The organism is Mycobacterium sp. NGS61, assembly GCF_059812325.1.
In genome coordinates, this window is the sequence record NZ_JCALCL010000006.1 from 280,413 (window position 1) to 326,857 (window position 46,445).

Here is a 46,445-nt window from a genome sequence, read left to right on the forward strand (position 1 = left end):
ACCTCCGCGGCGCCGATGGACCGGTTGCCCGACCGGCACAGGAAGACCACCGGGCGATCTGGCGCCCCGGCGGACGGGAGCTGGTCGCGCAGCTCGGTCAGGAAGTTCTCGTTGTGCTGGCCGTTGAATTTGTTCCACTCGATGAACAGCACCTCGCGGCCCAGACTGGACAGATCGGGGACGCCGACGAAACTCCACTCGGCGTCGGTGCGCACGTCCACCAGCACGGTCTCGGGGTTCTGCACGATCATGTCCCAGGCCTGGAGGGGCGTGATGTCTCCTGCGTAACTCACCCGCGAGAGTCTCGCATATTCAGCCGGGTCGCGACCTGCCGGGCGCGGTCGCGGGCGGCGGCCACCTCGGGCGCGGTGGCCAGCGCCAACACCCGATTCGGCGTGGCAATGCCGGGTGCGTCGGCGGCGGCCGGATCGAATATCCGCAGGTCGCTTTCCGGGACACTGAGCGCTGCGGCGAGCACGTCGGCACCGGGGGCCGCGGGCCCCCGGTCGAGCAGAACGGCAGCTCCCGGCGAGACCATCATGGTGTCGACCGCCACCCCCAGAATCGCGCGGGCCTGCAACTCGAACACCGAGAGTCGCTGACTGCGCAGGGTGACCCAGGCGCTGTCCGGCGGACCGGTCGTGACCTCGGCGAAGTACACCTCGTCCCCGTTGATCATCAGTTCGACGCTGAACACGCCGCGCCCGCCCAGCGCCTTGACGATCCGCGCGGCGATCGACTTGGCCGCGTCCAGGGCGGCGGTGGTCAGCTGCTGGGGTTGCCAGGATTCCAGTTCCCCGGCCTGCCTGCGGTGCCCGATCGGTGAGCAGAACTCGATGACCGGCCCGTTCGGGCCTTCGGTCCGGACCACGATCAGGGTGACCAGGAATTCGACGTCGACCACCGTCTCGGCCCAGACCCGGCCGACACCACCCTCGGTGGCGCGTGCCCACGCAGCTGCGATCTCGTCGCCGGCACGAACCAGGGACCGCCCGGTGCCGGCGGCGGACTTGACCAGGATCGGGAACCCGGCGTGGGCGCCGACCGCTTCGAGTTCGGCGAGCGTTTCGACGAACCAGAACGGCGCGGTGGGCAGGCCGAGTTCGTCCGCGGCCAGCCGGCGCAGACCCTCCCGGTCGGAGGTCAGCTGCACGGCCTGCGCCCCGGGCACCAGCTCGATGTCCGGATCTGCCAGACCGGTCACGGCTGCCCCGGTGAGCGTCACCACGAAATCCGGCGCCAAGGCCTGCGTGGTCGCGGTGAGCTCCTCGGCGTCGGTCCACGTCTCGGCATCGGCGGTGAACACTTCGGCACCCAGCCGCTGCAACGCGACGGTCAGCTCCTGAGCCGCTTCGTCGGCACCCAGCAGCAGAACTCGCGGCGGCCCAGCCTCCTCGGCCTGCTCTGTGGTCACGGGTCAAGGATAGGGGCGGCCGCCGCAACCACGCTTCTCGCCTCATATTTTGAATTTTCGTGAAACTCTTGTGAAACTCTGCTGAGTCGCTGTGAGTTCTGGCCGAGGGCCGAGGGAGGGTGCATGTCGTTCGTGACGACCCAGCCGGAGGCGCTGGGCGCAGCCGCGCACGACCTGGCGTGTATCGGGGCGGCCATGCGTGCTCTCAACGATGCATCGGCCGCCCTCACCACCGCGCTGCCGCCCGCGGCCGCAGACGCGGTGTCGGCAACGACGGCACTGCGGTTCGCCTACCACGCGAACATGTATCAGCTGGTCAGTGCGCAGGCCGCGGCCGTGCACGAGCAGTTCGTCGCCGCGCTGGCATCCGGCGGTGGCTCGTATGCGGCCACCGAGACCGGCAACGCCGCCGCGACCGGTTCGGCCGGGGTGTAACGCGATGCAGGGCCTGGACTTCGGCGAGCTGCCCCCCGAGATCAATTCGGCCCGTATCTACGCCGGACCCGGATCGGGGCCATTGATGCAGGCCGCGGCTGCCTGGGAGCGGCTGGCCGGCGAACTCAACGCGGCCGCGGAGTCGTACGCCGCGGTGATCTCCGGCCTTACCAGCCAGGAGTGGTTGGGGCCGTCGTCACTGTCGATGGCGGCCGCGGTCACGCCGTACCTGACGTGGATGCGCGGCACTGCCGTCCAAGCCGAACAGGCCCGCGCCCAGGCGCTGGCCGCTGCGAACGCCTACGAGGCGGCCTATGCGGCCACGGTGCCGCCCGCGGCGGTTGCGGCCAATCGCAGCACGGCGATGTCGCTGGTCCGGACCAATATTTTCGGGCAGAACACCCCCGCCATCGCGACCACCGAGGCCAACTACGGCGAGATGTGGGCGCAGGACATCGTCGCGATGGACGGTTACGCCGGCAACTCCGAGGCCGCCTCGCAGTTGGATCCGTTCACCTCGCCCCCGGCCACCACCGACGCCGCTGCCGCTGCGGCCGCGCCGGCAGCCACGGTGGGTGACGTGATCGGCGACCTGATCGCCGGCCTACCGAACCCGTTCGAGGACCTCGACCTGCTGGTGCTCGGCACGCTGGGCCTCTCGGCTGCCAGCCTGGTCGTCGCGCTGGGGCAGTTCAGCGAAGAGGTTCGCAGCGACGAGGTCGAGGAGCAGGAGCTGCAGGCCGGCAACGAGCTCGAACAGAACGAGCTCCAGGCCGGCCAGGCGGGGTTTGCCGAGGAGCCGTACCTCGGGCGGGCCGCATTGGCGCCGCGACCGATCGCAGCGGGGGCCGCCGCGATCTCCGGCAATTCGGCCAGCCTCAACGGGCTCTCGGTGCCGCAGAGCTGGTTCCTGCCCCCGGCGGTGCGTCAAGTCGCCGCGATGTTCCCCGGCACCACACCGCTGTTCACCGGCGGCGAAGGTGGCGGCTATGTGGGCTTGGCCGCGGCCGGTCTGGCCGGCACCGGTCTGGCCGGGCTGGCAGCGCGCGCCGGTGCGTCGTCGACGCCGACCCAGGCGGCCCCGGCCGCCGGTGCGGCCGCCACCCGGCCCGCGGCCAACACGCCCGCGATCCCGGCCGCCGCTGCGGGCGTGCAGTTTCCGGGGTTGCCGTCCGGGCTGCCGCCCGGCGTGGTGGCCAATCTGGCGGCGACGCTGGCCGCCATCCCCGGGGCGACCATCATCGTGGTGCCGCCGGATCCCCAGCAGCAGTAGCGATCAGGGCTGACCGGGCAGCAGCCGCACCATCAGCCCGTTGCCGTCCGCGAGCAGGTTCTCGTCGGCATCCACCAGCTCCGCGGACACGAACGCTTTGCGCCCCTCGGTGCGGGTGACCCGCCCGCGGATGGACAGCGGCTCATCGATCGGGGTGACCTTGCGGTAGTCGACGTGCAGGAAGGCGGTCCGGCTGATCGGCCGGCCGGCTGCGTGCGAGATCATGCCGAACGTGTGGTCGAACAGCAACGGCAGCACTCCCCCGTGCACCGCCATGTTGCCGCCGACGTGGAAACGGCTGAAATGACCGGTCATTTCCACGCTGTCGGGACCGTAACGGGTCAGGTCCCACGGCGGCAGCAGCAAACTGCCCATGCCGGGCAGATCCGGCGTCCGGCCGGCAGGTGAGATACCTTCGGCGGCCTGAAACGGTCCCAGCAACTCGACCAGCGCGGCGGCATGCTCGGCGGCCCTGTCCCACACGTCGTCGTCGGGCGCAGCGGACACCGCAAGATCCTGGACCCGGCGCATGGCGGTGACGAAGCGCCGGAAACCCGCACCGGGATCGGCCGGCCCGAATTCCGGGAAGCCGCCGTGGTGCTCGTATTCGGGGTCGAGGTCCTTGGGGTCCGGGTCGGTCACGGACGCGCCGCCAGGACGTCCCGGCGCACGATGGTCTGGTCGCGCCCGGGACCCACGCCGATGCACGAAACATGCGCTCCGGCAAGCTCTTCCAGCCGCAGCACATAGTCGCGGGCCTTAGCGGGCAGGTCGTCGAACTCGCGGGCGGTCGAGATGTCCTCCCACCAGCCGGGCAGCTCCTCGTACACCGGGGTGGCGTGACACAGGTCGCTCTGGGTCATCGGCATCTCGTCGGTGCGTTTGCCGCCGACCTCGTAGCCGACACACACCGGCACCGTCTCCAGGCTGGACAGCACGTCGAGCTTGGTCAGGAAGTAGTCGGTGATCCCGTTGACCCGGGTCGCGTATCGCGCGATGACGGCATCGAACCAGCCGCAACGGCGACGCCGGCCGGTGGTGACACCGAACTCGCCGCCCGTCTTGGACAGGTATTCGCCGTTCTCGTCGAACAGTTCGGTCGGGAACGGGCCCGAGCCCACCCGGGTGGTGTAGGCCTTCAGGATCCCCAGCACCGTGCCGATGCGGGTCGGGCCGATGCCCGAACCCACCGCCGCGCCACCGGCCGTCGGATTCGACGAGGTGACGTAGGGGTAGGTGCCGTGATCGACGTCGAGCAGGGTGCCCTGCGAGCCTTCCAGCAGCACCGTCTCGCCCGCGTCCAGTGCGTTGTTGAGCAGCAGCCGGGCGTCGGCGATGCGGTGCCGGAAACCTTCGGCCTGCTCCAGCAGTGCCTCGACCACCTGGCCGGGTTCGAGCGCTTTGCGGTTGTAGATCTTGACCAGCACCTGGTTCTTGAACTCCAGTGCCGCCTCCACCTTGTGGGTCAGCTGGTCGGGGTCCAGCACATCGGCGACCCGGATTCCGATCCGGGCGATCTTGTCCTGGTAGCAGGGTCCGATGCCGCGGCCGGTGGTGCCGATCTTCTTGCTGCCCATGTAGCGCTCAGTGACTTTGTCGATGGCCACGTGATAGGGCATCAGCAGGTGGGCGTCGGCGGAGATCAGCAGCCGGGAGGTGTCGACACCGCGGTCTTCCAGGCCTTTGAGCTCGTCGAGCAGGACGCCCGGGTCAATCACCACGCCGTTGCCGATGACGTTGGTGACCCCCGGGGTCAGCACGCCGGACGGGATCAGGTGCAGCGCGAAGTTCTCACCGGTCGGCAACACGACGGTGTGCCCGGCGTTGTTGCCGCCTTGGTAGCGCACCACCCACTGCACGCGTCCGCCGAGCAGATCTGTGGCCTTGCCTTTGCCTTCGTCGCCCCATTGGGCGCCGATCAGCACGATTGCCGGCATGACGTGCTCCCACCTCGTCTGGCGGGTTATGCCCGCTTATTGTGGTCCAGCCGGTGACCTACCCTATCCTGCGGTGCGCAAGGAGTGTCATGAACGCGCCTATTAACCGAGCGGAAACCGCGGTCAGCGTGGCGGTTCTGCCGTTCGACGAGGGACCGCTGCCGCCCGCGTTGCGAGGTCTGGATGTCGGCGGAACCGACATCAGTACCCTCCCGGGCCGCTATCGGCGGCTCGTTGTCGTCGGTGCCGACGCCGACCTGGCCGCCGTACTGACCCGGCTGTTGCGCGTCGACCGGCTGGACGTCGAAGTGGCGTACGTCCCGCGCGGGCGCACCCGCGCCAGCCGGGCCTACCGGTTGCCGACGGGATCCCGGGCGGCGCGACGGGCCGTCGGTGGCACCGCGCGCCGGGTCCCGCTGATCCGCGACGAGACCGGGACGGTGCTGGTGGGACGGGCCAGCTGGGTGCCGGCCGAGGGGTCGCCGGCGATCCGTGGCGAGGCGATCGTCGACGACACCGTGCTGTTCGACGGGGACGCCGCCGAGGTGTGGATCGAGCCCACGGCGGCGATCCCGGGTCTGCGGGCGGGGTTGGCGGGCCGCTGGCCGCGCTGGGTGAGCGGGCGTGCCGCCCAGCTGGGCACCCCCGGCGCCCGCGTGCTGCGTGACGGTGTGCCGGCCAAGCGTCCGGTGCGTCGATCGACGTTCTACCGCAACGTCGAGGGCTGGTTGCTGGTCCGGTAGCTTCGACCGGTGAGCGATCGGCGGGTGCACGAATCGGTGCGGCCTAGCCCGATCTTTCTCGGCCTGGTCGGGTTGACCGCAGTCGGCGCCGCGCTGGCCTGGGCGGCCGGATCCACGGTGCGGCCGCTTGCTTACGCTGGCGTGTTCGTCTTCGTCATCGCGGGGTGGCTGGTGTCGCTGTGCCTGCACGAGTTCGGGCATGCCTACACCGCCTGGCGATTCGGTGACCACGATGTCGCGGTGCGCGGTTACCTCACGCTGGATCCCCGCCGCTACAGCCATCTCGGCCTGTCACTGGTGTTGCCGATGGTGTTCATCGCCCTGGGCGGTATCGGGCTGCCGGGGGCCGCGGTCTATGTGCGGACCGGGTCCATGTCTCCGGCGCGGCGCACCATGGTGAGCCTGGCCGGGCCGGCGATGAATCTCCTGCTGGCCGTGTTGCTGTTGACGACGGTCCGGTGGTGCTACCAGCCGTCGCACCGGGTGCTGTGGGCCGGAGTTGCGTTTCTGGGGTTCCTGCAGATCACCGCGGTGCTGTTGAACCTGCTGCCCATCCCGGGCCTGGACGGCTACGACGCGCTGGAGCCGCACCTGAGCCCGCAGACCCAGCGCGCGGTGGCCCCCGCCAAGCAGTGGGGCGTCTTCTTTCTGCTGTTCGTGCTGTTGTCGCCGGTGACGAGTCAGTGGTTCTTCGGGCTCGTCTACGAACTCTTCAGCTTGTCGGGGGTGTCGCCGCGGCTGTCGGGGATGGGCGCCGGGCTGACCCGGTTCTGGGGTTCGTTGTTCTAGGTGTGCCGGCGTGCTGGCCACCGAGCCGGTAAGCACGCCCACCCCGTCCGGCGTGTCGGGTGCGTGGATTCAGTGTCGCGGCGCTGGCACTGTTGCGATATATGCGTGATTGCGCATATATTACTCGCCATGGGCGCCGGACACAGTCACACCCCCGCCGAGGCGGACGCCTCGCGGATGATCCCCAAGATGATCGGCGCCGCCGCGATCCTGGCGACGTTCTTCGTCATCGAGCTGACCACGTCGTTGCTGATCAACTCCATCGCGCTGCTGGCCGACGCCGGCCACATGCTCACCGATGTGGTGGCCGTCTTCATGGGATTGGCCGCCGTCGTCCTCGCTCGCAAAGGCAGCTCGTCGCCGAACCGCACCTACGGCTGGCATCGTGCCGAGGTGTTCACCGCGGTGGCCAACGCCGCGCTGCTGGTCGGGGTGGCGGCGTTCATCCTCTACGAGGCGATCGACCGGCTCGGCGGCGCACCGACCGTGCCAGGCCTGCCGATGATCGTGGTGGCGCTGGCCGGAGTGGCCGCCAATTTCGCCGTGGCCATGCTGCTGCGCTCGCACTCCGAGGACAGCCTGGCCGTCAAGGGCGCCTACATGGAGGTGGTGGCCGACACCGTCGGCAGCATCGGGGTGCTGATCGCCGGGATAGTCACCGTCACGACGCACTGGCCCTACGCCGACGTGGTGGTCGCGGTGCTGGTCGCGCTGTGGGTGCTGCCGCGGGCGATCGCGCTGGCCCGGGCGGCACTGCGCATCCTGTCCGAATCGTCTCCCGCGCACATCGACGTCGACGAGTTGCGGTCGGCGCTCGGTGCGGTGGACGGGGTCACCGAGGTGCACGACCTGCACGTGTGGACGCTCTCCCCCGGCAAGGACATGGTCACCGCACACCTGACCAGCGCAAGCGACTCGGGCCGGGTGCTGCACGAGGCACGCGCGGTGCTGTCGGCGCGCGGGTTGGAGCACGCCACCGTCCAGATCGACTGCCCGGACGGCCACTGCGAAGAGACGTTCTGACTACAGCCCCAGGGCGGGCCGCGCGCCGGGGTCGCAGTCGTCGAGCAGATCCAGGCAGCGCCGGAACTCGTCGGTCTCCCCGATGGCGTCGGCGGCGCGCGCCAACGCGGCCACGCAGCGCAGGAAACCCCGGTTCGGCGGGTGCTGGTAAGGCACCGGCCCGAACCCTTTCCAGCCGTTGCGGCGCAGCTGGTCCAGGCCCCGGTGATAGCCGGTGCGCGCGTACGCGTAGGCGGTGATCGCCCTGTCCTCGGCCAGCGCCTCTTCGGCGAGTGCAGCCCAGGCCACCGACGCCGACGGGTGCGTCGCGGCGACGATGCCCGGCTTCTCGCCAGCCAGCAACTCGGCTTCGGCTTCGCTGTCGCCGGGCAGCAGGATCGGATCAGGTCCCAGAAGGTCACCCATCGGTGTCATGCGGCCCATTCTGCCAATTCGGCTGCCGCGGTGAGCACACCAGCCGCGGTTGGGTCGCTAAGCTCCTTCTATGCCCAACGCACCCGAGCCAGGCCGCGACCGCACCGGTTTCCGCGGCAAACCGGGCAGCCAGCGCGACCCCGGCGAAACCCAGAACCCACCGCCGGCATCCGGTGAGGCCGAAACCGAGACGCTGAAACTCGCCAAGCAGCAACCGGTGGCGGCCAGCGAACCGGCCGAGGCCGAAGAACCGGAACGGCGCTTCACCGCACCCGGCTTCGACGAGAAGGAAACCCAGGTGATCGCCACGGCGCCGGAGGCGGCCACCGAGGCGTTCCAGACCCAGCCGCCCGCCGCCCAGCCGACGCCACCCGCCAAAGCGGCCGTGCCCCAGTCGATCCCCGGGCGGACCGGGGGCAAGGCGTCGTTCAAGAACCGCAACTGGGGCTGGGTGCTGGCCATCGTGGTGATCGTGCTGGCACTGGCGGCGATCGCCATCTTCGGCACCGTCCTGCTGACCCGCAAGGACCATCCGAAAGCGTCGCAGGAAGACCAGGTCAAGCAGACCATCCAGAATTTCGACATCGCGATCCAGCGGGGCGACCTGACCGCGCTGCGCAGCATCACCTGCGGGACCACCCGCGACGGTTACGTGGAGTACGACGAGAAAGCCTGGTCAGAAACCTACCGGCGGGTCTCGGCGGCCAAGCAGTTTCCGGTGATCGCCAACATCGACCAGGTGGTCGTCAACGGCCAGCACGCTGAGGCCAACATCACCACGTTCATGGCCTACGACCCGCAGACGCGCTCGACGCGCAGCCTGGACCTGCAGTTCCGCGACGACCAGTGGAAGATCTGCCAGTCCAGTTAGCCCGCGAGGGACTTGCCCGCGCAGTGCAGGTCGTTGCAGGCCTCCACCACCCGCTCGGCCATTGCGGCTTCGGCCTTCTTCAGATAGCTGCGCGGGTCGTAGACCTTCTTCGAGCCCACGTCGCCGTCGACCTTGAGCACGCCGTCGTAGTTGGTGAACATGTGGCCCGCCAGCGGGCGGGTGAACGCGTACTGGGTGTCGGTGTCGACGTTCATCTTCACCACGCCGTACCGCAGGGCCTCCTCGATCTCGGACTTCTCCGAGCCGGACCCGCCATGGAAGACGAAGTCGAAGGGTTGGGCGTCGTCGGACAACCCGAGCTTGGCGGCCGCCACCTTCTGCCCCTGCGCCAGGATGTCGGGGCGCAGCTTCACGTTGCCCGGCTTGTAGACGCCGTGCACGTTGCCGAACGTCGCCGCCAGCAGGTAATGACCATGTTCGCCGTGCCCCAGCGCGTCGATGGTCTTCTCGAAGTCCTCCGGCGTGGTGTACAGCTTGTCGTTGATCTCGTTGGCGACGCCGTCCTCCTCGCCGCCGACCACCCCGATCTCGATCTCGAGGATGATCTTGGCCTCGGCCGCGTGCTTGAGCAGCTCGCGGGCGATTTCCAGGTTTTCGTCGATCGGGACCGCCGAGCCGTCCCACATGTGCGACTGGAACAACGGATTGTTCCCCGCGCGCACCCGTTCCGCGGAGATCGCCAGCAGCGGCCGCACGTAGGTGTCGAGTTTGTCCTTGGGACAGTGGTCGGTGTGCAGGGCCACGTTGATCGGGTACTTCGCCGCGATGACGTGGGTGAACTCGGCGAGCGCCACCGCGCCGGTCACCATGTCCTTGACCCCGAGGCCGGACGCGAACTCCGCACCGCCCGTCGAGAACTGGATGATGCCGTCGCTGCCGGCGTCGGCGAACCCTTTGATGGCGGCGTTGACGGTCTCCGACGAGGTGCAGTTGATGGCCGGGAACGCGTAGGCGTTCTTCTTGGCGCGGCCCAGCATCTCGGCGTAAATCTCAGGGGTTGCGATGGGCATGGAACGGCTCCTCCTACAGAGACTCTTCTCAAGACCTAGAGACTGGGCCTACTCAGTATTACAACGCCGGTATGTTGAAGCATCATGAGCACTACCGTCGTAGCCTCCGGCAGCATCCTGGACCCGATGTTCTGGATCGGCCCGGAGGGTCTGTTCGCCTCCGCGGTACTGCCGACCATCCTGGTCATCGTCTTCGTCGAGACGGGTCTGCTGTTCCCGCTGCTGCCCGGCGAGTCGCTGCTGTTCACCGGCGGATTATTGGCCGCCAAAGGGACGCTGGACATCTGGGTGCTGGCACCGGCCGTCGCCGTGGTCGCGATCCTCGGTGACCAGACGGGATATTTCATCGGTCGGCGCATCGGCCCCGCGCTGTTCAAGCGGGAGGACTCCCGCTTCTTCAAGCAGCACTACGTGACCGAGTCGCACGCGTTCTTCGAGAAGTACGGACCGTGGGCCATCATCCTGGCCCGGTTCATGCCGTTCGTCCGGACGTTCACCCCGGTGGTGGCGGGCGTGTCCTACATGCGCTACCCGGTGTATCTGGCCTTCGACATCGTCGGCGGCGTGCTGTGGGGCGGCGGCGTCACCATCGCCGGTTATTTCCTGGGCAACGTGCCGTTCGTGCACCAGAATCTGGAAAAGATCATCCTGGGCATCCTGTTCGTGTCGATGATCCCGGCGTTCATCGCGGCGTGGAAAGGCTTTCGCGGCCGACGCCGGGCCGCTGCGGCGGCGCCCGAAGACGAGGCCGATCCGCTAGTGCTTCCCGACTGACGCGACGCTGTGGGCGGCTTCCATCAGCATCCAGCCCGACAGTTGCACCGACAGGTCCCGCTCCGGGATCTCCGAGCTGTTCACCGCGCCCGCCACGAACTGCGCCTCTTTGCCGGCGGCGACGGGTATCTCGGCGTCGCGGTCCCAGAACGCGCCGAACACCGGTAGCCCGTCCACCGTCTGGCGGTTCTCCCACGCCGACTTCGCCGAGGACAACACGATCTTGGCAGCGGTGTCCCGGGCCGCCACATCCTCGGCGGCGTCCCCCGGCAGGTCGGTGGCGACCAGCGCCAGATAGCGCGCGGTGATCCCGGCGAACAGACCGCCGTCGCCACCGCCGGCCCCCCGCAGCACACCGGCGGGCGCCATCTCGTTGTCAACCGCGGCAACCAGGCGGTGCACCCGCGGCCGGTGCCGGTCGTCGTGGGTGCGTTTGGCCAGTTCGGTCTCCAGCCCGAGCACCACACCCTGGCAATAGGTGTATTGCGCGCGGACCAGTGAACCTTCTTTGATGCCGTCGAACACCAGGTGGTTGTCAGGGTCGATCAGGGTCTCGTCGATCCAGTCGGCCAGCTGCTGCGCCCGCCGCAGGTGCCCTTCGTAGCGGGCCAGGAAGATGCCCGCCGGACCGTTGGCGGGTGCGTTGAAGAACCGGTCCTGTTTGCGCCACGGGATGCCGCCGCCATGCTCGGGCATCCAGGCGTTGACGAACTGCCTGGCCAGCTTGGGCAGCGCGCGGCTGCGCTCCACCCCGACCAGGCGGGCCGCCCGTTCCAGCGCCAGCGCCAGCCAGGCCATGTCGTCGTAGTAGCTGTTGGTCCAGCGCAAGTTGTTGCGCAACCGGTGCGAGCGGACCTGCCGGTTGATCCGGGTGTGCCGCTCCGGCTGCGGGTCCCGCAACTGCGCGTCGATCAGGCAGTCCAGCAGGTGGGCCTGCCACCAGTAGTGCCAGGTGCCGAACAGCCGGTCTTGCCGATTCGACGGCCAGGCCACCACCCCGAGCTGGGTGGCGGGCAGACCCCACAGCCGGGTCAGATTCCGTTGCGTGACGGCGGCTTCGGAGCTGGCGGCGCGGTTCGCCCATACCTGGTCCATACCTGTCGATCCTGCCCTACCAAGCCTGGGAGAGATCACCGTGCTGGCGGATCCAGGTGTGCATCGCGATGCCCGCAGCCACCCCGGCGTTGATGCTGCGGGTCGAGCCGAACTGGGCGATCGACACCGTGAGCGCCGCGCCGCCGCGGGTGTCGTCGGTGATGCCCGGCCCTTCCTGGCCGAAAACCAGCAGACAGCGGCGCGGCAGGGTGGTCCCTTCCAGCCGGGCGGCACCGGGGACGTTGTCCACCGCGACGACGGTCAGCCCGGCGCCCGCCGCGAACTCCATCAACTCGGCGGTGCTGTCGTGGTGGCGCAACCGCTGGTAGCGGTCGGTCACCATGGCGCCGCGCCGGTTCCAGCGCCGACGGCCGACGATGTGCACGGTGTCGACGGCGAACGCGTTCGCGGTGCGCACCACCGACCCGATGTTGGCGTCATGGCCGAAGTTCTCGATGGCGATGTGCAGGCTGTGCCGGCGCCGGTCGATGTCGGCGACGATCGCCGCCCGGGTCCAGTACCGGTAGGCATCGACGACATTGCGGGTATCGCCGTCGCGCAGCAGCTCCGGGTCGTATCTGGGATCGTCGGGCAGGTCCCCGGACCACGGTCCGACTCCGGCGGCCGGCACACCCCATTCGGTGGGCCCCGGCTCGGTCACTTGGTGGTCCACACCGCGGCGTGGGTGCCGACGATCGCGACCGTCGCGTACAGCAACGCCTGGTTGATCTCACCCTGCGTGCACAGGGATGCGTTGACCTGCACCGCATCCCGTGAGGCGTCCGGCAGCAGCAGCACCGAGGACCCGTAGGCCGTGCACCCCGGGTTCAACCCCTTGCCGGGTAGCGTCGGCGCGGCCGTCAGCATCAGCGGCCCGCCCCGCGTTGCGGAGTCGTCGCGATACCGCGACCCTTCGGCGTCGGCCTGCAGGCCCAACAACATGTAGCCGTTGCCGTTGAACGCCGCGGGGTTGCTCAATTGGGCCTGATTCACCGGTACGCCGTCGGCGCGCCAGGCCGACACGCTGGTGGTCTTCACCACCAGGCCGGTGTCGCTCTCCTTGGTCGGCAACAGGCCCACCGGGAACGCCGCCGGGTAGGCGGCCGCGGTGCCGGCGATGCGGTCGTGCGGCGAATACAGGTACACCCCGCGCACGGCGCTGCGGTCCTTCGTGGATCCCAGGCACGCGGTGCCGGTGAGCCGGTCCGGTGGCGCTCTCAACGGCGAGACGATGTCGGACACCTTGGTGACCGCTTCGTCGCAGCTGCCCAGCCCGGTCGACTCCATCGGATGCGACAGCGCGCCGTAGAGGCCGAAACGCAGTTCTTCGGCCTTGGCGTGCGGCTGGTGCGGATCGGTCGGCGACGCGTCGACGTCGAACAGCACATAGTCGTCGGACCAGCGCAGGTTGGTGACCGACACGTTCCAGCCCAGCACCGCCTGCGATTCTCCGACGTGGGCGCGGAACGCGCCGTAGATGCGACCGGAATGATCCGAGCCCGAACAGCCGAGCACCGTGGCCAGCACAGTGGTCAGCACGAAGGCCAACACCACCGGGACGCGCACGCAGCGACCCTAGCCCAGCCCCAGGTCAGCTAGGCCCAGCACACTGCGGTACGGCAACCCCTCGGCCCGGATGGCTTCCGCGGCACCGGTTGCCCGGTCCACCACGGTGGCCACGCCGACCACCTCACCGCCGGCATCCTGGACGGCGCGCACCGCCGTCAGCGCCGAACCGCCGGTGGTGCTGGTGTCCTCGACCACCAGCACGCGTTGACCGGACACCTCGGAACCTTCGATAAGCCGTTGCAGGCCATGGGCTTTCGCCGACTTGCGGACCACGAATGCGTCGATCGGGCGGCCCGGCGCGTGCATGACGGCGGTGGCCACCGGATCGGCCCCCAGCGTCAGGCCGCCGACCACCGCGTAGTCCCAGTCGTGGGTGAGCTCGCGCATCAGCCGGCCGATCAGCGCGGACGCGCGGTGGTGCAGGGTGGCGCGGCGCAAATCGACGTAGTAGTCGGCCTCCTTGCCCGACGACAGCGTGACCCGACCGTGCACCACCGACAGCCGGCGCACCAGGTCGGCGAGTTCGGCGCGCTCAGGTGCGGCCACGGCCGCCGCCGATCCGTCGGTTGACCGCGGCGATCACCCTGCGGGGTGAATACCGCCCGGTGCCGGCCCGCAGAACACCGCGCGGCACCACGCCGCTGGCACCGATCAGAGCCTTGTACCGCAGGCTGGGCACGCTGACCACTTTGCCGCGGGCGATGTCGGCGAGACTTTCGCGCACCACCTCGTCGACCTCGAGCCACAGGAACGACGGAACCCTCGTCACGTCCGCCCCGGCCCGGGCGTGGAACTCGGTGTGCACGTATCCCGGACACACCGCGTGCACCCCGACGCCGGTGCCGCGCAGGGCGTCGGCCAGGCCCTCGGTGAACGAAACCACCCAGGCTTTGGACGCGGCGTACATCGATCCCCGGCCGGGCAGCAGCCCGGCCACGCTGGCGATGTTGATCACGGTGCCGGCGCCGGCGTCGAGCATGGCCGGCAACGCGGCCCGGGTCAGGTGCATCACCGCGGTGACGTTGACGTCGAGCTGCTGTTGCAGGACTGCGGGGTCGGCGTCGCAGAATTCGTCAGACGTGGCGAAACCGGCGTTGTTCACCAGCACCCGCACCCCGGCGGCCAGCCGTTCGGCGACCTTGGCACGGTCGTCGGCATCGGCCAGGTCTGCTTGCAGGATCTCGACCGCGCCCGGCTGCGCGGCCAATTCGTCGGCGAGTTGCTCGAGGCGCACCGCGTCGCGGGCAACCAGGACCAGGTCGTAGCCGTCGTGGGCGTACCGGCGCGCGTAGCCCGCACCGATTCCGGACGTGGGCCCAGTGATCAACGCAACAGGTCGAGGCATGAACTCTCAGTGCTGGTAGTTGCTGGCCTGCTGGCCGTTGCGTCCCGCTCGCGGCGGACGCGGAGCGCCTTCGGGACGGCTCTCCTCGCGGCGGACGGGCTCCGCCGCCCGCCGTCCCAGATCAGACATGATCCCGGCGGCCGGGTCGGCTTGCGTACGCCGCGACGGCAACTCCGCGCGGGCGGCCGAAGCCAACGGACGGCCCGGAGCACGCAGATTCTCGGGTTCGCCGGGCTCCTCGGCTGCGTCGGCGGGCAGCGGCGGCAACACCCGCAGCAGGTCGTTGAACTGGCGGACGGTGCGCAGGCCCTCGTCCCACTGGGCACGGGTGCTGGCGATCGGCATCGCGACCAGCGTCCAGTGCTGCTCGTTCCACATGATCTCGGCGCAGTCGGGGGCAGTGTGGGCGAAAGTGACCATCCGCCGGTCGCAGGCCCGCCGGGCCGCATCGAGGTTGGTGGAGTAGACCATCCGCGGCCCGATCGCACCGAGCAGCCAGATGTCGCTTTCCCGTGGCTCCTTGAGTCCCTTGAGTCGCAGGTCCACCACCACGTTGGTGCCGACCTTGCGGTGCAGCGCGATCACGGTGGCGACCTCTTCGAGGTCGAAGATGTACACCGCTTCGCCGCGGATCTGGCCCAGCACGACGTTCTGGGCCGGGACATCACCGACCGTCGACATCACGCCGCGCTTCCACCGGTGCAGGATGTCGGTCGATTCGCGTTCGTAGTCGAACCCGTGCGATCTGGCCCACGACCTGCGGCGTCTGCTGCGTCCGCGACGTCGATCGATATCGACGTACAACAACACCGCCGCACCGACGAAGCACAGTGCGGACAGTGTGAACCAGAGCGGGACCATCGCAGCACAGCTTATCTGTTGTGCGGGTGGAACACAGAATCCGAGCAGGTCACAACCGCGTCACAGGTGCGGTGACCGGCGTGGCGGAACGGTGCGGCGGGCGGGCAGCAGGCGAATTGCACGGCCATTTTCATTGATTCGTATTTCATGAAATTCATTTGGCCAATAGCCGAAATACGTCAGGCCTACCGATTCGGCAAAAGCCCGACGAACCAGTGGCGGGCTGAGTAACGTCGTTGCAGCTCACCTGCCGTCAGCGAACAAATTCCCCGCTCTTGAATGGATTCACCATGGCACTATTGGTCACCCCGCAAGCTCTGCAACAAGCGGCCGACGAATTGGTCGGCATTCGCTCGACAGTCACGCAGGCCAGCACGGTCGCCGCGATACCGACCACCGGCGTGCTTGCCGCCGCCGGGGACGAGATCTCCGCGGCGATCGCCGCCCTGTTCGGCAACTATGGCCGCGACTACCAGCTCCTGGTGGCCCGGGCGGCGGCGTATCACGACCAGTTCGCCGCGGTGCTTGGCGGGGCGGGACGGGCATACGCCGCAGCTGAAGCCGCGAACACCGCTCCCCTTCAGCTGGTCGAACAGCTCATCAACGCACCTACGCAAACCCTGCTGGGACGCCCACTGATCGGCAACGGTGCCGGCGGCACGGCGGCCAGCCCCAACGGTGGCGCCGGGGGTCTGCTGTGGGGCAACGGCGGCAACGGTTACTCGCCCAGCACACCGGGCGTTGCCGGCGGCGCCGGTGGTGCCGCCGGTTTGATCGGCAACGGCGGCAACGGTGGCACCGGTGGGGCCGGCGCCGCGGGCGGTGCCGGCGGCAGCGGTGGCTGGCTGCTGGGCAACGGCGGGGCCGGCGGGGCGGGTGGTGCCGCCGCGATACCCGGTGGCGCCGGGGGCGACGGCGGAGCCGGCGGGGCGGCCCGACTGATCGGTACGGGCGGCGTCGGCGGCAACGGTGGGGCCGGCGCGACCGGGGCGAGCGGCGCGGACGGCATAGCCGGCGCTCCGGACGGCGCCACTGGCGGCCAGGGTGGCAGCGGGGGCAACGGCGGTGCCGGCGGAGGCGGCGGCCTGCTCGGCAGCGGCGGTATCGGCGGCGCAGGTGCGGCGGGCGGCGCGGGTGGTGCAGGCGGTTTGGGGCACGACGGCGCCGTCGGTCCCGTTCGCGGCGCCGACGGCACCGACGGCGGCAACGGCGGATCCGGCGGTCAGGGCGGCAACGGTGGCGCGGGTGGCGCGGGCGGCACCAACGTCCTGGGCCAGACCGCCGCCCAGGGAGTCGGTGGCGCAGGTGGCACCGGCGGGGCCGGCAACGCACCCGGTGACGGCGGGGCGGGCGCCACCGGCACCTGGACCGTCAATGCCGGCGTCGGCGGTGCCGGCGGCAAGGGCGGCGACCCGGGGCTCGGCGGTGGCGGCGGTGCCGGTGGCGCGGGTTCCACCCGGGGTGCAGACGGAGCTGCCGGGTCCTCCCCGACCACCGGAGGTGACGGCGGAGCCGGCGGCACCGGCGCCGACGGCACCATCCCGGGCGCCAACGGCGCGGACGGCGGCGACGGCGGCGACGGGGGCAAGTACGGCAACGGTGGGGTCGGGGGTATCGGCGGCGACGGGGCCGACGGGTCGGCCGGTTACACCGCCGTGACCGGAGACGGCACCGATGGCGGCAGAGGTGGCGATGGCGGCAGTGGGGGCGACGGTGGAAACGGTGGCACCGCAGGCGGCGTCGGGGGTATGGGCGGGACCGGCGGAAATGCCGGCCACGGCGGCACCGGCGGCAATGGCGTTGAAGGAGCCACCGCCGTCCTCGCCGGGCAAGACGGCGGCGACGGCGGCGACGCGGGTGCCGGCGGTGACGGCGGCCGCGGTGGCGACGGCGGGACGGGTGGGACCGGAGTGGGTGGGCAGGCGCTCAGCGGTGCCGGCGGTGACGGCGGTGACGGCGCAGATGCCGGCGTTGCCGGCAAGGGCGGAAACGGTGCCATTGGAACCTCGGCAACCTTCGCCACCCCGATCGGCGGCCCCGGTGGCGACGGCGGCGACGGGGGCAACTCCGGGACGGCGGGAACCGGAGGGCACGGCGGGCTGGGCTCTTCGGCAGGCGACCAGGGCAGTGACGGCGTTACCTTCGCCGCGGGCGACGGTGGCAGAGGCGGTAACGGTGGCACGCTGACGACCAGCAACGGCAGCGGGGGCGACGGCGGGAACGGCGGCGCCGGCGGCCAGGGCGGCACCCAGGCTGCGGGCGGAACCGGCGGTGACGGCGGAGACGGCGGTCGCGCCATATTCTTCTCAGCCAGCGGGTCGGGCGGCGCAGGAGGCGAAGGCGGTGCTGGCGGCGACGGCGTAACCGGCGGAAACGGCGGAAAGGGCGGCGCAGGTGGCGGCTCGAACGTGCTTGGGGGTGGAGCAGTCAACGGCGGCCTCGGCGGGGACGGCGGAGACGGTGGACGCGGCACGGCAGGCGCGGGTGGTCATGGCGGCGCGGGTGGCGACGGCGGTACGTCGACCGGAACCAGCGCCGGTAACGGTGGCAGCGGCGGCAAAGGTGGCGACGCCGCCAACGGCACCGCCGGTCAGGGCGGGAACGGCGGAACCGGCGGAGAGGGCCGGACCGCAAACGCGGCAGCCGGTGACGGTGGCACGGGCGGTGAGGGCGGCAACGCCACCAACGGCACCGGCGGTAAGGGCGGGGACGGCGGTATCGGCGGTAACGCCGCCGTGCTGTCCGGTGGTGACGGCGGAGACGGCGGCACGGGTGGTGCCGGTGATCCCGGCGGGGCCGGCGGCACTGGCGGGCAAGGCGGCTACGGCGGCACCGTAGGCCAGGGCAACGCGCCCGGGGGTGGCGGCGGCGACGGCGGCGACGGCGGCCAGGGAATCGGTGCCGGCAGCGGCGGAAACGGCGGCATGGGCGGCAATGGTGGCGACGGTGGCCGCGGGACGCCGCTCGAACCGGGTGGCGACGGTGGTAGCGGCGGTACCGGAGGTGACGGCGGCGACTCCGACTCCGGCAGCGGCGGGCCCGGTGGGGACGGCGGCAGCGGCGGCGCCGGCGGACCCGGAATGCTCGAGCTCGGACTCGGGGGTGGACCCGGCGGGCCGGGTCAGCCCCCGAACGGCACCATCGGCGGCAGCGGCGGTACCGCGGGTACCGGCGGAAGCGGCGGCGGACAAACATAGGCGAGGTGTCCATGCACTACCGGGACTATCGGCTGCTGCGTGTGGCCGCCGGGGATGGGATCTGCCGGGCGTCTATCGACAATCCGCCGATCAACCTGCTCGATGTCGCACTGCTCACCGAACTCGACCGGCTGCTCATCGAGGTGGCCGCCGATGACGGGGTGCGGGTGCTGGTACTGGACTCGGCGGACCCGCAGACCTTCATCGCGCACGCGGACGTGGCGCTGATCGCGCACCTGCCACCCGATGACGTCGGGCTGCATGAGGAGTTGTCGCTCTTCCACGCCCTCACCGAGCGGGTGCGGACCCTGCCGAAAGCGACCATCGCCGTCATCGAAGGGGTGTGCCGCGGCGGCGGCTGCGAACTGGTCATGGCTTTCGACATGCGTTACGGGGCAACCGGCACAACGGTTTTGGGCCATCCGGAGGTGTCGGTGGGCATCGTTCCCGGTGGTGGCGGCACCCAGCGGCTGCCGCGGCTGGTGGGCCGGTCGCGGGCTCTCGAAGTGATCCTGGGCGGTCTGGACGTCGATGCCGAGACCGCCCAGGCCTGGGGTTACCTCAATCGGGCGCTGCCGGCCGACGAGTTACGCCGGTTCGTCGACCGGCTGGCCCGCCGGATCGCGGCCGCCCCGGGGACCGCGATCGCGGCAGCCAAACTCGCGGTGGACGCCGCGTCCGCGGACCTGCCGACCGGCCTGCGCATCGAAGACCAACTGTTGCGCCAAACCGTCGCCACCCCGGTGGCCCGCCAGCTGCTGCAGGCGGCGACGGACACCGGGCGGATCAACCGAGGACCAGCGAGTCCCCGTCCGCGCTGACGTTGACCGGCACCACGTCGCCGTCGTGCACGTCGCCCGCCAGCAGCATCTTGGCCAGCTGATCGCCGATCGCCTGCTGCACCAGCCGGCGCAACGGTCGCGCCCCGTACACCGGGTCGAATCCGCGGTGCGCCAGCCACTGCTTGGCCGGTAGCGACACCTCCAGCTGCAACCGCCGCTGGGCGAGTCGTTTGGCCAGTTGGACCAGCTGGATGTCGACGATCTGCACCAGCTCCTCGGGGTTGAGGCCGTCGAAGATCAGCACATCGTCCAGGCGGTTGATGAATTCCGGCTTGAACGCCGAACGCACCGCCGCCATCACCATCTCCTCGGTGCCACCGGAGCCGAGGTTGGAGGTCAGGATCAGGATGGTGTTGCGGAAGTCCACCGTGCGGCCCTGGCCGTCGGTCAACCTGCCCTCGTCGAGCACCTGCAGTAGCACGTCGAACACATCCGGGTGGGCCTTCTCCACCTCGTCGAACAGCACCACGGTGTAGGGCCGGCGGCGCACCGACTCGGTCAGCTGACCACCCTGGTCGTAACCGATGTAGCCGGGCGGCGCACCGACCAGCCGAGCCACCGAGTGCTTCTCGCCGTACTCACTCATGTCGATGCGGACCATGGCGCGTTCGTCGTCGAACAGGAAGTCCGCCAACGCTTTTGCCAGCTCGGTTTTACCGACACCGGTCGGTCCGAGGAACAGGAACGAGCCGGTGGGCCGGTTCGGGTCGGCTACCCCGGCCCGGCTGCGGCGCACCGCGTCGGACACGGCCTGCACGGCCTTCTTCTGCCCGACGACGCGCTTGCCCAGCTCGTCTTCCATGCGCAACAGCTTGGCGGTCTCACCTTCCAGCAGCCGTCCCGCTGGGATGCCGGTCCACGCCGACACCACGTCGGCGATGTCGTCGGGGCCGACCTCCTCCTTGAGCATCACGTTCTCGCGGGCCTCGGCCTGCGGGATCGCCGCGTCGAGCTTCTTCTCGAGCTCGGGGATGCGGCCGTAGCGCAGTTCGGCGGTCTTTTCGTAGTTGCCGTCGCGCTCGGCGCGCTCGGCTTCGCCGCGCAGCGTTTCCAGCTGTTCCTTGAGTTCGCGGACGACGTCGATAGCGTTCTTCTCGTTCTGCCATCTGGTGGTCAGCTCGGCCAGCTTCTCTTTGTAGTCGGCCAGTTCGGCGCGCAGCTTCTCCAGTCGCTCGCGTGAGGCGGCATCCTCTTCCTTGGCCAGCGCCATCTCTTCGATCTCGAGCCGACGGACCAGCCGCTCTACCTCGTCGATCTCCACCGGACGGGAGTCGATCTCCATCCGCAGCCGCGACGCGGACTCGTCGACCAGGTCGATCGCCTTGTCCGGCAGGAAACGCGCAGTGATGTAGCGGTCGGACAGCGTGGCCGCGGCCACCAGCGCGGAGTCGGTGATCCGCACGCCGTGGTGCACCTCGTAGCGGTCCTTGAGGCCGCGCAGGATGCCCACGGTGTCCTCCACGGACGGCTCGCCGACGAACACCTGCTGGAAACGGCGCTCCAGCGCGGCGTCCTTCTCGATGTACTTGCGGTACTCGTCGAGCGTGGTCGCGCCGACCAGTCGCAGTTCGCCGCGGGCCAGCATCGGCTTGATCATGTTGCCGGCGTCCATCGCCGATTCGCCGGTGGCACCGGCGCCGACGATGGTGTGCAGCTCGTCGATGAACGTGATGATCTGCCCGGCGGAGTTCTTGATGTCGTCGAGGACGGCTTTGAGTCGTTCCTCGAACTCGCCGCGGTACTTGGCGCCGGCCACCATCGATCCGAGATCCAGGGAGACGACGGTCTTGTCGCGCAGGCTTTCCGGCACGTCGCCGGCGACGATGCGCTGGGCGAGACCCTCCACGATCGCGGTCTTGCCGACGCCGGGCTCACCGATGAGCACCGGGTTGTTCTTGGTACGGCGGCTCAGCACCTGCACCACCCGACGAATCTCGTTGTCGCGCCCGATGACCGGGTCGAGTTTGCCGTCGCGGGCGCGTTCGGTGAGGTCGGTGGAGTACTTCTCCAGCGCCTGATAGGTGGCTTCGGGGTCGGCGCTGGTCACCCGCGCGCTGCCGCGCACTTTGACGAACGCGTCACTCAACGCCTGCGGCGACGCGCCGTGGCCGGTAAGCACCTTGGCGACGTCGGAGTCACCGGTGGCCAGGCCGACCAGCAGGTGCTCGGTGGAGACGAACTCGTCGTCCATCTCGGTGGCCAGGTGCTGGGCGGTGGTGATCGCCGCCAGCGACTCGCGGGACAGCTGGGGTTGCGAGCTGGCTCCGCTGCTCTGCGGCAACCGGTCCAGCAGTCGCTGGGTCTCAGTGCGGATGGCGGCGGGCTCGACACCGACAGCCTCCAACAGGGGGACGGCGATCCCGTCGTTCTGGGTCAGCAGCGCCATCAACAGATGGGCCGGCCTGATTTCGGGGTTGCCCGCGGACGATGCCGCCTGCAGTGCCGACGTCAGAGCCGCCTGCGTCTTGGTGGTCGGGTTGAAAGAGTCCACGACACCTCCGTTTCTGATACGTAGTTCAAAATCTCGTCGCGTAGTCCAACGCCGTCAAGGTTGAGTCTGTTCCGCTCAACTCTAACTTAATGTCTGCCGGGCCGTCACGGGACCCGTCTTGGGGAGCCGATGCTCCACAAATGAGTTTGCGAAATGCCCTTCCCAAAAACGGTTCGCTGCGTAACGTGTCCGTCGATTCCTGCCTACCTGTCCGCGGAAGTACCTGGTGTTGGAGGGTTTTTCACGATGTCAATCATGGTCAATGCGGACGTTTTGTCCTGGGCGGCGACGGATCTCGCCGGCATCGAAAGTTCGCTGCGCGCGGCCACCGGGTTGGCGGCGGCGCCGACAACCGCGGTGGCGGCGGCCGGACTGGATGAGGTGTCGGCTGCGGTCGCCGCGCTGTTCGGCACCCTCGGGCGCGAATATCAGGAGTTGAGCGCGCAGGCGTCGTTGTTCCACAGCCAGTTCTGCCACACGCTGACCACCGCGGCCGGCGCTTATATGGGGGCCGAGGCCGCAAATGTGTCGCCGCTGCAGGCAGCCCTGAATGCGATCAACGCGCCTGCCCAGCAGTTACTGAACCGGCCGCTGATCGGCAACGGCGCCTGGGGTACTGCGACCAGCCCCGACGGCGGCCCGGGAGGGTTGTTGTGGGGCAACGGCGGCAACGGTTACTCGCAGACCACCGCGGGTCTGCCCGGGGGCGCCGGCGGTGCCGCGGGCCTGATCGGCAACGGCGGTAGCGGTGGCGCCGGCGGCGCGGGCGCATCCGGTGGGCAGGGCGGTAGCGGCGGCTGGCTGTACGGCGGCGGCGGGGCCGGTGGAGCCGGCGGCATCGGGGCGGGCGGGGTGGCCGCCGGCGCCGGCGGGGCGGGCGGTCGCGCCTGGTTCATCGGACCCGGCGGCGTCGGCGGGGCGGGCGGCGAGGGCCAGGCCGGTACCCCGGGTATCTCCGGGTCAACTGCCGGCTCGGGCACGGCGGGCGGGACGGGTGGCAACGGCGGCGCAGGCGGCGCCGGCGGCATGTTGGTCGGGGCTGGCGGGGCCGGCGGGGCAGGAGGCGCCGGCGGCGTCGGCGGCGCCGGTGGCGACGGTGCGGCCGGTGCCAACCAGCTCACCCCTGGCCTCGACGGTGGCACCGGCGGCGACAGCGGCAACGGTGCCTCCGGCGGGAAAGGTGGCGACGGCGGTGCCGGCGGTGCCGGCGGGCTGATCGGTGGCGACGGGATCCAGGGAGCTGGCGGCCGGGGCGGTAATGGCGGTGATGCCGGCACGGCCGGTCGCGGTGGCACGGGCGGCGAGGGCACATGGGCGTATAACAACGGCGTCGGGGGCGCCGGTGGACAGGGTGGCAATACCGGCACGGCCGGCACGGGCGGCGCGGGCGGCGCAGGGTCCCAGCCCGGCGCGCAAGGCCTCAACGGGCAGATTCCCACCGACAGCGGCAGCGGTGGCACCGGCGGCAAGGGTGCCGATGCCACCGCGATAGGCGGGACGGGAGCCGCAGGCGGGCGGGGCGGCAACGGGGGTAACTACGGCACCGGCGGCACCGGCGGCACCGGCGGCGCCGGTGCGCAGGGCGGTCCGGGCGCCGACGGGTCTGCTCCGGGTCAGTCCGGTACCACCGGCGCTACCGGCGGTCTCGGTGGCCGCGGTGGACAAGGCGGTGATGGCGGTGCCCTGGGCGGCAGCGGCGGCAAGGGTGGTGACGGCGGCACCGGCGGCACCGGTGGTACCGGGGGCGCGGGCATGACTGGCGCGAACGCCACCGGTGCAGGTGAGACCGGCAAGACCGGTGGCAATGGCGGAAGTGGCGGCTTTGGCGGTCAAGGTGGTGACGGCGGCGACGGCGGCAGCGACGCGCACGGCAACGTCGCCGTGGCGGGCAGAGGCGGCGGTGGCGGCGTCGGCGGACAGGGCGGTACCGCCGGCGACGGCGGCAAGGGCGGTGACGGCAGCTGGACGACCAACGCCGGCGTCGGCGGCACCGGTGGACAGGGCGGCGACACCGGGGACGGCGGTGCCGGCGGCTTGGGCGGCAACGGGTCCGCCACCGGTGCACAGGGCCTCAGCGGGCAGTCTCCCACCAGCACCGGCAATGGTGGAACCGGCGGCAAGGGTGCCGATGCCACCGTCGCCGGAGCGTCCGGCGCAGCCGGCGGCCGCGGCGGTGACGGCGGTAATCACGGCAACGGCGGCACCGGCGGCGTCGGTGGCGACGGCGCCCAGGGCGGCACCGGTCCGGCCGCGACGAAGGCTGACGGCAGCGACGCCACCGGCTACCAGGGCGGCCAGGGTGGCCAGGGCGGCCAGGGCGGAGCGGCCGGCGCCGGTGCTACCAACGGCAACGGCGGACGCGGTGGCAACGGTGGACAGGGCGGCCAGGGCGGCATCGGAATCACCGGCAACAACAGCGCCGGTGGCACCGGCGGCACCGGCGGCACCGGTGGGCAGGCCGGTGACGGTGGTCTGGCCGGCACCGGCGCCGGTTCGGCCGGCGTCCAAGGTGCGGCGGGCACCGGAGGCGCCGGGGGTGTGGGTGGCACCGGCGGCAAGGGCGACGTCGGGCACCACGCCACACTCGCCAACGGCAGCGACGCCACCGGCTACCAGGGTGGCCAGGGTGGCCAGGGCGGCGATGGCGGAGCGGCCGGCACCGGCGGCACTAACGGCAACGGCGGCCAGGGCGGCAAGGGCGGCGACGGCGGTCAGGGTGGCACCGGAATCACCGGCACCAGCAGCGCCGCCGCAGGCGACGGCGGCAGCGGCGGCACCGGCGGGGCGGCCGGCGGCGGCGGCCTCGCCGGGCAAGGGGTCGGCAGCGCAGGCGTTAGCGGTAACGCCGGCACCGGCGGCAACGGCGGGACAGGAGGCACCGGCGGCACCGGACACTCCGGCGCGAACGCAACCGACCCCGGGGGCGCCGGTGGCTCCGGGTCCACCGGCGGGTCGGGTGGTAATGGCGGCACCGGGGGCGCCGCGGGCATCGGTGGCACCAACGGCAACGGGGGCAACGGAGGCCGAGGCGGCTCCGGCGGCACCGGCGGTACCGGCGGCGACGGCGCCCAGGGGATCAGCCCGACCGGTGGTGGCTCCCTCGGCCAAGGTGGGCTGGGCGGCAGCGGTGGTCAGGGCGGCAACGGCGGACAGGGTGGCAGCGCCGGAGCGGGTGCCGGCGCATCAGGCAACACCGGTGTCGGTGGCACCGCCGGCACCGGCGGCACCGGCGGTCACGGCGGCCAAGGCGCCGCTGCTACCAGCATCGATGGCCCTGGCACCGGTGGCACCGGTGGTAGTGGAGGCAACGCCGGCACCGCCGGAGCTGGTTCGAGCACGGGCAACGCCGGCACCGGAGGAACCGGCGGTCAGGGCGGCCAAGGTGGCACCGGCCACAAGGGCAACAACGGCATAGCGGCGGGTTCCACAGGTGGTTCCGGCGACGAGGGTGGAATGGGTGGCAAAGGCGGTACCGGAGGCGCGGCCGGCACCGGCGGGACGAACGGCGATGGCGGCCGGGGCGGTCAAGGCGGCACCGGCGGTTCCGGCGGTACCGGCGGCGACGGCGCGCACGGCACCATACCGGCCGGCGGCGGCAACAGCGGCCAGGGCGGCCTCGGTGGTGAAGGTGGCACCGGCGGCACCGGCGGGCAAGGCGGCAACGCGGGTTCTGGTGCCGGGACAGCGGGCAATTCCGGCAACGGCGGCACGGCAGGAACCGGCGGAACCGGCGGAACTGGCGGCGAAGGCGCAGCAGCCACCAGCACCACGAGTGCCGGTAAGGGCGGCACCGGCGGAACCGGCGGCAAAGCCGGCGCCGCAGGCACCAATGCCGGCGCGGACAGCGCGGGGGCCGGCGGCACCGGAGGCATGGGTGGTCAGGGCGGCGATGGCGCCAAAGGCGTCAACGCCACCGGCCCCGGCGCCACCGGTGGCACCGGCACCGGTGGCGGCGATGGCGGCCAGGGCGGCCGGGGTGGCGCGGCCGGTGTCGGCGGCGCCAACGGTGACGGCGGTCAAGGCGGCCAGGGTGGTCAAGGCGGTGACGGTGGCACTGGCGGTGCTGGCGCACAAGGAATTGAACCGGTCGGCGGCGGCACCAGTGGCCAGGGGGGCCAAGGCGGTGACGGTGGCACCGGCGGTGCGGGCGGCGTGGGCGGCAAGGCCGGTTCCGGCGCCGGCGCTGCGGGCGATGGGGGTGTCGGCGGTACCGCCGGCACCGGTGGCACCGGAGGCCTCGGTGGCCGAGGCGCCAACGTCACCGGTGCTGAGGGCCCCGGTACCGGTGGAACTGGTGGAACCGGTGGTGCCGCGGGCAAGGCCGGCGCCGGCGGAGAGGCAGTCGCGGGCGGATCCAACGGCCACGGCGGCCACGGCGGCCAGGGCGGTACCGGCGGCAGAGGCGGGAACGGCGGCACCGGTACGCAAGGGACCACGCCTACCGGTGGCGGACTCAACGGTCAGGGTGGCCAGGGCGGCGCAGGTGGTACCGGCGGCCAGGGCAGCCAGGGCGGCGAGGCGGGTACCGGTGCCGGCACAGTTGGCAACGGCGGCACCGGCGGCACCGGCGGCAGCGGCGGCCAGGGCGGCAACGGCGGCAACGGCGCCACCGCCACGCTGACCGAGGGACCCGGCACCGGCGGCACCGGTGGCGTCGGTGGCAACGCTGGACAGGCCGGCGCGGGCGGCACGGCGACCATCGGCGGCGCCAACGGCGACGGCGGCCACGGCGGCCAGGGCGGGCAAGGTGGCGCCGGCGGCCTGGGCGGCACCGGCTTGCAAGGCAGCAGCCCCGTTGGAGGTACCGACGCCCAAGGCGGAGTCGGCGGAGCGGGTGGCACCGGCGGCCAAGGCAGCCAGGGTGGCGTGGCCGGTACCGGCGCTGGTTCCGTGGGTGATGGCGGCGACGGCGGCACCGGGGGCACCGGCGGCACCGGTGGGCTCGGCGGACGGGGTGCCAACGGCACCGCCACCCAGGGCCCCGGCACCGGCGGCACCGGCGGCGTTGGTGGCTCCGCTGGACAGGCCGGCGCGGGCGGCGCGGCGACCATCGGCGGCGCCAACGGCGACGGTGGCCACGGCGGCCAGGGTGGCACCGGCGGCCAGGGCGGCCAAGGTGGCAACGGCGCCCAGGGCGCCGCACCCGCCGGCGGAACCGTTGCTCAGGGCGGCACCGGCGGCCGGGGTGGTGCCGGTGGCACGGGCAGCGAAGGCGGCATCGCCGGCGCCGGCGCCGGCGGAGTGGGCGGCGGCGGCACCGGTGGCACGGCGGGCACCGGTGGCGCAGGCGGTCTCGGTGGCACGGGTGCCGCCGGCACGGCCACCCAGGGCGCCGGCACCGGCGGTGACGGAGGCACCGGAGGCGCCGCCGGATTGGCTGGTACCGGTGGCCAGGCAGAAATCGGCGGTTCCAACGGCGACGGCGGCCTGGGCGGCACCGGTGGTCAGGGCGGCCAAGGCGGCACCGGTGGTGCTGGCGTGCAAGGCGCTGCACCGATCGGCGGCACCAATGGTCAGGGCGGAATGGGCGGCCGAGGCGGCAACGGGGGCCAGGGTGGCACCGGCGGCCTGGCCGGTGTCGGTGCCGGCACCGTCGGCGACGGCGGTGACGGAGGCGCCGGCGGACAGGGCGGCACCGGTGGCACGGGCGGCCGAGGCGCGGCCGGTGATGGGACCAACGGGCCCGGCACCGGGGGGACCGGTGGCCACGGCGGTAACGCCGGCCTGGCCGGAAACGGCGGCAACGCGGGCATCGGCGGGACCAACGGCGACGGTGGCCAGGGCGCCCAGGGCGGCACCGGCGGCACCGGCGGCGCAGGCGGCCTAGGGACGCAAGGCGCCACTCCGGTCGGCGGCGGCGACAGCGGTCAGGGCGGCCAAGGTGGCCAGGCTGGCAATGGTGGCCAGGGCAATTCCGGCGGTCAGGCCGGCACCGGTGCCGGAGCAGCGGGCAGCAACGGTACCGGCGGCACTGCGGGCACTGGCGGCACCGGTGGCATCGGCGGCCAGGGTGCATCCGGCAGCAGCGGCCTGCTGCCCGGTACCGGAGGAACGGGCGGCAACGGCGGGGCGGCCGGCACCGCCGCGGCCGGGGGCAACGCCGGCGCGGGAGGTACCGGGGGCCAGGGTGGTCAGGGTGGCACCGGTGCCGCCGGCATCGATGCCACCCAGCCCGGCGGCACTGGCGGCAAGGGCAGCACCGGCGGCATGGGCGGCAAGGGTGGCAACGGCGGCACCGCGGGTGTCGGCGGCACCAACGGCGACGGCGGCCAGGGCGGCCAAGGCGGTCAGGGCGGCCCGGGCGGGCAGGGCGGTCCCGGTGCGCAGGGCATCACACCCATCGCAGCCGGCCAGGGCGGTACGGGTGGCGACGGCGGGCAGGGCGGTACCGGCGGCAAAACCGGGACCGGTGCCGGCGCAGCGGGCCACAACGGCGTCGGCGGCACTGCCGGCACCGGTGGAACAGGCGGAAATGGTGGCACCGGCGCCGCAGCAACCAGCACCCAGGGTCCGGGCACCGGTGGCACCGGTGGCACGGGCGGCAAAGCCGGCACCCCAGGCGTGGGCGGGGGTGCTGCCGGCACTGCCGGAACCGGCGGCGCCGGTGGAACCGGAGGCGACAGCAACTACGGTCCGGGCGGCACGGGCGGCACCGGCGGCGCCGGTGGCCAGGGCAGCACGACCGTCACCGGCGGCAAAGGCGGCGCCGGCGGAACGGGTGGCAATTCCACCATCAACCTCAACATCAGCAAAGCGGATGCGTCCGGTGGTACCGGTGGCAACGGCGGCCGGGGTGGAGACGGTTACATCGGTGGCGCCGGGGGGAACGGCGGCCAAGGTGGGACCGGCGGGTCGAGCCACACCCGCGCAGCCGGCGGGAACGGCGGCAACGGCGGAGCCGGCGGCGACGGCATCGTCGCCGGAGGTGCCGGTGGCACCGGCGGATCGGGTAACTCCGCCGGCGTCGCGAGTGTTCCGTTCAGCGGCATGCCGATCCCCGGTCAGTCCCCCGGCGGTAACGGCGGCGACGGCGGAACCGGCGGCAACGCCGTCAAGGGCCGGGGTGGCGACGGTGGCCGCGGCGGTTTCGGCTGGTTCGCCGGCGCCGACAGCGATGGCGGTGACGGGGGCAACGGGGGCAACGGCGGAGCCGGTGCCGGCCCCGGCGGAGCCGGCGGTAACGGTGGCACCGGTGGATTCGGAGGTGAAGGCAGCGCGTTCTATAACACCTTCGGAGGCGAGGGGGGCGACGGTGGCAACGGCGGCCCCGGCCAGGGCGGGAAGGGTGGCGAGGGCCAGTCCGGAACGATTCCGACCGGGGTTGGCGGTGGGACCGGTGGGGCCGGAGGCGTAGGTGGGCCGGCATAGCACCCGGTGATATCGGGTCGACGCGGCGCCAGACCTCCCGCGACTGGTGAGCGCGCTCGGCGACAGAGTGGACCGCTAGGTACCTAGAATCGGTTCCCGTGGGCCTTGACGACCGGGAATCGTTACAGGTGTTGCGGGACGCGTTCAAGCCCGGCGACACCGATGTCGTCCACCGCTTCTACACCCACTGGTTCGCCCTGGACCCCGGCGTCCGCGACCTGTTTCCCCCCGATATGGCGAGCCAGCGCGCTGCTTTCGCGCACGCGATGCACTGGCTCTACGGCGAACTGATCGCCCAGCGCGCCGACGAGCCGGTGGCCTTCCTGGCCCAATTGGGCCGCGACCATCGCAAGTACGGGGTGCTGCCGGCCCACTACGCGACGCTGCGACGCGCGCTGCATGCGACCTTGCGCAGCCACCTGGACGGCGGATGGACCGACGCGATCGCCGAGGCCGCCGATCAGTCGCTCAACCTGTTTGCCGGAGTGATGAGTGGGGCCGCGGACTCCGAGGACGCTCCTGCCTGGTGGGACGGAACAGTCATCGAACACACCCGGGTGTCGCGCGATCTCGCGGTCGTGCGGCTGCACTTGGACCGACCGCTGCAGCACCACCCCGGGCAGTACGTCAACGTGCAGATACCGCAGTGCCCGCGCCGCTGGCGATACCTGTCCCCCGCCATACCCGCCGATCCCGACGGTGGGGTCGAGTTCCACGTCCGCGTGGTGCCGGGCGGCCTGGTCAGCAACGCCGTCGTCACCGAAACCCGGGCCGGCGACCGGTGGCGGTTGTCGAGCCCGCACGGCGGCCTGCACGTCGACCGCGGCGGCGACGACGTGCTGATGGTCGCCGGCTCCACCGGGCTGGCCCCGCTGCGCGCACTGATCATGGACCTGTGCCGGTTCGCCGAGAATCCGCGGGTGCACCTGTTCTTCGGCGCCCGCTACCCGTGCGAGCTCTACGACCTGCGGACGTTATGGCAGATGGCCGCACACAACCCGTGGTTGTCGGTATCGCCGGTGTCGGAATACAACCGGGACCCGCCGTGGGCGGCCGACTACCCGGACCCGTCGCCGCCACGCGGACTGCATGTCCGTCAGACCGGACGACTGCCCGACGTCGTCGCCAGGTACGGCAGCTGGGGTGACCGGCAGATCCTGATCTGCGGCGGACCCGGCATGGTTGCCGCCACCCGGGCGGCGCTGATCGCCAAAGGCGCGCCGCCCGACCGCATTCAGCACGATCCGTTGTCGCGCTAGACCCTGAGCCTGATGCGTCAACGGCGCGAGCGCGGCTGCCAGACCACCAGCGCCGTGCTCTTGGGCACCACCGCGACCTCGCGGCGCTGGTTGGCACGTAACGCCGCCACCTCTTCGGCCAATTCCTTCAGCCGGGACTGCAGGGCATCGACCTGGTTGGTCAGCTCGATGATGCGTTTGATGCCGGCGAGGTTGACGCCTTCGTCCTGGGACAGTCGCTGCACCTCGCGTAGCAGGTCCACGTCGTGCTCGGAATAGCGGCGCCCGCCGCCGGGAGTGCGCTGCGGGCTGACCAGCCCGAGCCGGTCGTAGGTGCGTAGCGTCTGCGCATGCATACCGGCCAGCTCGGCGGCCACCGAGATCAGAAACGTCCGCGCTTCCTCGCCCTTCTTGGCCGCCATCAGCGATTACCTGCCCAACCTGCCCTCGGATCGAATCCGCTGGCCCGCTCGGCGGCCGCGTAGGCTTCCAGCGCCTCTTGGGCGGCGCCTTCCAGGTTCGGCGGCACCGCCACCTTGACGGTGACGAGCAGGTCGCCGCTACCGCCACTGCGCTTGGGCACGCCGCGTCCGCGCACCCGCAAGATGCGTCCGTCGGCGGTGCCCTTGGGCACCCGGACACCGACCTTGCCGTCCAGCGTCGGCACCGAAAGCGTCGAGCCCAAAGCCAACTCGGTGAAGCTGACCGGCACTGTCACGGTGAGGTCGTCACCGTCGCGGCCGAAGACTTTGTCGGGCCGCACGTGCACGGTGACGTAGAGGTCCCCGGACGGCGCGCCGCGCAGCCCGGCCTCGCCCTGGCCGGCCAGCCTGATCCGCTGACCGTCCTCGACGCCCGGCGGGATCCGCACATTGATGGTGCGGGTGCGGGTGGTGACGCCGGTGCCTTTGCACTCCTCACAGGGGTGCTCGATGATCGAGCCGCTGCCCCGGCACTCGGTGCAGGGTTCGGAGAAGCCGAACGCGCCCTGATTGCGGTTGATCACGCCGGCGCCGTTGCAGTTCGGACACACCTTGGGGCTGGTGCCGGGCCGTGCGCCACTGCCGTGGCAGTTGGTGCACGGTGCCGGGCTGGTCAGCCGCAACGGCATCGCGACGCCCTGGGCGGCCTCGACGAAATCCAGTTCCGTCTCGGTTTCCAGGTCGTTCCCGCGCCGGGGCCGGCTGGGCCGCGGCGAGCTGCCGCCGCGGCCGAACAGGCCACCGAACAGGTCGCCGATGTTGGCGCCGCCGGACCGGCCGGCGGCGTCGAACAGGTCGTTCAGGTTGAACTCGGCACCGTCACCGCCGCCGAACCCGCCGAACCCGCCCGTGTCGAAGCGACGGCCGCCGAAGCCGCCGCCGCCGGCGAACAGCCGGCGGGTCTCGTCGTATTCCTTGCGCTTGGCCTCGTCGGACAGGACGCTGTAGGCCTCCGAAACCGCCTTGAACCGTTCGGCTCCGGCCGGGTTCTTGTCCGGATGCAGGTCCGAGGCCAACTTGCGGTATGCGGTCTTGATCTCTTTGGCGTCGGCATCGGAGGCAACGCCCAACTCCTTGTAGAAGTCCTTCTCGACCCATTCACGCTGAGCCACTTCGCGTCACCTCCTTACCTTGTCTTCATTTCCGATGTTCCTGATTCTGTGCCCTACTGCGCCTGAGTGCCGGGGTTATCCGCCGTGTCGGCCGGCTCGGATTCCAGAATGCTGGCAAATGGATCCGACTCCGCCGCGGCGGTCTCGTCGACGACGGTGTCGACCACACCGACCATCGCGTGCCGCAGCACCTGATCGCCGAGCTGGTAGCCCTGCCGCATCACGGTGCCGATCACCGGCCTGGAATTCGGCCCACCGTCGCCCTCGTGCTGCACCGCTTCGTGCAGGGCAGGGTCGAAATCCTCGCCCTCGGCGCCGAATTCGGTGAGCCCGAGCCCGGTCAGCACATTCGTCAGCTTGTCCGCGACCGACTTCATCGGCCCCGATTCCAGGTCGCCGTGCTTGCGCGCCCGGTCCAGGTCGTCGAGCACGCCCAGCAGTTGACTGACGACGTTGGCCTTGGCCCGATCGGCCGCGGCCTGCTGGTCGCGCAGTGCCCGCTTGCGGTAGTTGGCGAAATCGGCCTGCACGCGCTGCAGGTCAGCGGTCAGCTCGGCCACCTTGGTGGAGGACTCGGCCGGGCCGGACCCTCCTGGCGCCGAAGCGCCAGGAGGAACGTCGCGTACCTCGCCCGTCTCGGGATCGATCCGGCGCTTGTCGGTGACGGTCACCGGCTCCGGCTGGTTGTCGTGAGTTCCGGTCACTTGGACTCCCGGTCGTCGTCGACCACCTCCGCGTCCACCACGTCGTCGGGCCCGCCGGCCTGATCGAAGCCGCCGCCGGGTTGCCCGCCGCCGGCCGCGCCGCCCTCCGCCTGGGCGGCCTCGTAGATGGCCTGACCCAGCGCCTGGGACTCCTGGCCCAGTTTCTCCATCGCCGACTTGATCGCGGAGATGTCGTCGCCGGCCAGCGCCGACTTCGCGTCGCCGACCGCGGCTTCCACCTTGCTCAGCGTGTCCTGGGGCACCTTCGAGCCACCTTCGGCCTCGCGTTGTTCTTTGACGAACTTCTCCGTCTGGTAGACCAGCGTCTCGGCCTGGTTGCGCACGTCGGCTTCCTCGCGACGCTTGCGGTCTTCGTCCGCATGCGCCTCAGCGTCCTTGATCATCCGGTCGATCTCTTCCTTCGAGATGCCGGACCCCTCCTGGATGCGGATGGTGTTCTCCTTGCCGGTGCCCTTGTCCTTGGCCGTGACGTGCACGATGCCGTTGGCGTCGATGTCGAAGGTGACCTCGATCTGCGGGACACCACGCGGGGCGGGTGCGATCCCGGTCAGCTCGAAGCTGCCGAGCAGCTTGTTGTGCGACGCGATCTCCCGCTCCCCCTGGAAAACCTGGATCTGCACCGACGGCTGGTTGTCGTCGGCCGTGGTGAAGGTTTCCGAGCGCTTCGTCGGGATCGTGGTGTTGCGTTCGATCAGCTTGGTCATCACGCCGCCCTTGGTCTCGATACCCAGGCTCAGCGGTGTGACGTCAAGCAGCAGAACGTCTTTGACCTCGCCCCGGAGGACGCCCGCCTGCAAAGCGGCGCCCACGGCGACAACCTCGTCGGGGTTGACGCCCTTGTTGGGCTCCTTGCCGCCGGTCATCTCCTTGACCAGGTCGGTGACCGCGGGCATACGGGTCGAGCCACCGACCAGAACCACGTGGTCGATGTCGCCCACCGAGATGCCGGCGTCGGCGATAACCGACTGGAACGGCTTGCGGGTGCGGTCCAGCAGATCCTGAGTGATGCGCTGGAACTCGGCCCGGGTGAGCTGCTCGTCGAGGAACAGCGGGTTCTTGTCCGCGTCGACGGTGATGTAGGGCAGGTTGATCGAGGTGCTCTGGCTCGAGCTGAGTTCGATCTTGGCCTTCTCGGCGGCTTCACGCAGCCGTTGCATGGCCATCTTGTCCTTGGTCAGGTCGATGCCGCTGGTGCCCTTGAACTTCTCCACCAGCCAGTCGACGACGCGCTGGTCCCAGTCGTCGCCGCCGAGGTGGTTGTCACCGCTGGTGGCACGCACCTCGACAACGCCCTCGCCGATCTCGAGCAATGACACGTCGAAGGTGCCGCCGCCGAGGTCGAAGACCAGGATGGTCTGTTCTTTCTCGCCTTTGTCCAGGCCGTAGGCCAGCGCGGCCGCGGTCGGCTCGTTGACGATGCGCAGCACGTTGAGGCCGGCGATCTGGCCGGCGTCCTTGGTCGCCTGACGCTGGGCGTCGTTGAAGTAGGCGGGAACGGTGATCACCGCGTCGGCGATGTCCTCACCGAGGTAGGCCTCAGCGTCCCTCTTCAGCTTCTGCAGCACCCGGGCGCTGATCTCCGGCGCGGTGTACTGCTTGCCATCGATGTCGACCGACCAGTCCGTGCCCATGTGGCGCTTCACTGATCGGATGGTGCGGTCGACGTTAGTGACCGCCTGATTCTTGGCGGGCTGGCCGACCAACACTTCGCCGTTGCGCGCGAACGCGACGACGGACGGCGTCGTCCGCGAGCCCTCGGAGTTTGCGACGACGACGGGGTCGCCACCCTCCAGAACTGCGACGACGGAGTTGGTGGTCCCGAGGTCGATGCCGACCGCACGAGCCATAGTGATTTCCTCCTGAATGTGTAGAGCTTCGTTGTTGCACTATGCTGAGTGAACCCCGCTCAAGACTGCTCCGTCCGACACCTTGCTGTCAACTCGGACTTGAGTCTAGTTCACTCAACTTGTCGATCATGCTAACGGCAGACTGCCGAACTTTGTTCCCGGGGCGGCGCCGGATACGCCGTATGCAGTCGCTATGAAAACGCAGAATTCGCGAAATAAATTGCGTGTCGGCTCTTATATTTGTGGCGGGGCAAGTACAGAACGGGGAGTGGGTGTCTAGCAGCATGGCGCCGAGTGAGCAAGTACGTAGGAGCGGCCTGTCGGCGCAGGGCAGGATGCTGGCCTACAGCGCGGTGCTGGCGCTGATCGCCGGCTGGGTGAACGCGGTGGCGATCCTGACCTTGGCCGTTCCGGTCGGCAACCTCACCGGTGTCACCACCCAGATCGGCATGGACACCGCCCACCCGTGGCGTTACGAAAGCCACGTGCTCGGCGCGATTCTGCTGGGCTTTCTGCTGGGAGCGGCCGTCGCCGGCACGCTGCTGTCATCGAATCGGCAGCCGCTGGCCCGTCGGCACGCGGCGGTATTGACCATCGAGGCCATCCTGCTGCTGGCAGCCGCCGCCGGCGTCACCGCGGACAAGAACGAGATCGCGCTGCTCGGCATCGAAGAGACCGCGGTGCAGGGGCTCTTCGCTGCGGCGGCGCTCGGCATGCAAAACGGGCTGACGTCCAGCTTCCGCGGGATGGCGGTCCGCACCACCCACTTCACCGGCACCGTCACCGACCTCGGGTTAATGCTGGGCCGCAGCCGCGAGCACGGATTCGACAAGTGGAAGGCGGCGATTCTTGCCACCACGCTGCTGATGTTCATCAGCGGCGCGGTCGCCGGCCTGTTCGCGGGCGCGAAGTTCGACGGCTACGCACTGGCGGTTCCCGCAGTGATCTGCCTGACCATGGGTGTCGTGAACGTCGCAGTGAGCCGTGCGCCACGCGAGGTCCCGGCGGCTGAAGTGATCGCCGTCTGAATCTCTCCCGAGTCCGGTCGGGTGAATTGCGGCAGCCGGGTTGACACGGCACGCTCACGTCGTGCTGGTGAGATAGCCTGACTTCCAATTCTCGCAAGACTTCGCGGTAGCTACGGCGATAAGGAACCGGATGACACCGTCCGCTAATGCGCTGGAGCGCGAAGACGAGGGGTATCACAAGGCGCTCAAGAAGCGTCAGATTCAGATGATCGCCCTGGGCGGCGCAATCGGGACGGGACTGTTCCTCGGCGCCGGCGGCCGACTCGCCTCTGCAGGCCCGGGCCTGTTCATCGTCTTCGGAATCTGCGGTGTTTTCGTCTTCCTCATCCTGCGCGCCCTCGGGGAACTGGTGCTCTACCGGCCGTCGTCGGGTTCGTTCGTGTCCTACGCGCGCGAGTTCTTCGGTGAGAAGGTGGCGTACGCCGCCGGCTGGATGTACTTCCTGAACTGGGCGATGACCGGCATCGTGGACACCACCGCGATCGCGCAATACTGCCGCTACTGGCACATGTTCCAGGTCATCCCGCAATGGCTGTTGGCGTTGATCGCACTGATCGCGGTGCTGTCGATGAACCTGATCTCGGTCAAGCTCTTCGGGGAGCTGGAATTCTGGGCCGCGCTGATCAAGGTGCTGGCGCTGGTGACGTTTCTCATCGTCGGCACGGTCTTCCTTGCCGGCCGGTTCAAGGTCGACGGCCACGACACCGGCTGGTCGCTGTGGAGTGACCACGGCGGGCTGCTGCCGACCGGCCTGCTGCCGCTGGTACTGGTCACCTCGGGAGTGGTATTCGCCTATGCCGCAATCGAACTGGTCGGCATCGCGGCCGGGGAGACCGAGGATCCGGAGAAGATCATGCCGCGCGCGATCAACTCGGTGGTGTTCCGGATCGCTGTCTTCTACATCGGATCGACCGTCCTGCTGGCGCTGCTGCTGCCCTACACCGAATACAAGGACGGCGAAAGCCCCTTCGTGACGTTCTTCAACAAGCTCGGTATCTCCTGGGGCGACGACCTGATGAACCTGGTGGTGCTCACCGCTGCGCTGTCCAGCCTGAATGCCGGTCTCTACTCCACCGGCCGGATCCTGCGGTCGATGGCGATCAACGGCAGCGGTCCCAAGTTCACCGGTGTGATGTCGAAGAACGGGGTGCCGTTCGGCGGCATTCTGTTGACCGCCGGAATCGGGTTGTTCGGAATCGGATTGAACGCGGTCACACCGAAGCACGCGTTCGAGATCGTGCTGCACATCGCCGCCACCGGCGTGATCGTGGCGTGGGCGACGATCGTGGCCTGCCAGTTGCGCTTTCACAAGCTGACGCAGGCCGGTGAGCACGAACGGCCGAAGTTCCGCATGCCGCTCTCGCCGTACACCGGGTGGGTCACCCTGGCGTTCCTGGCGGGTGTGCTGGTGCTGATGATGTTCGACAAGGAATACGGCAAGTGGATGATCGCGGCCATGCTGCTCGGCATTCCCGCGCTGGTCGGCGGCTGGTTCCTGGTGCGAAACCGGGTGCGGGCCGCCGCCGATGCCCGCTCGGTGCACGAGCCACCCCCGGGCTGAGCACCATGTAGCGGTAACGCTTTGCCTACGGCGTCGTTCCAACCGCGCGTCGCCGCAGCAACTTGCGTACGCACGCCCTTACTCTGACTTCCTGATATCTGAGATTGCAGGGAGTAGCGCGTGCGGTTATTGCCGAAGGCACGGTTAGGCCTGCTGGCCGTTGCCGTGCTCGTCGCCGGATGCAGCACCACGATTGACGGCAGGCCGATCGCCGCCCCGGGCGGTCATGGGCCGGCCGAACCGACTTTTCCCACGCCCCGGCCCTCGGTTCCCCCGCCGCTGGCGCCGACCTCCTCCCCCGTCGCGCTCCCACCCACCAACCCCGGGACCACCAGTAGCCCCGCGCCGGGCGCCATCCCGCTCAAGGCCGACGACAACGGCTATGTCTTCATCGAGACAAAATCGGGCATCACCCGCTGCCAGATCAATAAGGAGAGCGTCGGCTGCGAGGCGCCGTTCACCAATTCGCCGATCCAGGAAGGTGAGCACGCCAACGGGGTGCACATCACCGCCGCCGGCAACGTGCAGTGGATCCTGGGCAATCTCGGCGCCATCCCCACCGTCACCATCGACTACAAGACCTACGACGCGCAGGGCTGGACGATCGTCGCCACCAAGGACGGCACGCGTTTCGAGAACAACGGCACCCGGCACGGAATGTTCGTCAGCATCGACAAGGTCAGCACGTTCTGACCGGCCGCCGACCTATACCATCGACTCGTGGCAAACAACGGCCCACCTGACGACTTCAACGAACAGCCGACCCAGTACGGGGGGTTCGGCGGCCATCCGCCGCAGGGCCCGCCCGCCGGCAGGCCGCCGCAGGGCGGGCCCTATCAAGGTCCGACTCAGCAGGGCCCACCTCCCGGGGTGCCGCAACAGCACCAGCCCACCGTCCAGGGCCCGCCGCCCGGCAACCCGTCGCAGAATCAGCCCACGGTTCAAGGTCCCCCGCCCTCCGGTCCGCAGTATCAGCCGACCGTCCAGGGCCCGCCGCCCGGCGGCGCCCAGTACCCGCCGGGTGATCCGTCGCTGATGCACCAGCCGACCGTGGAGGGCAGACCGCCACTGGGCCCCGAGTCGCAATACCCGCCCGGCGACCCGTCGCTGATGTACCAGCCGACGGTGGAGGGGTCCCCGCCCGACCAGTTCGCACCGCTGGACTCCGACGACCCCGATGCCGACGCACGGCCCTGGTACCGCAAACCCGTGACGCTCGCCCTGTGGGCGGCGTTGGTGCTGATCCTGCTCGCCCTGATCGCCTACGGCGTCAGCCAACTGTTCGGCAGCGGCACCAGCCCAGCTCCCGCACCGAGCACCTCCTCAACGACCAGCACCACGACAACCACCACCAGTGAGTCCACTAGCACGACGACCACCACTACCGAGTCGTCCAGCGAAGAGCCGAGCGAGCCGAGTAGCCCGGCACCCGCACCGCCGAACAACCCGCCTCGCAGTCAGCCGCCCCAACAGCCGACACAGCAACCGACCCATCGCGGCCCGCATCTGCCGCAACTGCCGCCGCTGCCGCCGACAATCACGATTCCGGGCGGACCCACGATCACGGTGCCGAAGCTGCCCTGAGTCAGGTCACCGATCGGCAACGGGCCCGCGTGGCTGTGCTCTGGGCAAGGCTCTGACAACTAGCATCGGCAGCCGTGACCAGGTACGACCCGCCGGATTACGGCGCCAACGACCCGACCGTTCACGGCAATTACGGCTATGGCGCCACCGGCGTCCCGGCGTACGGCCAGGGTCCGGAACCCGAGCCCACTCCCGGCTGGCGTAAGCCTCTCGCCCTGGTGGGCTGGGGTGTGCTGATCGCGGTGCTGTTGGGGCTCATCATCTACGGCATCGTGTTGCTGGCCCAGGGCCGCCCGAGTCCGGCTTCGGTCACCACCACCACCACTCCGACGACGACGACGACGACGAGCACGACGGCTACGTCAACGTCCCCCACGACGACCACCACCACGACGACGACCACGACCACGACCACCACGACGACGACGACGACCGAGACGACCACTTCCACGACGCCGACCACCACGTCCGCCTCGCCTACCACGACGCCGGCCGAATCCCCGAGATCCGGTGTCCTGCCGCGGTTGCCGTCGCAGATCACGCTGCCGTCGATACCCACTGTCATCAATTTGCCGCCGGGCCTGTGACCCGTCTCCGTCGGATCCGGGGCGGCTATGGTGGGGAACGGCCGTCGACCGTCAGCGAAACAACGGACACAGGGGTGGGGACATGAGCGAGCCGCTCGGCTTGTCGATCGGGGTGGCCAACCTGGTCGCGGCACGCTCGGGTAGCGCCCCGGTCGCCCGCACACCGGTACTGACGCTGTTCGACAACCGGCAATCCGAAGTCGGCCTGCCCGACGAGAACCCGAACCTCACCGAGTCCGGCCTGGTACTGCGGGGTTTTGTCGAGCGGGTCGGTGACCCGTCGCCGCTGGTCGCTGCCGACGGCACCAAATACCTCGGCCAGGCACTGACCATCGAGGCGCTCGAGGCGATGGCCCGCACCGTCGGCTACGGGACCCCGATCACCGTCGCCGTCCCTGCGTACTGGTCGCAGAACCAGGTCGCCGCGCTGCGTCAGGAACTGTTCGCCCAACCGGACCTCGCCGCCAAAGGCGGGACGCCGACGCTGGTCTCTGATGCCACCGCGGCGCTGGCGGCGCTGGCCACTCAGCCCGGGTTCCCCGCCGGCGGCGTCATAGCCGTGTGCGATTTCGGCGCCGGCGGTACCAGCATCACGTTGGCTAACGCCGGGGGAAACTTCGACCAGATCGGCAGTACGGTCCGGTACAGCGAACTTTCCGGTGACGAGATCGACCAGCTCATCCTGAACCACTTGCTGACCGTCGCACCCGGAGCCGACACCACCAACCTCTCCGTCACGGCGACCTCGATGGGGTCGGTGACGCGGATGCTCGGCAGCTGCCGGACCGCCAAGGAACAACTCTCCGCGACAACAGTGGCCAGCATCGCGACCGGCAACCCCGGAGGGGCTCAGCACCTTTCCCGCAGCGATCTGGAACAACTCCTCACCGCACCGCTGGACCGCTTCGTCGGCACGGTTCGAGAAGTACTGCAGCGCAACGGAATTGGTCAGCTCTCTGCGGTGGCGGCGGTCGGCGGCGGCGCCAACATCCCGCTGATCGCGACACGTCTGTCCGAAGGACTGCGAGTACCTGTCCTCACCCCGCCGCAGCCGCTGTTCAGTGCGGCGGTCGGGGCAGCCACTCTGGGCACCTCAGCGGGAGCGGCCACGGGCATCGGTCCCGCCGTGGACATGCCGACCGGCATCGTCGGTGCCGCTGCGGCCGCCGGCGCCGCCGGTGCCGCCACGATGGCGTCGCCTACCGCGCCCACGACCGAACCCACCGGAGCGGTGCCCACCGAGGCGTTTCCCGAGGACGCCCGCAACGAGACCGACCGCGCCCTGGCGTGGTCGGAAGACAGTGGCACCGGGATGGAACCGGTCCCCTACTCCGGTCCCGCCGACTACACCAGTCCTGGTGAGCCGGTGCTTGCGCCCGGGTACACCGGTCCCCCGCAGGAGCCCGACGTCGACGAAGCCGAGCTCCCGCCCTGGTACCGGCGTCCGGCAATCTTGTTGAGCCTGTTCGGTGCGGCCGCGGCGATACTGCTCGCCGTCGTGCTGGCGCTCACCGTCGGCGACACGAGCACCAAGCCGGTCGTCACCATCACCTCGCAGCCGCCGCCGTTCACCACCAGCACCACCGGTTCGGACGGCCTGCCCACTGAGACGGTGGTGACGCCGCCCCCGACCGTGGTGACCACGGCTACGGAGACCACGACCACCACGGCGCCCACCACCACCTCGTCCAGCACGTCGACGACGACCACGACATCGACGACCACCACGACGACATCGCCGTCCACCAGCACGACCACCGCGCCGACCACGACGCGGCCCACCACCAGCAACCCGCCGACCACCTCGGCACCCCAGCCCACCACGCAGGCCCCCACCAGCAGCGCGGCACCGGTCCCTCCGACCACCGCGGCACCGGTCCCGCCGACCAGCGCGGCGCCCGGCGGCTGAGCGGTCAGCGGCGTGCGGAGAATTCCGCGAGCATCGCCTCGGCGCTGCGCACCGCCGCACGGCACGCCCTGGTGGTGAACGGATCGTTGAGCGGATGCTCGGCGCGCCGGCGCCAGTATTGCGCCGCGGCGAACGCCTCCCGCTGAGCCACGTGCGGGTTGGCCGCGTACTCCTGCGGGTCCACCCCCAGTCGGCTCGCCGGGTCGGTGCCAGAGCCGCCGATCATCCGGCGCAGCGCAGCGATGTCATCTTCTTTCAAAGTCGTTGTGCGCGAGGGCAATAGACTCAACAACCGAAGTTCTTCGAACGCGTGGGTGTCGGCCAGCAGCGGATCGATGTCGGCGATGACGTACGGCGTGGCCATGACCGGATGCGTCTCGACGAACCTGCGCAGCGACACCAGAGCGGTATGCGCCTTGAGCATGTCCGAACGCTGCGCGAACTGCTGATCGATCACCCTGCGCAGCGCCACCAGCCCGCTGCGCTCCAGCAGTTCAGCGGCCAGTGCGGCCGCGCTGGTGACTCCGGCGGCCAGCACCGCGATCGAGATCCGGATGCCGAACATCCCGAACCGTTCCAGCAGTTGCGCACGGATGGCGGCGTCGATCGGCAACGGACTGTCCGGCCGCACGAATCGGTCGACGCTGAGCAGCGCCCTGTTGAGTTCGGTGGCATCGGACCCGGCCAGTTTCGACAACGCGACGAACTCGCCCTGCCGCAAGGTGCGCGCCGTCATCGCCAGCAACCCGGACACCGGGACCACCGCCTGGCAGATGCCGGTCTGAGTCATCTCGCTGGTGAACCGTTTGGCCACGTCGTTGGCCGACAGCATCGCGTCGATGCGACCAGCACCGATCTCGTCGGCCCGCGACGCCACCCCGATGATGCCCAATGCGCCCGCCGACCCCCCGACCAGCCCGCCGATCTGCTTGAGCAGCGCGATGTCGGCCGCGTTGAGGGTGCGCAGCAAGAAGACCACCGCATCCACCCGGGGCACACCGTCGTCGGGGACCAACAGCCGCAGCGTGCGCTCGGAGGCCTCCCGGGTCAACGACGATGTTCCCGGCGTATCGATGATGGTGGCCTGCGTCAGTTCCTCGGCGGGCCACTCGACGTGCAGGTCCACCACATCGACGGGGTCCAGCCGGCGCAGGTCGAAGCTCAGCCCGTCGCGGTGCGTGATCGGCACGTTGCTGCGCCGTCCGCCACGGTGGTTGGCGGTGACTTTCGGAGTGGGGCCGTGCCGGAACCACGTCACGATCCTGGTGGCCTCCGTCGCGTCCGTCGGCGCGATGTCGTCGCCCACCAGGGCGTTGACCAACGTCGATTTGCCGGCTTTGAGCGTGCCGGCCAGCGCAATTCGGATGGGCTCGTTGAGGCGCGCCCCGATGCGTTCCAGTTCGTAGAAGACATCGGGACGCTGGCGGTAGGCCGGTTCGCCCCGGTAGGCCTGAATAGTTCCGCCCAGAATCGCGCGGACCCGGTCGCTGGTGCTCACGGTTTCCCGAGACTCACCGGTGCTTGCAACTTGTTCAAGTTGTCGGTGATCTGGTCGAGGATGTTCAGCTGGCGTTCCAGCTCGCGGACCCGGGTGTCGCGTTCGACATCCTCGAGGTGCGCCGCGGTGACCGTGGCCTGCAGCGATTCGTTGAGCGAGCGGGTGAGCTCGATCGCGATGCCACGGTAGTGATCGCGCAGCGTGCGGTGGATCGTCTTGAGCCGGTCACGCGACTCCTTGCCCACCACGAAAGAAACCTCGTCGACGAACCGACGCACATTGGCTTTGGCTTCGGCCCGGGCCCGTAACAACCGACTCTGTTTCTCCTCTTTGTAGGCCATTCGACCCAGCAGCAGCCCTGCGCCCACCGACACCGGGTTGAACAGCCCCAGACCCGCCACCGAGGACAACATGCCGATCATCACCACGCCACCGTAGGAGCCCCGCAGTCCGGACAGCGCCTTCTGACCCTTGCCCTGCGGCTTGGCTTCCAGCTCCGCCAGCGCCTTGAGTTCACCGAAGTGTCCGCCCATCAACCGCGAGGTGAGCTCGGGCGACATGACCGAGTTGAGGCCAGCGTCGGAGAACGATCGGGCGACGTCGAGCGCCAACACCTCGGCGCGCTGGTAGGCCCAGACGAAGTTGTCCCCGACCGCGGTGGCGATTGCATCCTCGGCGTCGGCACCGATCTCGGCCCAGTGCAGTGTCGGGTCCGTCGCATCGATCTGACGCTCGATGTCGTCGGTGACGGCGCGAAACCTGGAGCGCAGGTCGTGATCCACGTCGTTGCTCAGATCGGTGAACCCATCGTTGAGTACCTGCTGCCACAGTGCGGTCTGCTCGAGCGCGTCCTGGGCTTCCTTCTTTCGCCTGGCCAGGTCGTCGGCAAGGCGTTCGCGCAGCGCCGGGTCGTTCACCGAGGACAGTTCCGATCCGGCTGTGATCGTCAATTGCTCTGCCGCCGAGCGGATTTCACCTAGCACCTCGTCGCGCACCCGGTCGGTCTCGCGGGTGAGCACCTTCTCGCTCAGAAATTTGATGATCGCCGGGAAGTTGGATTCGTCGTTGAGTTCCTTGTCGTTGAGGCTCACGGCGTGACTGCGCAGCAGCGACGACACCGGGATGATCGGCATCGGGACCCGCGCGCGCTGCAGGTGGTTGGCATTGGTGTTGACGACCTGCCGCCAGTACGGATACAGGTCGGTCTTGGTGGCCACGACCACGCCGACCGGACAGATCTGCGACGCTTTGCGCAGGAACCACATTTCGGGTGCGGTGAACTCCTGGCTGGTATCGCTGACCATCAGGATCGCGTCGGCATCGGGCAACAAGCCGAGCGTGGCCGACAGGTGTGGTTGTCCGTGGCCCCCGACGCCGGGACTGTCGATGAACGACAACCCGCCCTGCAGCAACGGGCTGGGTGCCCCGATCTCGAGCCGCATCACTTCCCGTCCGCCGACCTGGGGCGCTTGGCGCACATCGGTGTTGACATCGTCAACCGGAATGTCGACGGCGGCGGTTTCACCGTTGGGACCGGCCTTGACGACAAGTCGCGCTGATGGTTGAGCCGCATAACTCACGCTTGTGATCACGACGGTGGCCTCGTCGTCACCGACCCGTGCCACCGGCAGATTCAGCAACGAATTGAGGAGTTGGCTTTTGCCCTGTTTGAGCTGACCGGCGATCACCACACGGATTCGCGGGTCGCTGATCCGCTCGCGCGCCCGTCGCAGGCGCTGCACCATGTCACTGCGCCCGTGCAGCTCGGCGATCGCGACGGTGTGGTCGATCAGTTCGACGATCACGCTGACCCGACGCGGGTCATCAGCTTGCGTCACCGCGCCGCCCCACTTTCTTGATCGCGTGCTTTCCGATCACGTTATGCGGACAAACCGGCGGGGACCATGAAGGTCCCCGCCGGTTGTCTGTCAGGTCGCCGAATCAGAACCCGTGGTGTTCAGCCGGACCGTGCGATTGCGGCTCGGTGTGCGCCGGCGGCGTGTGCCCGGCCGGCTCGTGGCCGAACACCGACGGGCTCTGCGGCTCGTGGTGGGTCGGCTGCTGGACCGGCTCGTGCTGCTGCGGCGCGGGCGTCGGAGCGTGCTCGGCCGGTGCCGGGTGCGCCGGGGTCGGCGTCTCGGTCTGCGGCGTCGGGGTGTGCGGGGCCGGCGCGTTGATCACCGGCGGATGAGCACCGCCCGGCGTGGTCTCGTGACCCGTCGACCCACCTGGCGTCTGGATGACGGGGCCGTGGCCGCCCGGTGTCGTGCTGCCCGCACCGCCGGTGCCGGCACCGCCGGTTTGGATGACCGGGCCCTGACCTGCGGGGACCGTCGATCCGTGTTCACTCGGGCCGACGCCACCCGCACCTGCGCCAGCTCCACCGGCAGCGCCGGCACCCGCTCCAGCTCCAGCGCCGGCACCAGCTCCAGCTCCAGCTCCTGCGCCACCGGCGGCTCCGGCGCCCGCTCCGGCACCGCCGCCGAGCACGGTTCCTTCCTGACCGAGGATGTCGCCGTGTCCGCCTGCCGCGGGCCCGCCGTGGGTGCCTGGGTTCGTCGCGACGCCGCCGGGTCCGGTGGCACCGCCGGCCACTGCGCCGCCCGCTCCGGTCGCTGCGGCACCGCCAGGCCCCGCCTGGACGCCGGCACCTGCGCCGGCCGCACCGGTTGCAGCGGCCGGTTGCGGGTTCGGGTGGCCACTGAGGGGGGCATTTCCGCCGCCGCCGATACCGAGTCCGGCGCTACCGGCAGCACCGGCCTGACCCCCGACGCCGACACCGCCCAACGGTCCCCCGACGTGGGCAGTACCAGCACCATTCAGCGCTGCGCCTTCGCTGGCGATCAACGCGGGTTGGCTTGCCGCGGCCTGACCGGCGAGAGCCGCCTGGCTGGTAACGCCCGCCTGCCCGGCGAGTCCGGCCTGGCTGGCGATGCCCGCCTGGCTGGCTACACCGGCTTGACCAGCGACGCCCGCCTGGCTGGCGAGGCCGGCTTGCCCGGCAAGACCAGCTTGGCTGGCGAGGCCGGCTTGACCGGCAAGACCAGCTTGACCGGCAAGGCCGGCTTGCCCGGCAAGACCAGCTTGACCGGCAAGGCCGGCTTGCCCGGCGAGACCAGCTTGACCGGCAAGGCCGGCTTGCCCGGCGAGACCAGCTTGACCGGCAAGGCCGGCTTGCCCGGCGAGACCGGCGTGCCCTGCGGCGCTGGCAGCAGCTTGGCCGCCGATACCGGCAGCGGCCTGACCACCAACAACACCACCGACAGCGCCACCGGCCTGAGCACCGGCACCTATGCCACCGCCAAGACCCCCACCGATGGCACCACCAGCCTGCCCACCAACACCGACAGCGCCACCCACCTGGCCACCAGCACCAACGGCACCACCAAGACCCCCACCAAT

At 70.3% G+C, this 46,445-nt stretch carries 38 protein-coding genes (1 of these 38 only partly in view); 17 read left to right on the plus strand and 21 right to left on the minus strand.

What is annotated here, in order from left to right; genetic code table 11:
• Nucleotides 1-293, minus strand: the 5' portion of a protein-coding gene (locus AC5Y3Z_RS15580) for a rhodanese-like domain-containing protein (protein WP_473139472.1). The gene continues 127 nt to the left of window position 1, outside the view; the window shows 293 of its 420 coding nt (coding positions 1-293); the start codon lies at nt 291-293; its stop codon lies beyond the left edge, outside the window.
• Complete coding sequence (locus AC5Y3Z_RS15585) at nt 290-1,414, minus strand: ATP-grasp domain-containing protein (RefSeq protein ID WP_473139473.1); 1,125 nt, start codon at nt 1,412-1,414, stop codon at nt 290-292. Before AC5Y3Z_RS15585 ends, AC5Y3Z_RS15580 begins: the two co-directional genes overlap by 4 nt.
• 123 nt (nt 1,415-1,537) lie before the next feature.
• Here AC5Y3Z_RS15585 and AC5Y3Z_RS15590 point away from each other — a divergent pair, with 123 nt between their 5' ends.
• Together AC5Y3Z_RS15590 and AC5Y3Z_RS15595 are read left to right on the plus strand one after the other, a co-directional pair.
• On the plus strand, nt 1,538-1,849 hold the full coding sequence (locus AC5Y3Z_RS15590) for a PE family protein (protein WP_473139474.1): 312 nt from the start codon (nt 1,538-1,540) through the stop codon (nt 1,847-1,849).
• Between the two features lie 13 nt (nt 1,850-1,862).
• Nucleotides 1,863-3,122, plus strand: coding sequence for a PPE family protein (locus AC5Y3Z_RS15595; protein WP_473139511.1), 1,260 nt, complete (start codon nt 1,863-1,865; stop codon nt 3,120-3,122).
• Between the two features lie 3 nt (nt 3,123-3,125).
• Here AC5Y3Z_RS15595 and AC5Y3Z_RS15600 read toward each other — a convergent pair whose 3' ends face one another.
• Entirely contained in the window at nt 3,126-3,764 is a 639-nt protein-coding gene (locus AC5Y3Z_RS15600) for a PaaI family thioesterase (RefSeq protein WP_473139475.1), read from the minus strand.
• On the minus strand, nt 3,761-5,059 hold the full coding sequence (locus tag AC5Y3Z_RS15605) for an adenylosuccinate synthase (RefSeq protein ID WP_473139476.1): 1,299 nt from the start codon (nt 5,057-5,059) through the stop codon (nt 3,761-3,763). The genes AC5Y3Z_RS15600 and AC5Y3Z_RS15605 overlap by 4 nt, the downstream gene beginning before the upstream one ends.
• Before the next feature lie 89 nt (nt 5,060-5,148).
• On the opposite strand from AC5Y3Z_RS15605, the gene AC5Y3Z_RS15610 reads away from it, so the two are divergent.
• From AC5Y3Z_RS15610 to AC5Y3Z_RS15620, 3 genes are all read left to right on the plus strand, one after another.
• Nucleotides 5,149-5,802, plus strand: a complete 654-nt coding sequence (locus tag AC5Y3Z_RS15610; protein WP_473139477.1) for a peptidase M50 — start codon at nt 5,149-5,151, stop codon at nt 5,800-5,802.
• A gap of 9 nt (nt 5,803-5,811) precedes the next feature.
• Nucleotides 5,812-6,591, plus strand: coding sequence for a site-2 protease family protein (locus tag AC5Y3Z_RS15615; protein ID WP_473139478.1), 780 nt, complete (start codon nt 5,812-5,814; stop codon nt 6,589-6,591).
• A gap of 129 nt (nt 6,592-6,720) precedes the next feature.
• Nucleotides 6,721-7,614, plus strand: coding sequence for a cation diffusion facilitator family transporter (locus AC5Y3Z_RS15620; protein WP_473139479.1), 894 nt, complete (start codon nt 6,721-6,723; stop codon nt 7,612-7,614).
• Here the strand turns inward: AC5Y3Z_RS15620 and AC5Y3Z_RS15625 are convergent, their stop codons facing one another.
• The gene (locus AC5Y3Z_RS15625) at nt 7,615-8,028 is read right to left on the minus strand and encodes a DUF3151 domain-containing protein (protein ID WP_463825519.1); all 414 of its coding nucleotides are present in this window, start codon (nt 8,026-8,028) and stop codon (nt 7,615-7,617) included.
• Nucleotides 8,029-8,098: 70 nt separating this feature from the next.
• Between AC5Y3Z_RS15625 and AC5Y3Z_RS15630 the strand changes: the two genes are divergently transcribed.
• Nucleotides 8,099-8,899 (plus strand): Rv0361 family membrane protein, encoded by an 801-nt coding sequence (locus AC5Y3Z_RS15630; RefSeq protein ID WP_463825518.1) that lies wholly within the window; start codon nt 8,099-8,101, stop codon nt 8,897-8,899.
• On the opposite strand, the gene fbaA is transcribed toward AC5Y3Z_RS15630, so the two are convergent.
• Complete coding sequence (fbaA, locus tag AC5Y3Z_RS15635) at nt 8,896-9,930, minus strand: class II fructose-bisphosphate aldolase (protein WP_463825517.1); 1,035 nt, start codon at nt 9,928-9,930, stop codon at nt 8,896-8,898. The genes AC5Y3Z_RS15630 and fbaA overlap by 4 nt on opposite strands.
• Before the next feature lie 84 nt (nt 9,931-10,014).
• On the opposite strand from fbaA, the gene AC5Y3Z_RS15640 reads away from it, so the two are divergent.
• Nucleotides 10,015-10,704, plus strand: a complete 690-nt coding sequence (locus AC5Y3Z_RS15640) for a VTT domain-containing protein (RefSeq protein ID WP_463825516.1) — start codon at nt 10,015-10,017, stop codon at nt 10,702-10,704.
• Here AC5Y3Z_RS15640 and AC5Y3Z_RS15645 read toward each other — a convergent pair.
• From AC5Y3Z_RS15645 to ttfA, 6 genes are read right to left on the minus strand one after another with little or no spacing between them, the layout of a single operon-like run.
• Entirely contained in the window at nt 10,687-11,799 is a 1,113-nt protein-coding gene (locus AC5Y3Z_RS15645) for a glycoside hydrolase family 76 protein (RefSeq protein WP_473139480.1), read from the minus strand. The genes AC5Y3Z_RS15640 and AC5Y3Z_RS15645 overlap by 18 nt on opposite strands.
• A 16-nt stretch (nt 11,800-11,815) precedes the next feature.
• The gene (locus AC5Y3Z_RS15650; RefSeq protein ID WP_473139481.1) at nt 11,816-12,460 is read right to left on the minus strand and encodes a TrmH family RNA methyltransferase; all 645 of its coding nucleotides are present in this window, start codon (nt 12,458-12,460) and stop codon (nt 11,816-11,818) included.
• Nucleotides 12,457-13,365 (minus strand): hypothetical protein, encoded by a 909-nt coding sequence (locus AC5Y3Z_RS15655; RefSeq protein WP_473139482.1) that lies wholly within the window; start codon nt 13,363-13,365, stop codon nt 12,457-12,459. Before AC5Y3Z_RS15655 ends, AC5Y3Z_RS15650 begins: the two co-directional genes overlap by 4 nt.
• A 9-nt stretch (nt 13,366-13,374) precedes the next feature.
• On the minus strand, nt 13,375-13,914 hold the full coding sequence (pyrE, locus tag AC5Y3Z_RS15660; RefSeq protein WP_463825512.1) for an orotate phosphoribosyltransferase: 540 nt from the start codon (nt 13,912-13,914) through the stop codon (nt 13,375-13,377).
• Nucleotides 13,901-14,713 carry an SDR family NAD(P)-dependent oxidoreductase gene (locus AC5Y3Z_RS15665; protein WP_473139483.1) on the minus strand — a complete coding sequence of 271 codons (813 nt, stop codon included), beginning with the start codon at nt 14,711-14,713 and terminating at the stop codon, nt 13,901-13,903. The genes pyrE and AC5Y3Z_RS15665 overlap by 14 nt, the downstream gene beginning before the upstream one ends.
• 6 nt (nt 14,714-14,719) lie before the next feature.
• Nucleotides 14,720-15,574, minus strand: coding sequence for a trehalose monomycolate transport factor TtfA (gene ttfA, locus AC5Y3Z_RS15670; protein ID WP_463825510.1), 855 nt, complete (start codon nt 15,572-15,574; stop codon nt 14,720-14,722).
• Nucleotides 15,575-15,864: 290 nt separating this feature from the next.
• Here ttfA and AC5Y3Z_RS15675 point away from each other — a divergent pair, with 290 nt between their 5' ends.
• Both AC5Y3Z_RS15675 and AC5Y3Z_RS15680 read left to right on the plus strand, forming a co-directional pair.
• Nucleotides 15,865-18,771, plus strand: coding sequence for a PE family protein (locus AC5Y3Z_RS15675; protein WP_473139484.1), 2,907 nt, complete (start codon nt 15,865-15,867; stop codon nt 18,769-18,771).
• 11 nt (nt 18,772-18,782) lie between these two features.
• Nucleotides 18,783-19,592, plus strand: a complete 810-nt coding sequence (locus tag AC5Y3Z_RS15680) for an enoyl-CoA hydratase/isomerase family protein (RefSeq protein WP_463825508.1) — start codon at nt 18,783-18,785, stop codon at nt 19,590-19,592.
• On the opposite strand, the gene clpB is transcribed toward AC5Y3Z_RS15680, so the two are convergent.
• Complete coding sequence (gene clpB / locus AC5Y3Z_RS15685) at nt 19,558-22,104, minus strand: ATP-dependent chaperone ClpB (protein WP_463825507.1); 2,547 nt, start codon at nt 22,102-22,104, stop codon at nt 19,558-19,560. The genes AC5Y3Z_RS15680 and clpB overlap by 35 nt on opposite strands.
• Nucleotides 22,105-22,359: 255 nt before the next feature.
• Here clpB and AC5Y3Z_RS15690 point away from each other — a divergent pair, with 255 nt between their 5' ends.
• On the plus strand, nt 22,360-29,472 hold the full coding sequence (locus tag AC5Y3Z_RS15690; protein ID WP_473139485.1) for a PE family protein: 7,113 nt from the start codon (nt 22,360-22,362) through the stop codon (nt 29,470-29,472).
• 98 nt (nt 29,473-29,570) lie between these two features.
• The gene (locus AC5Y3Z_RS15695; protein WP_473139486.1) at nt 29,571-30,731 is read left to right on the plus strand and encodes an FAD-binding oxidoreductase; all 1,161 of its coding nucleotides are present in this window, start codon (nt 29,571-29,573) and stop codon (nt 30,729-30,731) included.
• Between the two features lie 17 nt (nt 30,732-30,748).
• Here AC5Y3Z_RS15695 and AC5Y3Z_RS15700 read toward each other — a convergent pair whose 3' ends face one another.
• From AC5Y3Z_RS15700 to dnaK, 4 genes are read right to left on the minus strand one after another with little or no spacing between them, the layout of a single operon-like run.
• Nucleotides 30,749-31,132, minus strand: a complete 384-nt coding sequence (locus tag AC5Y3Z_RS15700; RefSeq protein ID WP_463825504.1) for a heat shock protein transcriptional repressor HspR — start codon at nt 31,130-31,132, stop codon at nt 30,749-30,751.
• Complete coding sequence (dnaJ, locus tag AC5Y3Z_RS15705; RefSeq protein ID WP_463825503.1) at nt 31,132-32,304, minus strand: molecular chaperone DnaJ; 1,173 nt, start codon at nt 32,302-32,304, stop codon at nt 31,132-31,134. Before dnaJ ends, AC5Y3Z_RS15700 begins: the two co-directional genes overlap by 1 nt.
• 53 nt (nt 32,305-32,357) lie before the next feature.
• Entirely contained in the window at nt 32,358-33,008 is a 651-nt protein-coding gene (gene grpE, locus AC5Y3Z_RS15710; protein WP_473139487.1) for a nucleotide exchange factor GrpE, read from the minus strand.
• Nucleotides 33,005-34,876, minus strand: a complete 1,872-nt coding sequence (gene dnaK / locus AC5Y3Z_RS15715; RefSeq protein WP_473139488.1) for a molecular chaperone DnaK — start codon at nt 34,874-34,876, stop codon at nt 33,005-33,007. The genes grpE and dnaK overlap by 4 nt, the downstream gene beginning before the upstream one ends.
• 335 nt (nt 34,877-35,211) lie before the next feature.
• Here dnaK and AC5Y3Z_RS15720 point away from each other — a divergent pair, with 335 nt between their 5' ends.
• From AC5Y3Z_RS15720 to AC5Y3Z_RS15735, 4 genes are all read left to right on the plus strand, one after another.
• Nucleotides 35,212-35,904, plus strand: coding sequence for a YoaK family protein (locus AC5Y3Z_RS15720; protein ID WP_473139489.1), 693 nt, complete (start codon nt 35,212-35,214; stop codon nt 35,902-35,904).
• A 130-nt stretch (nt 35,905-36,034) separates the two neighbouring features.
• The gene (locus AC5Y3Z_RS15725; protein WP_473139490.1) at nt 36,035-37,465 is read left to right on the plus strand and encodes an amino acid permease; all 1,431 of its coding nucleotides are present in this window, start codon (nt 36,035-36,037) and stop codon (nt 37,463-37,465) included.
• Between the two features lie 120 nt (nt 37,466-37,585).
• Nucleotides 37,586-38,158, plus strand: a complete 573-nt coding sequence (locus AC5Y3Z_RS15730) for a hypothetical protein (RefSeq protein WP_463825498.1) — start codon at nt 37,586-37,588, stop codon at nt 38,156-38,158.
• Nucleotides 38,159-38,185: 27 nt separating this feature from the next.
• Nucleotides 38,186-39,049 (plus strand): hypothetical protein, encoded by an 864-nt coding sequence (locus tag AC5Y3Z_RS15735; protein ID WP_473139491.1) that lies wholly within the window; start codon nt 38,186-38,188, stop codon nt 39,047-39,049.
• A 262-nt stretch (nt 39,050-39,311) separates the two neighbouring features.
• Here the strand turns inward: AC5Y3Z_RS15735 and AC5Y3Z_RS15740 are convergent, their stop codons facing one another.
• Nucleotides 39,312-39,614: a hypothetical protein gene (locus tag AC5Y3Z_RS15740; protein WP_473139492.1), complete on the minus strand. Its 303-nt coding sequence runs from the start codon at nt 39,612-39,614 to the stop codon at nt 39,312-39,314.
• Between the two features lie 104 nt (nt 39,615-39,718).
• Here AC5Y3Z_RS15740 and AC5Y3Z_RS15745 point away from each other — a divergent pair, with 104 nt between their 5' ends.
• Complete coding sequence (locus tag AC5Y3Z_RS15745; RefSeq protein ID WP_473139493.1) at nt 39,719-41,545, plus strand: Hsp70 family protein; 1,827 nt, start codon at nt 39,719-39,721, stop codon at nt 41,543-41,545.
• Between the two features lie 4 nt (nt 41,546-41,549).
• Here the strand turns inward: AC5Y3Z_RS15745 and iniC are convergent, their stop codons facing one another.
• The 3 genes from iniC to AC5Y3Z_RS15760 form a co-directional block, all read right to left on the minus strand.
• A complete protein-coding gene (gene iniC, locus AC5Y3Z_RS15750) occupies nt 41,550-43,043 on the minus strand; it encodes an isoniazid-induced dynamin-like GTPase IniC (protein WP_463825494.1) in 1,494 nt (497 codons plus the stop codon).
• Nucleotides 43,040-44,881, minus strand: coding sequence for a dynamin family protein (locus AC5Y3Z_RS15755; RefSeq protein ID WP_473139494.1), 1,842 nt, complete (start codon nt 44,879-44,881; stop codon nt 43,040-43,042). The genes iniC and AC5Y3Z_RS15755 overlap by 4 nt, the downstream gene beginning before the upstream one ends.
• A 103-nt stretch (nt 44,882-44,984) precedes the next feature.
• The gene (locus AC5Y3Z_RS15760) at nt 44,985-45,224 is read right to left on the minus strand and encodes a hypothetical protein (RefSeq protein ID WP_473139495.1); all 240 of its coding nucleotides are present in this window, start codon (nt 45,222-45,224) and stop codon (nt 44,985-44,987) included.
• 159 nt (nt 45,225-45,383) lie between these two features.
• Here AC5Y3Z_RS15760 and AC5Y3Z_RS15765 point away from each other — a divergent pair.
• A partial coding sequence (locus AC5Y3Z_RS15765; RefSeq protein ID WP_500001811.1) for a collagen-like domain-containing protein occupies nt 45,384-46,445 on the plus strand: 1,062 nt, incomplete at its 3' end.

Coding starts and splice junctions, on each gene's coding strand:
- AC5Y3Z_RS15610 (WP_473139477.1), top strand. CDS start 5,149: ATGAACGCGCCTATTAACCGAGCGGAAACCGCGGTCAGCGTGGCGGTT.
- AC5Y3Z_RS15725 (WP_473139490.1), top strand. CDS start 36,035: ATGACACCGTCCGCTAATGCGCTGGAGCGCGAAGACGAGGGGTATCAC.
- AC5Y3Z_RS15605 (WP_473139476.1), bottom strand. CDS start 5,059: ATGCCGGCAATCGTGCTGATCGGCGCCCAATGGGGCGACGAAGGCAAA.
- ttfA (WP_463825510.1), bottom strand. CDS start 15,574: ATGGTCCCGCTCTGGTTCACACTGTCCGCACTGTGCTTCGTCGGTGCG.
- dnaK (WP_473139488.1), bottom strand. CDS start 34,876: ATGGCTCGTGCGGTCGGCATCGACCTCGGGACCACCAACTCCGTCGTC.
- AC5Y3Z_RS15620 (WP_473139479.1), top strand. CDS start 6,721: ATGGGCGCCGGACACAGTCACACCCCCGCCGAGGCGGACGCCTCGCGG.
- AC5Y3Z_RS15680 (WP_463825508.1), top strand. CDS start 18,783: ATGCACTACCGGGACTATCGGCTGCTGCGTGTGGCCGCCGGGGATGGG.
- AC5Y3Z_RS15640 (WP_463825516.1), top strand. CDS start 10,015: ATGAGCACTACCGTCGTAGCCTCCGGCAGCATCCTGGACCCGATGTTC.
- AC5Y3Z_RS15700 (WP_463825504.1), bottom strand. CDS start 31,132: ATGGCGGCCAAGAAGGGCGAGGAAGCGCGGACGTTTCTGATCTCGGTG.
- AC5Y3Z_RS15690 (WP_473139485.1), top strand. CDS start 22,360: ATGGTCAATGCGGACGTTTTGTCCTGGGCGGCGACGGATCTCGCCGGC.
- AC5Y3Z_RS15625 (WP_463825519.1), bottom strand. CDS start 8,028: ATGACACCGATGGGTGACCTTCTGGGACCTGATCCGATCCTGCTGCCC.
- AC5Y3Z_RS15590 (WP_473139474.1), top strand. CDS start 1,538: ATGTCGTTCGTGACGACCCAGCCGGAGGCGCTGGGCGCAGCCGCGCAC.
- AC5Y3Z_RS15630 (WP_463825518.1), top strand. CDS start 8,099: ATGCCCAACGCACCCGAGCCAGGCCGCGACCGCACCGGTTTCCGCGGC.
- AC5Y3Z_RS15745 (WP_473139493.1), top strand. CDS start 39,719: ATGAGCGAGCCGCTCGGCTTGTCGATCGGGGTGGCCAACCTGGTCGCG.
- AC5Y3Z_RS15740 (WP_473139492.1), bottom strand. CDS start 39,614: ATGACAGTGGGTATCGACGGCAGCGTGATCTGCGACGGCAACCGCGGC.
- AC5Y3Z_RS15720 (WP_473139489.1), top strand. CDS start 35,212: ATGCTGGCCTACAGCGCGGTGCTGGCGCTGATCGCCGGCTGGGTGAAC.
- AC5Y3Z_RS15645 (WP_473139480.1), bottom strand. CDS start 11,799: ATGGACCAGGTATGGGCGAACCGCGCCGCCAGCTCCGAAGCCGCCGTC.
- AC5Y3Z_RS15675 (WP_473139484.1), top strand. CDS start 15,865: ATGGCACTATTGGTCACCCCGCAAGCTCTGCAACAAGCGGCCGACGAA.
- AC5Y3Z_RS15665 (WP_473139483.1), bottom strand. CDS start 14,713: ATGCCTCGACCTGTTGCGTTGATCACTGGGCCCACGTCCGGAATCGGT.
- fbaA (WP_463825517.1), bottom strand. CDS start 9,930: ATGCCCATCGCAACCCCTGAGATTTACGCCGAGATGCTGGGCCGCGCC.